This is a genomic window from Streptomyces cavernae (assembly GCF_004023625.1).
In the GTDB taxonomy this organism is placed as follows: domain Bacteria; phylum Actinomycetota; class Actinomycetes; order Streptomycetales; family Streptomycetaceae; genus Streptomyces; species Streptomyces cavernae.
Window position 1 is genome coordinate 288,358 of sequence record NZ_RPDJ01000002.1, and the last position, 57,671, is coordinate 346,028.

The 57,671-nt window shown below is 69.7% G+C and carries 42 protein-coding genes, 3 tRNA genes and 3 pseudogenes (2 of these 48 only partly in view); 30 read left to right on the forward strand and 18 right to left on the reverse strand.

Annotated features, from left to right (window positions below):
• A protein-coding gene (locus EF387_RS13710; protein ID WP_128376962.1) for a SanA/YdcF family protein crosses the window boundary here: on the reverse strand, nucleotides 1-323 show its 5' end (the start). 367 nt of this gene lie to the left of the window's left edge; only the first 323 of its 690 coding nucleotides appear in the window; it begins with the start codon at nucleotides 321-323; the stop codon falls past the left edge of the window.
• Between the two features lie 372 nt (nucleotides 324-695).
• Between EF387_RS13710 and EF387_RS13715 the strand changes: the two genes are divergently transcribed.
• From EF387_RS13715 to dnaG, 4 genes are all read left to right on the forward strand, one after another.
• Entirely contained in the window at nucleotides 696-1,601 is a 906-nt protein-coding gene (locus EF387_RS13715) for a sirohydrochlorin chelatase (protein ID WP_128376805.1), read from the forward strand.
• Between the two features lie 178 nt (nucleotides 1,602-1,779).
• The gene (locus EF387_RS13720) at nucleotides 1,780-3,132 is read left to right on the forward strand and encodes a deoxyguanosinetriphosphate triphosphohydrolase (protein ID WP_128376806.1); all 1,353 of its coding nucleotides are present in this window, start codon (nucleotides 1,780-1,782) and stop codon (nucleotides 3,130-3,132) included.
• 158 nt (nucleotides 3,133-3,290) lie between these two features.
• Nucleotides 3,291-4,547: an NAD(P)/FAD-dependent oxidoreductase gene (locus EF387_RS13725; RefSeq protein WP_128376807.1), complete on the forward strand. Its 1,257-nt coding sequence runs from the start codon at nucleotides 3,291-3,293 to the stop codon at nucleotides 4,545-4,547.
• A gap of 50 nt (nucleotides 4,548-4,597) precedes the next feature.
• On the forward strand, nucleotides 4,598-6,502 hold the full coding sequence (gene dnaG / locus EF387_RS13730; protein ID WP_128376808.1) for a DNA primase: 1,905 nt from the start codon (nucleotides 4,598-4,600) through the stop codon (nucleotides 6,500-6,502).
• 205 nt (nucleotides 6,503-6,707) lie between these two features.
• Here dnaG and EF387_RS13740 read toward each other — a convergent pair whose 3' ends face one another.
• On the reverse strand, nucleotides 6,708-7,070 hold the full coding sequence (locus tag EF387_RS13740) for a hypothetical protein (RefSeq protein ID WP_128376809.1): 363 nt from the start codon (nucleotides 7,068-7,070) through the stop codon (nucleotides 6,708-6,710).
• 196 nt (nucleotides 7,071-7,266) lie between these two features.
• Here EF387_RS13740 and EF387_RS13745 point away from each other — a divergent pair, with 196 nt between their 5' ends.
• The gene (locus EF387_RS13745; protein WP_128376810.1) at nucleotides 7,267-8,568 is read left to right on the forward strand and encodes an RNA polymerase sigma factor; all 1,302 of its coding nucleotides are present in this window, start codon (nucleotides 7,267-7,269) and stop codon (nucleotides 8,566-8,568) included.
• A 38-nt stretch (nucleotides 8,569-8,606) separates the two neighbouring features.
• Here the strand turns inward: EF387_RS13745 and EF387_RS13750 are convergent, their stop codons facing one another.
• The 4 genes from EF387_RS13750 to EF387_RS13765 all read right to left on the reverse strand — a co-directional run bounded on the left by EF387_RS13750 (nucleotide 8,607) and on the right by EF387_RS13765 (nucleotide 14,489).
• Complete coding sequence (locus EF387_RS13750) at nucleotides 8,607-10,541, reverse strand: ABC transporter ATP-binding protein (RefSeq protein ID WP_128376811.1); 1,935 nt, start codon at nucleotides 10,539-10,541, stop codon at nucleotides 8,607-8,609.
• Complete coding sequence (locus EF387_RS13755; protein ID WP_128376812.1) at nucleotides 10,541-12,274, reverse strand: ABC transporter ATP-binding protein; 1,734 nt, start codon at nucleotides 12,272-12,274, stop codon at nucleotides 10,541-10,543. The genes EF387_RS13750 and EF387_RS13755 overlap by 1 nt, the downstream gene beginning before the upstream one ends.
• A 325-nt stretch (nucleotides 12,275-12,599) precedes the next feature.
• Nucleotides 12,600-14,057 (reverse strand): FGGY family carbohydrate kinase, encoded by a 1,458-nt coding sequence (locus tag EF387_RS13760; protein ID WP_128376813.1) that lies wholly within the window; start codon nucleotides 14,055-14,057, stop codon nucleotides 12,600-12,602.
• A gap of 123 nt (nucleotides 14,058-14,180) precedes the next feature.
• The gene (locus EF387_RS13765; protein ID WP_128376814.1) at nucleotides 14,181-14,489 is read right to left on the reverse strand and encodes a YtxH domain-containing protein; all 309 of its coding nucleotides are present in this window, start codon (nucleotides 14,487-14,489) and stop codon (nucleotides 14,181-14,183) included.
• A 140-nt stretch (nucleotides 14,490-14,629) separates the two neighbouring features.
• On the opposite strand from EF387_RS13765, the gene EF387_RS13770 reads away from it, so the two are divergent.
• The 3 genes from EF387_RS13770 to EF387_RS13780 all read left to right on the forward strand — a co-directional run bounded on the left by EF387_RS13770 (nucleotide 14,630) and on the right by EF387_RS13780 (nucleotide 15,036).
• Nucleotides 14,630-14,702 (forward strand) — tRNA-Asn (locus EF387_RS13770).
• 5 nt (nucleotides 14,703-14,707) lie between these two features.
• Nucleotides 14,708-14,780, forward strand: a tRNA-Asn gene (locus EF387_RS13775).
• Nucleotides 14,781-14,959: 179 nt separating this feature from the next.
• Nucleotides 14,960-15,036, forward strand: a tRNA-Ile gene (locus EF387_RS13780).
• An 817-nt stretch (nucleotides 15,037-15,853) separates the two neighbouring features.
• Here EF387_RS13780 and EF387_RS49420 read toward each other — a convergent pair.
• Both EF387_RS49420 and EF387_RS13785 read right to left on the reverse strand, forming a co-directional pair.
• Nucleotides 15,854-15,976, reverse strand: coding sequence for a hypothetical protein (locus EF387_RS49420; protein WP_274388941.1), 123 nt, complete (start codon nucleotides 15,974-15,976; stop codon nucleotides 15,854-15,856).
• Nucleotides 15,977-16,514: 538 nt separating this feature from the next.
• Nucleotides 16,515-17,798, reverse strand: coding sequence for a DUF418 domain-containing protein (locus EF387_RS13785; RefSeq protein ID WP_202918244.1), 1,284 nt, complete (start codon nucleotides 17,796-17,798; stop codon nucleotides 16,515-16,517).
• Between the two features lie 772 nt (nucleotides 17,799-18,570).
• Between EF387_RS13785 and EF387_RS48300 the strand changes: the two are divergent.
• A pseudogene (locus EF387_RS48300) lies at nucleotides 18,571-18,804 on the forward strand (IS3 family transposase); the annotation flags it as partial.
• Nucleotides 18,805-18,836: 32 nt separating this feature from the next.
• Nucleotides 18,837-19,100 (forward strand): annotated as a pseudogene (locus EF387_RS13800) (transposase family protein); the annotation flags it as partial.
• A gap of 47 nt (nucleotides 19,101-19,147) precedes the next feature.
• Here EF387_RS13800 and EF387_RS13805 read toward each other — a convergent pair.
• The 5 genes from EF387_RS13805 to EF387_RS13820 all read right to left on the reverse strand — a co-directional run bounded on the left by EF387_RS13805 (nucleotide 19,148) and on the right by EF387_RS13820 (nucleotide 22,812).
• On the reverse strand, nucleotides 19,148-19,798 hold the full coding sequence (locus EF387_RS13805) for a CoA transferase subunit B (protein WP_128376817.1): 651 nt from the start codon (nucleotides 19,796-19,798) through the stop codon (nucleotides 19,148-19,150).
• Nucleotides 19,798-20,562 (reverse strand): CoA transferase subunit A, encoded by a 765-nt coding sequence (locus tag EF387_RS13810; RefSeq protein ID WP_128376818.1) that lies wholly within the window; start codon nucleotides 20,560-20,562, stop codon nucleotides 19,798-19,800. Before EF387_RS13810 ends, EF387_RS13805 begins: the two co-directional genes overlap by 1 nt.
• A gap of 132 nt (nucleotides 20,563-20,694) precedes the next feature.
• A complete protein-coding gene (locus tag EF387_RS13815; protein WP_128376819.1) occupies nucleotides 20,695-21,639 on the reverse strand; it encodes a fumarylacetoacetate hydrolase family protein in 945 nt (314 codons plus the stop codon).
• A complete protein-coding gene (locus tag EF387_RS46665) occupies nucleotides 21,636-21,785 on the reverse strand; it encodes a hypothetical protein (RefSeq protein WP_155589758.1) in 150 nt (49 codons plus the stop codon). Before EF387_RS46665 ends, EF387_RS13815 begins: the two co-directional genes overlap by 4 nt.
• Before the next feature lie 73 nt (nucleotides 21,786-21,858).
• Complete coding sequence (locus EF387_RS13820; RefSeq protein WP_128376820.1) at nucleotides 21,859-22,812, reverse strand: MBL fold metallo-hydrolase; 954 nt, start codon at nucleotides 22,810-22,812, stop codon at nucleotides 21,859-21,861.
• 146 nt (nucleotides 22,813-22,958) lie between these two features.
• Between EF387_RS13820 and EF387_RS13825 the strand changes: the two genes are divergently transcribed.
• From EF387_RS13825 to EF387_RS13850, 6 genes are all read left to right on the forward strand, one after another.
• Entirely contained in the window at nucleotides 22,959-23,591 is a 633-nt protein-coding gene (locus tag EF387_RS13825) for a TetR/AcrR family transcriptional regulator (RefSeq protein WP_128376821.1), read from the forward strand.
• A 367-nt stretch (nucleotides 23,592-23,958) separates the two neighbouring features.
• Nucleotides 23,959-25,155, forward strand: a complete 1,197-nt coding sequence (locus EF387_RS13830; RefSeq protein WP_202918245.1) for an ABC transporter substrate-binding protein — start codon at nucleotides 23,959-23,961, stop codon at nucleotides 25,153-25,155.
• Nucleotides 25,152-25,925, forward strand: a complete 774-nt coding sequence (locus EF387_RS13835; protein WP_202918246.1) for an ABC transporter ATP-binding protein — start codon at nucleotides 25,152-25,154, stop codon at nucleotides 25,923-25,925. The genes EF387_RS13830 and EF387_RS13835 overlap by 4 nt, the downstream gene beginning before the upstream one ends.
• Entirely contained in the window at nucleotides 25,922-26,812 is an 891-nt protein-coding gene (locus EF387_RS13840; RefSeq protein ID WP_128376823.1) for an ABC transporter ATP-binding protein, read from the forward strand. The genes EF387_RS13835 and EF387_RS13840 overlap by 4 nt, the downstream gene beginning before the upstream one ends.
• On the forward strand, nucleotides 26,809-27,669 hold the full coding sequence (locus EF387_RS13845) for a branched-chain amino acid ABC transporter permease (protein ID WP_128376824.1): 861 nt from the start codon (nucleotides 26,809-26,811) through the stop codon (nucleotides 27,667-27,669). The genes EF387_RS13840 and EF387_RS13845 overlap by 4 nt, the downstream gene beginning before the upstream one ends.
• 117 nt (nucleotides 27,670-27,786) lie before the next feature.
• Entirely contained in the window at nucleotides 27,787-28,887 is a 1,101-nt protein-coding gene (locus EF387_RS13850) for a branched-chain amino acid ABC transporter permease (RefSeq protein ID WP_202918247.1), read from the forward strand.
• A gap of 986 nt (nucleotides 28,888-29,873) precedes the next feature.
• Here the strand turns inward: EF387_RS13850 and EF387_RS13855 are convergent.
• Nucleotides 29,874-32,024, reverse strand: a complete 2,151-nt coding sequence (locus EF387_RS13855; protein ID WP_128376825.1) for an amylo-alpha-1,6-glucosidase — start codon at nucleotides 32,022-32,024, stop codon at nucleotides 29,874-29,876.
• Nucleotides 32,025-32,160: 136 nt separating this feature from the next.
• On the opposite strand from EF387_RS13855, the gene EF387_RS13860 reads away from it, so the two are divergent.
• The 5 genes from EF387_RS13860 to EF387_RS13880 all read left to right on the forward strand — a co-directional run bounded on the left by EF387_RS13860 (nucleotide 32,161) and on the right by EF387_RS13880 (nucleotide 38,289).
• Nucleotides 32,161-33,210 (forward strand): LacI family DNA-binding transcriptional regulator, encoded by a 1,050-nt coding sequence (locus EF387_RS13860; RefSeq protein WP_128376826.1) that lies wholly within the window; start codon nucleotides 32,161-32,163, stop codon nucleotides 33,208-33,210.
• Nucleotides 33,211-33,497: 287 nt separating this feature from the next.
• Nucleotides 33,498-34,964 (forward strand): glycoside hydrolase family 32 protein, encoded by a 1,467-nt coding sequence (locus EF387_RS13865; RefSeq protein WP_128376827.1) that lies wholly within the window; start codon nucleotides 33,498-33,500, stop codon nucleotides 34,962-34,964.
• Nucleotides 34,965-35,102: 138 nt separating this feature from the next.
• A complete protein-coding gene (locus EF387_RS13870; protein WP_238431518.1) occupies nucleotides 35,103-36,392 on the forward strand; it encodes an ABC transporter substrate-binding protein in 1,290 nt (429 codons plus the stop codon).
• Nucleotides 36,393-36,460: 68 nt separating this feature from the next.
• Nucleotides 36,461-37,450, forward strand: coding sequence for a carbohydrate ABC transporter permease (locus tag EF387_RS13875; protein ID WP_128376829.1), 990 nt, complete (start codon nucleotides 36,461-36,463; stop codon nucleotides 37,448-37,450).
• 2 nt (nucleotides 37,451-37,452) lie between these two features.
• A complete protein-coding gene (locus EF387_RS13880; RefSeq protein ID WP_128376830.1) occupies nucleotides 37,453-38,289 on the forward strand; it encodes a carbohydrate ABC transporter permease in 837 nt (278 codons plus the stop codon).
• A 969-nt stretch (nucleotides 38,290-39,258) separates the two neighbouring features.
• On the opposite strand, the gene EF387_RS13885 is transcribed toward EF387_RS13880, so the two are convergent.
• Both EF387_RS13885 and EF387_RS13895 read right to left on the reverse strand, forming a co-directional pair.
• Nucleotides 39,259-40,176, reverse strand: coding sequence for an endo-beta-N-acetylglucosaminidase H (locus EF387_RS13885; RefSeq protein WP_128376831.1), 918 nt, complete (start codon nucleotides 40,174-40,176; stop codon nucleotides 39,259-39,261).
• A 613-nt stretch (nucleotides 40,177-40,789) separates the two neighbouring features.
• Nucleotides 40,790-41,689 (reverse strand): LysR family transcriptional regulator, encoded by a 900-nt coding sequence (locus EF387_RS13895; RefSeq protein ID WP_128376832.1) that lies wholly within the window; start codon nucleotides 41,687-41,689, stop codon nucleotides 40,790-40,792.
• A gap of 137 nt (nucleotides 41,690-41,826) precedes the next feature.
• On the opposite strand from EF387_RS13895, the gene EF387_RS13900 reads away from it, so the two are divergent.
• From EF387_RS13900 to EF387_RS13915, 4 genes are all read left to right on the forward strand, one after another.
• On the forward strand, nucleotides 41,827-42,723 hold the full coding sequence (locus tag EF387_RS13900) for an SDR family oxidoreductase (protein ID WP_128376833.1): 897 nt from the start codon (nucleotides 41,827-41,829) through the stop codon (nucleotides 42,721-42,723).
• A gap of 56 nt (nucleotides 42,724-42,779) precedes the next feature.
• A complete protein-coding gene (locus tag EF387_RS13905) occupies nucleotides 42,780-43,880 on the forward strand; it encodes a hypothetical protein (protein ID WP_238431499.1) in 1,101 nt (366 codons plus the stop codon).
• Between the two features lie 352 nt (nucleotides 43,881-44,232).
• Complete coding sequence (locus EF387_RS13910) at nucleotides 44,233-44,736, forward strand: SigE family RNA polymerase sigma factor (RefSeq protein ID WP_128376966.1); 504 nt, start codon at nucleotides 44,233-44,235, stop codon at nucleotides 44,734-44,736.
• A 570-nt stretch (nucleotides 44,737-45,306) separates the two neighbouring features.
• A complete protein-coding gene (locus tag EF387_RS13915) occupies nucleotides 45,307-46,752 on the forward strand; it encodes a DUF2079 domain-containing protein (protein ID WP_202918248.1) in 1,446 nt (481 codons plus the stop codon).
• Between the two features lie 86 nt (nucleotides 46,753-46,838).
• Here EF387_RS13915 and EF387_RS49425 read toward each other — a convergent pair whose 3' ends face one another.
• Nucleotides 46,839-46,973, reverse strand: a complete 135-nt coding sequence (locus EF387_RS49425; protein ID WP_274388942.1) for a hypothetical protein — start codon at nucleotides 46,971-46,973, stop codon at nucleotides 46,839-46,841.
• A gap of 417 nt (nucleotides 46,974-47,390) precedes the next feature.
• Between EF387_RS49425 and EF387_RS13920 the strand changes: the two genes are divergently transcribed.
• Nucleotides 47,391-48,656 (forward strand): alpha/beta fold hydrolase, encoded by a 1,266-nt coding sequence (locus tag EF387_RS13920; protein WP_162467131.1) that lies wholly within the window; start codon nucleotides 47,391-47,393, stop codon nucleotides 48,654-48,656.
• A 502-nt stretch (nucleotides 48,657-49,158) separates the two neighbouring features.
• On the opposite strand, the pseudogene EF387_RS13925 reads toward EF387_RS13920, so the two are convergent.
• A pseudogene (locus tag EF387_RS13925) lies at nucleotides 49,159-49,783 on the reverse strand (IMPACT family protein).
• Nucleotides 49,784-50,203: 420 nt separating this feature from the next.
• Between EF387_RS13925 and EF387_RS13930 the strand changes: the two are divergent.
• The 4 genes from EF387_RS13930 to EF387_RS13950 all read left to right on the forward strand — a co-directional run.
• Nucleotides 50,204-53,410, forward strand: coding sequence for a S8 family peptidase (locus EF387_RS13930; protein WP_238431500.1), 3,207 nt, complete (start codon nucleotides 50,204-50,206; stop codon nucleotides 53,408-53,410).
• A gap of 545 nt (nucleotides 53,411-53,955) precedes the next feature.
• Nucleotides 53,956-57,060 carry a S8 family peptidase gene (locus tag EF387_RS13940; RefSeq protein WP_128376837.1) on the forward strand — a complete coding sequence of 1,035 codons (3,105 nt, stop codon included), beginning with the start codon at nucleotides 53,956-53,958 and terminating at the stop codon, nucleotides 57,058-57,060.
• Between the two features lie 225 nt (nucleotides 57,061-57,285).
• A complete protein-coding gene (locus EF387_RS13945; RefSeq protein WP_128376838.1) occupies nucleotides 57,286-57,519 on the forward strand; it encodes a type II toxin-antitoxin system VapB family antitoxin in 234 nt (77 codons plus the stop codon).
• Nucleotides 57,516-57,671, forward strand: partial view of a PIN domain nuclease gene (locus tag EF387_RS13950; RefSeq protein WP_128376839.1) — the start only. 252 nt of this gene lie beyond the right edge of the window; the window shows 156 of its 408 coding nt (coding positions 1-156); it begins with the start codon at nucleotides 57,516-57,518; its stop codon lies beyond the right edge, outside the window. The genes EF387_RS13945 and EF387_RS13950 overlap by 4 nt, the downstream gene beginning before the upstream one ends.

Sequence of the window (57,671 nt, forward strand, 5' to 3'; positions counted from 1 at the left end):
GGCTCGTCGTAGTCCACGCGGCTGTTGTCGCCCGTGACCAGGACCACCTCGATGCGGCCCGCACGGTAGAGCTGTGCGGCGGCGTCGAGCCGGTGCGCCAGGTACGGGGAGGGCTCGCCGTCCCACAGACCGGCGCCGAAGACGACCGCGACCTCGGTCGGGGGCACGTCCGACGCCGTACGCAGCCGGTCGTCCGCGGCCGTGTACATCCAGGTCGCGGGGAGCAGCGCGAGGGCGCACAGCAGCATCAGCGCCTGCACGGCCCGCCGCCGGCCGCGGCGGGTACGGGGCAGCCGCGGCCACCGCACGGACGGCACACGCAGGAACGGCACGCGCACCCGCGGCCACCGCGCGGACGGCACACGCAGGGACGGCACACGCAGGGACGGCCGCGCCGGCCGTGGCAGACGCGGTCGCCGGATGCGCATGTTCATGTCCCCCAGCCCCCAGCCGATGTCGTCAGAGAGGACGCGGCGGGCGGTGATCCGGTTCACCCGGACACTCACAGACGACCGCCCGACAGGGGCCCGACAGCAGCCCGGCAGCAGCCGCCCGGCACGTGTCCAGCACCGGGGAGCGCGCGAATGAGCAGGTCACATCCGCTCACACAACCGTGCTCCAAGCGGTGAACCCCTGGAAAACACTCGTCACCACCCGGCAACGGGTGTGCAACCTCCCCCCGCGAGGATCGGGTCATGACGGCGTCGAACACCCCTCGCGACGAGTCCTCACCCGGCAGCGGCCCGATCCCGGGCGCTCACCTCGACAGTACGGCGCAACTCATGAACCGGATCACCAGTCAGCTCGGCAGCCAGCTCGGCCTCGTCTCGCTCAACGGGACCCGGCGGCCCGCGCCGGCCGAGCCGCCGACGCTGGTCCTCGTGGCGCACGGCAGCCGCGACCCCCGCGCGCTGAGCACCGTACGGGCGCTCCTGGAGCGGGTGCGGGAGCTGCGCCCCGGCCTGCCCGTCCGCCTCGGGCACATCGAGCTGAACGAGCCCCTGCTGCCGGACACCCTCGATGCGCTCGGCGAGGGCGCGGCCGTCGCCGTACCGCTGCTGCTCAGCCGCGGCTACCACGTCAAGCGGGACATCCCCGAGATGGCGGACGCCGCCCGGGCCCGGGTGCACGTCGCCGCGCCCCTCGGCCCGCACCCCCTCCTTGTCGAAACTCTGTGCGAAAGACTGTTGGAGGCCGGCTGGAGCGTCTCCGACGCGGCTCGCGGCGGCAGTGGCGTCGTACTGGCCGCCGCCGGCTCCCGGGACCCCGAGGCCGCCCTCGACACCCGCCGCACCGCACAGCTCCTCGCCGACCGCCTCGGCGTGCCGGTGCTGCCCGCCTACGCGTCCGCCGCGAGCCCGACCGTCCCGGACGCGGTGCGCGCCCTCGCCGCGCGGGGCCGCCACCGGATCGCCGTGGCCTCGTACTTCACCGCACCGGGCCGGTTCGCCACCGAGTGCGCCGAGGCCGCCCCCTGGATCGCCTCCGCCCCGCTCGGCGCCCACCCCGCGCTGGCCCGCCTCGTCCTCCACCGCTACGACCAGGCCCTAGGGCCTGTCTTGGGTGAACGCTCCGCGGAACGCCAACTGGCGACGGCCTGATCCCGCGCCTGGCAGCGAAAGGATCCGGCCATCCGGACCCTGCCCGGCCCACCCTCCCGAAGCTCTCGGCTTCGCTCGAGCAGGGGGACCCTTCTCGCCCCGGCGGCCGCGGACCTGCCGGGTCCGGACCCCGCCCGCGTCGGCCCCGATTGTCACCGCCTGCGGTTACTGTCGGGTCATGGCACTGGAACACCCGGCGTACGAACCGGACACGGCGCACTACGACGACGGGGCCGTCGAACGCTGGGCCGCCGAGCCGGACAAACGCCCGGGGCGCACCGCCTTCCAGCGTGACCGCGCGCGCGTGCTGCACTCCGCAGCGCTGCGCCGCCTCGCGGGCAAGACCCAGGTCGTGACTCCGGGCACCAGCGATCAGGTCTGGGACGCCAGCCCCCGCACCCGGCTCACCCACTCCCTGGAGTGCGCCCAGGTCGGCCGTGAGCTGGGCGCGGCGCTCGGCTGCGACCCGGACCTGGTCGAGGCGGCCTGCCTCTCCCACGACCTCGGGCATCCCCCGTTCGGGCACAACGGCGAGCAGGCGCTCAACGAGTTCGCACAGGACTGCGGCGGCTTCGAGGGCAACGCCCAGTCGCTGCGGCTGCTCACCCGCATCGAACCCAAGCGGTTCGTCAGCAGCGCCGCCGTGCCGTCGACAGCCGCCCCGGCGGCCGACGAACTCGGCGGACTCGGCGGACTTGTCAGCGTAGGCCTGAACCTCACCCGTGCGGCCCTCGACGCCGCCACCAAGTACCCCTGGCCGCGCGGCGCCCACCCCACCGACCCCGGCTCACCGAAATTCGGGGTGTACGAGGACGACCGCCCGGTCTTCGACTGGGTCCGCAAGGGCGCCCCCGGCCACCGCACCTGCTTCGAAGCCCAGGTCATGGACTGGTCGGACGACGTGGCGTACTCCGTCCACGACTTCGAGGACGGCCTGCACGCGGGCCACATCGACCCGGCCTGCCTGCACGCCGAACCCGAACGGCAGGAGGTCTTCGCGGTGGCCCTCGGCCGTTACGTGCCCGCGGACACCGATCCCGAGGAGCTGGCCGAGGCCCTCGACCGACTCCTCGACATGGAGTGGTGGCCGCACGGCTACGACGGCACGGCGATCGCCCAGGCCCGCCTCAAGGACGCCACCAGCCAGCTCATCGGCCGCTTCTGCCTGGCCGCGGAGGGCGCCACCCGGGAGGCGTACGGGACGGGCCGGCTCACCCGCTACTCCGCCGAACTCGTCGTCCCGCGGGCCACCCGCCATGAGTGCGCGGTCCTCAAGGCGGTCGCCGACCGCTATGTGATGCAGCGTGCCGAGCAGGAGCGGCTCCGCGCCGACCAGCGCGTGGTCGTCGCCGAACTGGCCCGCGCACTCACCACCCGCGCACCGGACGGCCTCGACCCGCAGTTCCGCGCCCTGTTCGACCGGGCCCCCGACGACCGGGCCCGCAAACGGGTGATCGTCGACCAGATCGCCTCCCTCACCGACGCCTCCGCCCGGTCCCTGCACGCCCGGCTGAGAGCCCCCGGCACATGAGCCGCGGACGCCGCCGACAGCGCGCGTCCCCGGCGCACAAACCGTCAAAACGCCCCCGAACGTGACACTGCGTGGCCTGATCGGGCCACTCCCTCTTCCCGCCTCACGCTCCGTGCGGGACGCTCACATGTGGCGACATCCTTACGAGGAGGCATCAAGTGGTCGACGCGGATCAGACATTCGTCATCGTCGGAGGAGGTCTGGCCGGCGCCAAAGCGGCCGAGACGCTCCGCGCGGAGGGTTTCACCGGCCGGGTGATACTGATCTGTGACGAGCGCGACCACCCCTACGAGCGACCGCCGTTGTCCAAGGGCTTCCTCCTGGGCAAGGCGGAGCGCGACAGCGTCTTCGTCCACGAACCCGCGTGGTACGCGAACCACGACATCGAACTGCACCTCGGCGAGCCCGTCACCGCCATCGACCGGGCGGCCAGGGCCGTCCGCTTCGGCGACGGCACCACCGTCCACTACGACAAGCTCCTGCTCGCCACCGGTGCCGAACCGCGCCGGCTCGACATCCCCGGCACGGGCCTCGCGGGCGTCCACCACCTGCGCCGGCTGGCCCACGCCGAACGCCTCAAGGGCGTCCTCGCCGCGCTCGGCCGGGACAACGGCCACCTCGTGATCGCGGGCGCCGGCTGGATCGGTCTGGAGGTCGCCGCCGCGGCCCGCGAGTACGGCGCCGAGGTCACCGTCGTCGCCCCCTCACCGACCCCGCTGTACAGCGTGTTCGGCCCCGAGGTGGGCGAGCTCTTCGCCGAGCTGCACCGCGCGCACGGTGTCCGCTTCCACTTCGGCGCCCGGCTCACCGAGATCATCGGCCAGGACGGCATGGTCCTCGCCGCCCGCTCCGACGACGGCGAGGAGCATCCGGCGCACGACGTGCTCGCCGCGATCGGCGCCGCCCCGCGCACCGCGCTCGCCGAGGCCGCGGGCCTGGAGCTCGCCGCGGAGGGAGGCGGGATCGCCGTGGACGAGGGTCTGCGCACCTCCGACCCCGACATCTACGCGGCCGGTGATGTCGCCGCGTTCCCGCATCCGCTGTTCGGTACGCGCCTCCGGGTCGAGCACTGGGCCAACGCCCTCAACGGCGGCCCCGCCGCGGCTCGTGCGATGCTCGGCCGCCAGGTGACGTACGACAGGGTGCCGTACTTCTTCTCCGACCAGTACGACATGGGGATGGAGTACTCCGGCTGGGCGCCCCCGGGCAGCTACGACCAGGTGCTGATCCGCGGGGACGCCGGCAAGCGGCAGTTCATCGCCTTCTGGCTGAAGGACGGGCGGGTCCTGGCGGGGATGAACGTGAACGTGTGGGACGTCACCGAGCAGATCCAGCGGTTGGTCCGCAGCCGCGCCGAGGTCGACGTGGAGGCGCTCGCGGATCCGTCCAGGCCGCTCGACAGCCTGGTGCCGTGAGGCGCCCCGGGCAGCTCTCGGGTGTCGGTGCGCCCCCGTAGAATCACCTCGTGGCAGGACGGATCAACGACGAGGACGTGAAGGCGGTACGGGACGCGGTCCCCATCGACGCCGTCGTCTCCGAGTACCTCCAGCTGCGGAACGCGGGCGGCGGCAACCTCAAGGGGCTGTGCCCGTTCCACGACGAGAAGTCGCCGTCCTTCCAGGTCAGCCCGAGCAAGGGACTCTTCCACTGCTTCGGCTGCCAGGAGGGTGGCGACACCATCACCTTCGTGATGAAGGTCGACCACCTCTCCTTCTCGGAGGCGGTGGAGCGCCTCGCCGCGCAGGCCGGCATCACCCTGCGCTACGAGGAGGGCGGGTACAACCCCACCCACCAGCGGGGAGAGCGCATCCGCCTGGTGGAGGCGCACAAGCTGGCCGCACAGTGGTACATCGAACAGCTCGGCACCAGCCCCGAGGCGGACACCGGCCGCAAGTTCCTCGCCGAGCGCGGTTTCGACCAGGCGGCCGCCGCCCACTTCGGCGTCGGCTACAGCCCCCAGGGCTGGGACCACCTCACCCGCTATCTGCGCGGCAAGGGCTTCAGCGACAAGGAACTCATCCTCTCCGGCCTCTCCCAGGACGGCCGCCGCGGACCCATCGACCGCTTCCGGGGCCGGCTGATGTGGCCGATCCGTGACATCGGCGGCGACGTCGTCGGCTTCGGCGCGCGCAAGCTCTACGAGGCAGACACCGGCCCCAAGTACCTCAACACCCCCGACACGGCCATCTACAAGAAGTCCCAGGTCCTGTACGGGATCGACCTGGCGAAGAAGGAGATCGCCAAGACCAGCCGGGCGGTCGTGGTCGAGGGCTACACGGATGTGATGGCCTGTCATCTGGCGGGCGTCACCACCGCCATCGCGACCTGCGGCACGGCCTTCGGCGGCGACCACATCAAGATCCTGCGCCGGCTTCTCATGGACAACGGATCGGCGCGGGTGATCTTCACCTTCGACGGAGACGCCGCCGGCCAGAAGGCGGCCCTGCGCGCGTTCGAGGACGACCAGAAGTTCGCCGCGGAGACGTACATCGCGATCGCCCCGGACGGCATGGACCCCTGCGAACTGCGGCTCATCAAGGGCGACGAGGCGGTCGCCGAACTGACCCAACCGCGAACGCCCCTCTTCGAGTTCGCGCTCCGCCAGATCGTGAGCCGCTACGACCTCGACACCCCGGCGGGCCGCGCCGCCGCGCTCGACGAGGCCGCGCCGATCGTCGCCCGCATCAAGAACAGCGGCGCGCAGCACGAGGTCGCGGTGCAGCTCGCGGGCATGCTCGGCATCCTGGACACCCAGTTCGTGGTCAAGCGGGTGGCGCAGCTGGCGCGTTGGGCGCGGGAGCGCGGCGGCAAGGGTCCGGCGCCGAACGCCTCGCGCGCCCCCCAGTACGACATGACACCGCGCCCGCAGGGCCCTTCCGGCCCGGCCCTCACGCTGCGCAACCCCGTGTTCGCCACCGAACGCGAACTGCTGAAACTCGCCTTGCAGCGGCCCGAGCTGGTGTCCCCGGCGTTCGACGCCTACGGGATCGACGAGTTCACCGCCCCGCCGTACGCCGCGGTCCGCCAGGCCATCATGGAGGCGGGCGGCGCCGAGTACGGTGTCCAGGACCCCCAGGAGTACCTGGTCCGGGTCCGTGAGGTGGCCCCCGACGACACGGTCCGCGCGATGGTGACGGAACTGGCGGTCGAGGCGATCATGCGCCGCACGGTCGACGAGGCGTACGCGGGCGAGCAGCTCGTCGCGGTGCGCCGCCGAGCCGTCGAACGCCGCGTCCGCGACGTCCAGAGCGCCATGACCCGCCTCGGCACAGGCGGCGACCCGGCCCAACTCGCCGCCGTCCAGAACGAACTGTGGGTGCTCCAGCAGTACGACCAGGCACTGCGGGAGCGGGGCGCGGCTGCCCTGTGAGGGCGGCCCCAGGGGCAATGCCGTTTTGCCCCTGGGGGGTGTTTTGAAAGTCCTGTGCGGTGCCCGCGGTGCCCGCGGTGTCCGGTGCGTGCTCTCGGCGTGCCGGACGAAAGCCCTCGTACTGGACGTACTTGGGCTTTCGGCCGGTGCGGCGGGAGTGCGTGCCGGGCGCCGTGGGTGCTGTGCGGGACTTTCACAACACCCCCTAGCCCTCCTGGGGCCGCTCGGGGGGCGTGATTCCGAGGTGGTCCGTGATCGTCTGGAGCTGTTCCATCATCGCTACTTGACCGGTCACCAGAGCCCCGAGCAGTTTGCTGTGCTCGGTCAGGGTCTTGGTGTGCGCTTCCAGGGTCCTGGTGTGCGCTTCCAGGGTCTTGCCCTGCCCCAGTTGCGTCTCACGCAACGCACGGATCAACTGGATGTCGGCTCGCCGCTGCTCCTGCAGGGCTGCCACATCGCGGTCGGAGCTCACGGCAAGGTGCCGGGTCGTGGCCTGCTGTTCCATGACCTCGTGCACCTGAGCCTCCAGCGCCTCCAGGCGCCGCCGCAGCTCGTCCATCTCACCCATGCGTTCCATCTTGCCTCATCAGCTCGGACCGGCTCCCCAGTTCGGGGGCCGTGGAACCGGCGGGTGGTACGGAGGTCGCGCACCGGTCAGTCCGATGGTCAAACGACCTGAGTAACCGCCCGGTCACGGACGGGACTCAAAAAGTCACCGCACGCCCCTCGTGGCGAGGATGTGTCGTACTCCACACTGGGTTCCGGTGCCTGAGTCCTCGGAGCGCGGCCGATCCGTCCTCGACGGGTCCCACATCCCCGCGGTTCCGCTCATCGCGTACGGGACGGACAGCGGCGAGGCCGCCGTTCCCGCCCCGCTGTCGCATGCCTCAGCAGCGATCACCCTGGAGGTCGCCCCCGTGCAGACCCAGACCCTGACCCACAGCGACATCAGTACGGACCCGGAGGCGGAACCCGCGAATCTCGCGGCGCTGCCGCCGCAGAACCGGGCCGCGCTCCACCCCGAGGCGGAGCCGGAGAGCCCGCCCGGACAGCACGAGCAGGACGAACCGCCCGCCGCCGAACTCGAGGGCCCCGAGGCTGCCGAGGCCCCCGAGCCCGTCGAACTGCCCCGCACCCGCATCACCGACACCTCCGGCCCCTCCTCCGACCTGTTCCGCCAGTACCTCCGCGAGATCGGCCGCATTCCGCTGCTCACCGCCGCCGAGGAGGTCGAACTGGCCCGCCGGGTCGAGGCCGGCCTGTTCGCCGAGGAGAAACTGGCGTGCACGCCCGACCTCGACTCCCAGCTCGCCCTCGACCTCGACAAACTGGTCGTCATGGGGCGCATGGCCAAGCGCCGCCTGATCGAGGCGAACCTCCGCCTGGTCGTCTCCGTGGCCAAACGGTACGTGGGCCGCGGGCTGACCATGCTCGACCTGGTCCAGGAGGGGAACCTGGGCCTGATCAGGGCGGTCGAGAAGTTCGACTACGCGCGCGGCTACAAGTTCTCCACGTACGCGACCTGGTGGATCCGCCAGGCCATGTCCCGCGCCCTCGCCGACCAGGCCCGCACCATCCGGGTGCCGGTCCACGTGGTCGAGTTGATCAACCGGGTGGTCCGCGTCCAACGCCGCATGCTGCAGGAACGCGGCCACGAACCCAGCCCGGAAGAGGTCGCCGCGCAACTGGACCTCGCCCCCGAGCGGGTCAGCGAGGTGCTGCGGCTCGCCCAGGAACCGGTGTCCCTGCACGCCCCGGTCGGCGAGGAGGACGACGTCGCGCTCGGCGACCTCATCGAGGACGGCGACGCCACCAGCCCGGTCGAGTCGGCGGCGTTCCTGCTGCTCAGGGAACACCTGGAGGCGGTCCTCTCCACCCTGGGCGAACGCGAACGCAAGGTCGTCCAGCTCCGCTACGGCCTCGCCGACGGCCGCCCCCGCACGCTGGAGGAGATCGGCCGGATCTTCGGCGTGACCCGGGAACGCATCCGCCAGATCGAGTCCAAGACCCTGAACAAGCTCAGGGACCACGCGTTCGCGGACCAGTTGAGGGGCTACCTGGACTGAGGGGGCCGCCCACCGCGGCCCCCTCGGGATCCCAGAGGTCAGTCCACCTCGGCCACCGCCTGCGCGAACTGGGCCTTGTACAGCCGCGCATAAACCCCGTTCGCCGCCAACAGCCTTACGTGGGAGCCCTGTTCCACGATCGAACCGTTCTCCATCACCAGGATCGTGTCGGCATCCCGGATCGTCGACAACCGGTGCGCGATCACGAACGACGTCCGCCCGTGCGCCAGTTTCGCCATCGCCTTCTGGATCAGCACCTCGGTCCGGGTGTCCACGGAGGACGTCGCCTCGTCCAGCACCAGGATCACCGGGTCGGACAGGAACGCCCGGGCGATGGTGATGAGCTGCTTCTCACCGGCGCTCACCCCCGCGCCCTCGTCGTCGATGACGGTGTCGTATCCGTCCGGCAGCGTCCGGATGAACCGGTCCGCGTGGGCGGCCCGTGCCGCCTCCTCGATCTCGCCCCGCGTGACCTCGCGGGCGGCCCCGTAGGCGATGTTCTCCGCGATGGTGCCGCCGAACAGCCAGGTGTCCTGCAGCACCATGCCGATCCCGGACCGCAGTTCGTCCCGGGACATCTTCGCCACGTCGATCCCGTCGAGCGTGATCCGCCCGCCGCTGACCTCGTAGAACCGCATCAGCAGGTTCACCAGGGTGGTCTTCCCGGCACCCGTCGGCCCCACGATCGCGACCGTGTGCCCGGGCTCCACCGTCAGTGACAGGTCCTCGATGAGCGGCTTGTCGGGGTCGTAACGGAAGGACACGTTCTCCAGCGCGACCCGCCCGCGCAGCTCCTCCGGCCGGACACCCGGCACCGGATCTGCCTCCTGCTCCTCCGCGTCGAGCAGTTCGAAGATCCGTTCCGCGGACGCCACCCCGGACTGCACCAGGTTCGCCATCGACGCGATCTGCGTCAGCGGCATGGAGAACTGCCGGGAGTACTGGACGAAGGCCTGGACGTCACCGATGGACAGCGCACCCGACGCGACCCTGAGCCCGCCCACCACGGCCACCAGCACGTAGTTGAGGTTCGACACGAAGAACATCAGCGGCTGCATGATCCCGCTGTTGAACTGGGCCCTGAAGCCGGCCTCGTAGAGCTGCTCGTTCTGCTCGGCGAACTGCTCCGCCGACTCCTCCTGCCGCCCGAACACCTTCACCAGGGTGTGCCCGGTGTACATCTCCTCGATGTGTGCGTTGAGCTTCCCGGTGGTTCGCCACTGCTGCACGAAGTGCGGCTGCGACCGCTTCCCGACGCGCGTGGCGACGTAGAAGGACAGCGGCACGGTGACCAGCGCCACCAGCGCCAGCAGCCACGACACCCAGAACATCATCGCCAGCACACCGACGACCGTCAGCAGCGAGTTGATGAGCTGCCCCATCGACTGCTGCAGCGTCTGCCCGATGTTGTCGATGTCGTTGGTGGCGCGGCTGAGCACCTCGCCGCGCTGGCGCTTGTCGAAGTACGACAGCGGCAGCTTCGACAGCTTCTCCTGGATGTCCTCGCGCATCCGGTAGACGGTCATGTTGATCGCCCGGTTGGAGAGCCGGGTCGACACCGTCATCAGCAGCCCGGCCACGACGAAGACGACGAGCGCGATGAGCAGCACGCTGCCGACCGCGCCGAAATCTATGCCCTTGCCGGGGGTGAAGTCCGTCCCGGAGAGCATGTCGGCGACACCGTCGTCGCCGCGCTCCCGCATGGACGCGAGCGCCTCGGCCTTGGTGGCGCCCTCGGGCAGCTGCCGTCCGATGATGCCCGCGAAGACCAGGTCGGTGGCCCTGCCGAGGATCCACGGGCCGAGCACGGACAGCGCCACGCTCACCACACCGCACGCCAGCATCGCGTACATCGTGGCGCGTTCCGGCTTGAACTGGGCGAGGAGCCGCTTCCCGGACTTCCTGAAGTCCATCGTGTGCTGGCCGGGACCGCTCCCCGCCATCATCCGTGCCATGCCTCCAGCGCCCGCCATCAGGCCGCCTCCGCTTCCGTGAGCTGGGAGAGCACGATCTCCCGGTAGGTCTCGTTGTCCGCCATCAGCTCGTGGTGGCGGCCGGAGCCGACGATCCGGCCCTCGTCCAGGACGACGATCCGGTCGGCGTCCCGGATGGTCGACACCCGCTGGGCGACGATCACGACGGTCGCGTCGGCGGTCTCCCGGGACAGGGCCGTGCGCAGCGCGGCGTCGGTGGCGTAGTCGAGTGCGGAGAAGGAGTCGTCGAAGAGGTAGATCTCCGGGCGCTGCACGAGGGTGCGGGCGATCGCGAGACGCTGCCGCTGGCCGCCGGAGACGTTGGTGCCGCCCTGTGCGATGGGGGAGTCGAGCCCGTTCTCCAGCCCCTCCACGAATCCCTTGGCCTGCGCCACCTCCAGCGCGTGCCACAGCTCCTCGTCCGTCGCGTCCGGATTGCCGTACCGCAGATTGGAGGCCACCGTCCCCGCGAAGAGATACGGCTTCTGCGGCACCAGCCCGACCGTCCTCGCCAACAGCGCGGGGTCGATCTCGCGGACGTCCACGCCGTCCACGAGCACCTCGCCCTCGGTGGCGTCGAACAGCCGGGGGACCAGCCCCAGCAGGGTCGACTTGCCGCTGCCGGTCGAGCCGATCACGGCCGTGGTCTCGCCGGGACGGGCCACCAGATCGATGGCCTTGAGCACCGGCTCCTCGGCACCCGGGTAGCCGAACCCGGCGCCCCGGATCTCCAGATGCCCGTGCCGGCGCAGCTCCACGACCGGCGCTGCGGGCGCCACCACGCTGCTCTCGGTGTCCAGGACCTCCTGGATGCGCTCGGCGCAGACCTCCGCGCGCGGCACCATCATGAACATGAAGGTGGCCATCATCACGGACATCACGATCTGCATCAGATAGGCGAGGAACGCGGTCAGCGCGCCGATCTCCATCGCGCCGCCGTCGATGCGGTGCGCGCCGAACCAGACGACCGCGATGGAGGAGAGGTTCACCACCGTCATCACGATGGGGAACATCAGCGCCAGCCATCGCCCCGTGCCCAGCGAAACGTCGGTGAGATCGGTGTTCGCCTTCCGGAAGCGCTCCTTCTCGTAGTCGTCGCGGACGAAGGCCCGGATCACCCGGTTGCCGGTGATCTGCTCGCGCAGCACCCGGTTCACGGTGTCCAGCCGCACCTGCATGGTCCTGAACAGCGGCCGCAGCCGGCGCACGATCAGGCTGACGCTGATCCCGAGCACCGGTACGACACCGAGCAGCACCCCGGACAGCGGCACGTCCAGGCCGAGCGCCAGGACGATCCCGCCCACACACATGATCGGCGCCGACACCATCAGGGTGAACGCCATCAGGGTGAGCATCTGCACCTGCTGCACGTCATTGGTGGTGCGGGTGATCAGCGACGGCGCCCCGAAGTGCCCCACCTCGCGTGCCGAGAAGGACTGCACACGGTCGAAGATCGCAGCACGCAGGTCCCGGCCGACCGCCGAGGCCGTACGGGCGCCGTAGTAGACGGCCCCGATGTTGCAGACGACCTGCGCCAACGAGACGCCGATCATCACGGCACCGAGGGACAGGATGTAACTCGTGTCACCCTTCACGACGCCCTTGTCGATGATGTCGGCGTTCATCGTGGGCAGGTAGAGGGTGGCGCAGGTCTGCAGGAACTGCAGCATCACCAGTAAAGCGATGGGTTTCCGGTAGGGCCGGAGATGGGCCCTTAGCAGTCGTATGAGCACGCTCGGTCTCTCGGTGTGAGGAGGCGGGTGTCCGGCGGGGCAGGGTCGGAGGGGGGTGTCGGAGGACGGGTCTCGGAGGAACGAGTCCCGGAGGGCGGGTGTCGGAGGACGGTGTCGGCGGGGTCGAACAAGGACGCGGGGTGACAAGTCGGTCCGTGCCACTGCACCTCATCGTCCGACACTCCACCCGCGTTACCTCAACCGATTAAGCCGAGCGCGCGACCTCGGGTGCCCCAAGGGGGACCACGAACAGGCCATACGGGGGGGACCATGAACAGGCCATACATGGCTGAAAGGCGCCCTGCGGGCGCGTTCGCGGTCGGACCTACACGGGAGGAAACGCCCCCGGATGGGTCTGCTCGCGCACCGACACGTACTGCTGGCGCACCGCCTGCCCCACCGGCAGGTCGTCGCCGGGCTCCAGGACCTGCGCCACCGCGCCCTGCCACACCGGCGGCCGGCGTCCGTCGAGCGTGCCCTGGGATACGCCGAGCGCCCAGGCCGCCTGCCGGGCCGCGCCGAGCGCCGCGTAGTCCGCCGCCTGCGGTACGACGATCTGCGCGCCGAACAGCGAGGGCGCTGTCGCCTGCACGGCGGGCAGTTCCGCCGTGGCGCCGAGCAGGAACACCCGGCGCACCTCGACCCCGCGCTTGCGCAGCACGTCCAGCGCGTCCGCGAGCCCGCACAGCATGCCCTCGAACGCGGCCCGCGCCAGGTGTTCCGGCTTCATCGACTCACGCCGCAGCCCCACCAGGGTCCCCGCGGTGTGCGGCAGATTGGGCGTCCGCTCGCCCTCCAGATACGGCAGCAGCACCAGCCCGTGCGAACCGGGCGTCGACTTCATCGCCAGGTCGGACAGTGCCTCCAGATCGGGGACGCCGAGCAGTTCGGCGGTGCCGCGCAGGGTGCGTACGGCGTTCATGGTGGACACCACCGGCAGGTGCATCCCGGTGGCGTCCGCGAGCGAGGTGATCATCCCGCTGGAGTCGGCTAGCGCCTCGTGGTGCACCGCCATCACCGAACCGGTCGCGCCCAGCGAGACCACCGCGTCACCGAGCCCGATGCCGAGCCCGAACGCCGCCGCCATCGTCTCCCCGGTCCCCGCCGAGATCAGCAGGCCCTCCGGCGTGGTGCCCGCGGCCTCCGACGGCCCGAGCACATCCGGCAGCACCGCCTGGTGCCCGAGCGCCAGCTCGACCAGGTCCGGCCGGTACACACCCGTCGCCGCCGACCAGTAGCCGGTGCCGGAGGCCCCGCCGCGATCGGTGGTCTGCCTTCCGGGCCGGCCCAGCAACTGCCACACCAGCCAGTCGTGGGCCTGCATCAGCAGGGTGGAGCGCAGCGCGGCCTCGGGCTCGTTCTTCGCCAGCCAGCGCAGCTTGGTCACCGGCTGCGACGACTGTGGGACACAGCCCACGGCCTGCGCCCACGCCTCCCGCCCACCCAGCGCGTCGATCAGGTCGGCGGCGGCCACCTGCGCCCGCCTGTCACCGCCGACCAGGGCCGGACGCACGGTGTTGCCGCCCGCGTCCAGCGGCACCAGCCCGTTCTGCTGGGCGGAGACACCGATCGCCTGCACGCCTTCCAGCAGCCCGCCTCCGGCGGCGTCACCGAGGGACAGCAGCCACGCCTGCGGGTCGACGTCCGAGGGGCGGCCGCCGCCGGTGAGGGTCTCCACCGGGTGCGGGGCATACCCCTGCCTGAGCACGGCTCCGCTGTCCGCGTCACAGACGACGATGCGAGTGAAATCGGGTGAACTGTCCAGCCCGGCGACTATCCCCATGGCGGAAATTCTGCCGCACCCTCGTGTGTGTCCGCGCCGCTCGGCGCTTTGCCCCCGGCCAACACGGCCCCCCGTATTACCCGTGAGTCGCTCGCGGGTGGCCGGTTCCTGCGTCGTCCCCGGTCAGGGCGTGCTGGTGCCCCAGCCGTCCTCGTTGCTGTGTCCCCGGTCACGCATGGACCGTACCCGCGCGGCGACCGTCTGCGGCACCCGGTCGCCGACCTTGTCGCTGACCACGTGGACGGCCCGCCCGGCGAACTGCCTTCCCTGCTGCGCCGCCGTCTCCGCGGTGTTGCGCACCGCCGGGTTCTGGGCGACCTGGCGGGCGGACTTCTTCAGCTGCTCGTAGCGTTCGCGTCCGGCCCGGGTCCCCAGTACGTAACCGAGGGCGAGTCCGGCGGCGAACGTCAGCCGGTAGCGCATGGCGGCCATCCTTCCCTTGCGTCGGCGTGGTGGCAGGCTGGAGTACCGATTGGCGGAGCACCCCCCTGCTTGCGCTAATGTATGTGTCGCAGCGAGCGCGCGCCCCTTGGCGAATACCCAGGCGGGTACGTTCGATGCAACCGAGGCGATCCTCCGTAGCTCAATTGGCAGAGCAGCCGGCTGTTAACCGGCAGGTTACTGGTTCGAGTCCAGTCGGGGGAGCTCGATCCTCCGTAGCTCAATTGGCAGAGCAGCCGGCTGTTAACCGGCAGGTTACTGGTTCGAGTCCAGTCGGGGGAGCGGCCTGAACGAGGACCCCACAGGGGTCCTTTTTCATGCCCCGGGGAACCGCCGCACCCACGGCGGAGTCCTCAAAGGTCATGAAGGTCATGCGAAGCCGACCACCCGAGGCGGGAGATCGTATGACCGGCTATGCTGCGGCAGACGGCGCGCACAAATGTGCGCGACGCGCCGTAGACGGGGCGGTAGCTCAGCCGGTTAGAGCAGCGGACTCATAATCCGTCGGCCGTGGGTTCGAGTCCCACCCGCCCCACCATTGCAGGGCTGTGACCTGCGGAAACGTCCCTTCAGTGACGCCGGAGCCCCAACTCGGGCTGAACGGACTGAATCCGCTGCTCGCGAGTTCGGCCTCGTTCCCGGTGTCGATAGTGCAAATACCCCCTGACCTGCACGGATGTTCCAGTTCGTAGCGGTTGAACCTTGCGGTATATGGCTCCTGTGGCCGGTTGGGCGCTGGATTCTGGACGCTGGCTGGACGCGAGTAAACCGGAAGGGGTTGCTCCGGCGCCGATCCATCCATTCTGCTCAGGGGCGTAGCAGGGTAGGCGCGGTGTGGTGGCGACTGGGCTCGCCTGGATCGTGCCGTTGCCGACGTGGCCGGGCGGCGTGAGGGAGAAACAGCCCGTACTGAAAACGGCCCCAGATCGCACCAGGGAGTCGCCCCAGTGCCTCACGGCTTCCTCGGGGCATGTAAGCCGAGAGTTGCCGACGTACCCCGTTCGGCTGCTCGGACTACGGACTGCCGGTAGCTCGGTGGCCGAGTGACGGACGATGAGCAGGGTGCTGGACGCCCGTTGGATCACGGCGTAGCCGCCAACCGCGGGGCGGCGAGAAACGGCCCATACAGGAAACGGTACGAAGGTCATTCAGGGTGCGCGGAGGGCTGTGGACCCTCACCGCGTTCCGTGCGCGGTGTTTGTTCTGCGGCGCGGGGGACGGGCAAGCCCAGCCTGCGCGGGGCCGACTCGTAGGCACGGGATCCGAGGTGAGCGTGGCGAGCACCGGCTCCGGAAGCGACCAGGCCCAGGGCATGGCCGATGTCTCACGGTGCAGGGTGGGGGCGGTGCCCCCGGTCAGCGGATCCGGGGCAGCGCCTTGTCCGGGTGCGCGGCGTGCACGTACCTGACGGCGACCCTGGGGTGGCCCACCTGAAGAACTGGCGCACCCTCACCAAGCTCCGCCTGCCGGTCCGTCACGCCAGGGAGCTCCCTGCGCCCTGCTCGTAGGGACCAACATGGAGATCGCGCGCCGACAGGCGATCTTGACGCCAGACAATCGCCCCCGACCAGCGCGAGTACACAACCCACCACCCACACCAGCCCCGCGACCAGCGAATTCACGATGGCAGATCCTCAATGTCGCGGCTGTCTGCGACGTCGTCGTGGACGCGGCCGAGGAGGGCGATGCCTGCAACGGATGGGTTTCCTGGTGTTGCCCGGTGCGACGCCGCGAGTCTCCGCACCAACCTGGGTGTGTCCGTCGTGCTCTCAGCCACACCGACGGCCGCCGTGTCCTGACCCGCACGAGCCCTTGCCCCCGGGCCACGCCGGCACCAGGCCCACACATGTCCCGCGGTTGTCCAGACCGCGGCCATGGACGGCCGGTTGGCGCCGGGCGGAACCGAAATCAGTCGGCCAGGACCACAGCCGAAGCCCGCAAGGGCGATCCCCTTGCGGGCTTCGGCCGGCTGACCAGGCCGGGATGGGCAGGAAGCCGAGCCACCCCGACCCGACCTCACCGGATGTACTTAACGGGCTTGGTGGCGGCGTTGAGCAGATACTCCAGGGGGCCGCGGCGGAAGAAGCGGGACCAGATCGTGGCGAACACGATCGCCCCCAGGATGTACGTGAGCACGGGCACCCAGGACTTCGTGGTGCCGGCGCCGGAAGCGGGCCACGCGGACTGTGCGAGGAAGTGGCCGACGTAGGCGGTCAGGGACATGGTGCCCACTGCGATGACCGGTTTCGCCAGGCGGCGCAGTCGCGGCAGGCGGTCCATCGCCACCGTCGCGCCCACGATCACGAGGATCGCGACACCCAGGCAGCCGATGGTGTCGAAGGTGGTGCCGGTGTGCGACACGGCACCCAGCAGGTCCGAGGCCGACAGCTCGGGCCCGCCGGACCCGCCGGACCCGCTGCCCATGGACCCTGCCCCGGAGCCGCTGCCCATGGACCCCGGCCCGGAGCCGCTGGACGGCCCTCCGCCTCCCCCGAAGCTCAACACCGCGGCCTTGCCCGCCAGCAGCATGGCCAGGCCGTAGGCGCCCACGGTGAGGCCGGCACCGAGCGCGGCCAGGCGTCGCCGGACGGTGGCGGCGGACAGGTCGAGGCGGGCCAGGGCCATGCCGGTGATCACGAACGCCATCCACGTGATCGTCGGGTAGAGGCCCGTGAGCAGCAGATCGAGTACTCCCACGGTGCTGAGCCGTTCCAGCGGGTCGTAGGCGTTGATGCTCTGCTGGACGGAGTCGCTCAGCCACATTTTCAGGACGAACGCCAGCTGCGGCATGACGAGCGCGATCCCCGCCGCGATGATCGCCAGCGTCCTGGCGCTCAGTCGCACCAGCAGCAGCGCGAGGAAGAAGTAGACGCCGTAGTAGGCGAGGATGATGATGTCCCCGTACTCCATCGCCAGCACGGTGCCCAGCACCAGCAGGATCACGGCGCGGATCGCGATCCGGGCTTTCGCCTGTCGGCCCGCCAGGCCGGTCTTCGGCTCACGGCGGCCGGCGATCAGCATCAGCGAGAACCCGGCGAGGGTGGCGAAGAGGGCAGACGAGCGCCCCTCGGCCAGGAAGTACACCCAGCTGCCGACGCTGCCCGAGGCTGACTCCATCGGGGCGATGTGCACGATGTACATGCCGAACACCGCCAGCGCGCGGGCCAGATCCACCCCGACCAGGCGTCCCATCGAAGGGCTGCCCGAGACCTGCCCGGCGGACCCGGACGAGGTTCGGGGCCGTGGGGGCGAGTTCTCCTGCGGAGCCGATGTCTCCTGCGGCGCCTGTATCTCTGTCATACGCAGGATCCTTCGGTGCCGTCAGGAGGCGGACCATCCGACAGGTTTCGGTAACGCCCCCGCCGACCGGCCGGGACTGCCCCGCCGACCGGCGGGACAGCGCCGCCCCGGTCGGCCACGGGCCCGGACGGCCAACCTGACCGGCTCGCCGTCCGCGCCCGTGGCCGAAGTCCGGCTGCTGCCGCCGCTCCAGCCGCCGACCGCCCGCGACTACATGACCTTCGAGAGCCATGTCGCGGGGGGTCGTCCCGGGGGACGGTGACACCGTCCCCGAGGAGTGGTACGCCGCGCCCGCGTTCTACCCCGTCGTGCACGTAGGTCGCGAACTTCACGCGGTGCTCGCCTCCGCCTCGGTCGGGGCGGGGCCGATCCGGGCTGGGCGGACCACCTGGCACCCGGCGCTGACGGTGTCGGTTGTTGGCGGGGCCGGGGGCAGAGCGAGGCGATAGGGCCAGGCAATGGATCCCGGGGCTGACGCGGCTCAGAGGCCGGGGCAGGGGCAGGCGAGGTCGGCCATGTGGCCGAAGAGCCGGGGGCCGTCGAGGTTTGTAGCGGGCCACCGGCACTCCGCTGGCGCTGGCCGCCGTCTCGCTGGTGGCCAGCGCGCGGGCCGCGGCCGGCCCGTGAGGCCCATGAACGCCACCCTGGCCACCGAGCGGGACATCCTGCGCAAGGCGACGAAGTTTTTCGCTTCGGAGATGACCTGGTAATAAGCCGCTACCAGTTCATTGAGGACCATCGCTGGACCCACGGGGTCAAGCGGCTGTGCCAGGTGCTCGACGTCGTCCGCTCCAGCTATTACAAGTGGCGTGAGGGGCGCGAGGCCCGCGCCGAGCGCGAGCGGGCCGATCAGGCCCTGGCCGAGAGGATCCGGGCCGTCCACGATGAGTCGGACAGGGCCTACGGTGCCCCGCGCGTCACCGCCGAACTGCGCGACGAGCACGGCATGCGGATCAACGAGAAGAAGGTCGCCCGCGTGATGCGCAAGTTCCACATCGTCGGCATCCACCTGCGCAGGAGCGAGATCGGCCAGGACGCGAGCGCCAGGGCGTCCCCATCCTGGCCGATCTCGCTTACCAGGGCGGTGGCCCCTGGGGGACCACCGGCATCAAACGCAGGCCCCTTCAAGAACTCACCCTCACCGAGAAGACCGTCAACCGGGCCCTGGCGGCGGCACGGGCACCGGTCGAACTCGGCGTCGCACGCCTGAAGTCCTGGCGGATCTTCCGCAGATCCCGCTGCAGCCCCAACCGCATGACGTCAATCACCAAAGCCATCCTCACTCTGGAGCGGCAACGCTGAAGAAGCTCACTGGGACAGCCGCCTCCGGTTCGGCGGCTCGTTTGTCGTCAACAAGCAGCCGACAGGCTGTCGAGGCGCAAGGGGGCACCGGTGCGCGCTGCGACGTGGTCCACGGTGACGCCAGGCGCCGTTTCGACGAGGGCGAGGCCGGCGTCGGTGATGTCGAGGACGCCGAGGTCGGTGATGACGCGGTGGACGCAGGCCTCGCCGGTAAGGGGGAGGGTGCACTCCTTGAGGATCTTCGGGGTGCCGTCCTTGGCGGTGTGTTCCATGAGGACGATGACGCGGCGGGCGCCGTGGACGAGGTCCATGGCGCCGCCCATGCCCTTGACCATCTTGCCGGGGATCATCCAGTTGGCGAGGTCGCCGTGTTCCGAGACTTGCATGGCGCCGAGTACGGCGGTGTCGATGTGGCCGCCGCGGATCATGCCGAAGGACAGGGCCGAGTCGCAGAAGGAGGCGCCGGGCCGGACGGTGACGGTTTCCTTGCCGGCGTTGATCAGGTCGGGGTGGACCTCGTCCTCCGCCGGGTAGGGGCCGGTGCCGAGGATGCCGTTCTCCGAGTGCAGCACCACGTGGACGCCGGGCGGGAGGTGGCCCGGGATGAGGGTGGGCAGTCCGATGCCCAGGTTGACGTAGGAGCCGTCGGGGAGTTCGCGGGCGGCGCGGGCTGCCATCTGGTCGCGGGTCCAGACCATCAGTGCCACTCCTCACGCGCGCGGACGGTGCGCTTCTCGATGCCCTTGTTGTCGGCGGAGACGGGGCCCACGACCCGGTCGACGTAGATGCCGGGCAGATGGACGGCGTCCGGGTCGATGGCGCCGGGTTCGACGAGTTCCTCGACCTCGGCGATCGTGATGCGGCCCGCCATGGCAGTCAGGGGGTTGAAGTTGGCGGCGCTGCGGTGGAACACCAGGTTGCCGTGCCGGTCGCCGCGGGCGGCCCGCACCAGGGCGAAGTCGGTGGTGATGGCCTCCTCCAGGAGGTACGTCCGGCCGCGGAACTCCCGCGTCTCCTTGGGCGGGGAGGCCACGGCGACGCTGCCGTCGGGGCCGTAGCGCCAGGGCAGTCCGCCCTCGGCGACCTGGGTGCCGACCCCGGCAGGGGTGTAGAAGGCGGGGATGCCGGTGCCTCCGGCGCGCAGCCGTTCGGCGAGGGTGCCCTGCGGGGTGAGTTCCACCTCCAGTTCACCGGCGAGGTACTGGCGGGCGAACTCCTTGTTCTCCCCGACGTAGGAGCCGGTGACCCGGGCGATCCGACCGGCCGTCAGCAGGATGCCGAGCCCCTGGCCGTCAATGCCGCAGTTGTTGGAGACCACGCGCAGTCCGTCGGCGCCCTGGGCATGCACGGCGTCGATGAGGACGGTGGGGATGCCGCACAGTCCGAAGCCGCCCACCGCCAGCGACGCGCCTTCCGGTATGTCGGCGACCGCGTCGGCGGCCGAGCCCATGACCTTGTCCACGTTGTCGTGCCTTTCTTCCGGTGCCGGACGGGCTGTCCGGCACCGGGGTGTCGCCGGAGTCGGTTGGTGACGGGCGGAAGTCGGGGACGGGGAGCTGTACCGCCCCGGTCCTGTTCCCCGGACATACAGCGGTCATTGCCTGCGGCGGGCAGGGGGCAGGTGAACCGGAACGACGCCCTCGACGACGGTGTTGCTGAGGGTCCCGATGCCCTCGACCGTGATGGTGACGGTGTCGCCGGGGACGAGCGGTGGGGGTTCCAGGGGGCGGTTGCGTCCCCAGAGTTCGGCCAGGCAGCCGCCGTTGCCGCAGGTGCCGGAGCCGAGGACGTCGCCGGGGCGGATCCAGGTGCCGCGGGAGGCGTACGCCGCCATCTCCTCGAACGTCCAGGCCATGTTGGCCAGTGTGTCCCGTCCGATCGTCTCGCCGTTGACCTGGACAGTGAGGGCCAGGTCAAGGAAGCCCTCCGCGTTTCGGCGGGGTTCGAGTTCGTCGGTGGTGACCAGCCAGGGGCCGAGCGTGGTGGCGGTGTCCTTGCCCTTGGCCGGGCCGAGTTTGACCTTCATCTCGCGGCCCTGGAGGTCGCGGGCGGACCAGTCGTTGAGGATCGTGTAGCCGATGATGTGCTCGCGAGCCTGCTCGGAGGTCAGGTCCCGGCCGGCCTTGCCGATGACGGCGGCCACTTCGAGTTCGAAGTCGAAGCGGAGGCAGCCGGGTGGCACGGGTACGTCGTCGTGGGCGCCGATCATCGCGTACGGGTTGGTGAAGTAGAACGCGGGCGCGGCGTACCACTCCTCGGGGACGGTGTCACCGTATCCCCGGGCGACACCCGCGACATGGCTCTCGAAGGTCATGTAGTCGCGGACGGTCGGCGGCTGGAGCGGCGGCAGCAGCCGGACGTCGGCCACGGGTACCGACAGTGAGCCGGTCAGCACGTGTTCTCCCGCCCTGCGCAGGCACTTCTCGCCCTCGACGATCAGGTCCAGCAGCTCGGCGGAGTGCTCGAAGGGGTGGACCTGGTCGTTGGCGACCACTCCCGCCTGCTGCTTCCCGTCGTGTACGAAGGTCGCGAACTTCACGTCGCGCTCCCCTCCGCCTCGGCCGGGGCGGGGCCGATCCAGGCGGGGCTGATCGCCGGGCATCCGGCGATGCCAGTGCCGGTGTGCCGGGCGGGCGGGCCGCCGGAAGGTACGGCGGGTGCGCCGTGGACGGTGCAGGTGACCATGTCATCTCCTTGGCGGGTCCGGGGGCAGAGCGAGGCGATACGGCCAGGCAATGGACCCCGGGGCTGACGAGGCTCAGAGGCCGGGGCCGGGGCAGGGGCCGGCAATGTCGGCCATGTGGCCGAAGAGCCGGGGGCCGTCGAGCGGGGGCAGCGAGGGGTCGAGTTCGCGGTAGACGGTGTGCACGTTGACGGCGAGGCGTTCGCTCTCGTCGAGGTCGGCGAAGCGTCCGAGGCTGATGTCGCGGGCGGCTGCCTCGGCGGGCATTCCCGCGCCGAAGCGGGTGGTGGCCTGTTCGTGGACGTACGACAGGTAGTCGCGGACGGTGCGGACCGCCTCCTTCGTGGTGACCCGGCCGTGGCCGGGCACGATGATGTCCACGTCGAGGGTGAGGAGCAGGTCGCAGGCGGTGAGCCAGTTGGCGAACGGGCCGTGCCATATGACGGGTGTGGAACCGGCGAACACGATGTCTCCGGTGTAGACGGTCCGCGCACGCGGGACGTGGACGATCGTGTCCCCGGCGCTGTGAGCGGGGCCCACGTCGATCAGACGGACCTCCGTCCCGCCGATGTCCAGGACCGTCTCGCCGTCGAACACCCGGTGCGGAAGCACGGGCCGGACGCCGGAGTAGTCGAAGCGGCCGAAGATCCGGCGGGCGAACCGTCCTGCGGCGGTGTCCGCGATGGTCAGTGCCCGCATCTCGGCCGGGCCCACCTGCCGCATGTCGGTCAGCGAGCCGCGGGCCGCGATGATCTCGGCGTGGGCCACGAGCTGGTTGCCGAACCAGTGGTCGCCGTTGCCGTGGGTGTTGACCACGGTCGAGACGGGCGCGGCGTCGGTCACCGGCGCCAGCCCGTCGAGCATGGCCCGGGTCAGGCTCAGGTCGTAAAGGGTGTCGACCAGCAGGGACTCGCCCCGGCCGGCGACCAGCCCGGCGTTGCTCATCCCCCACCCGCCCGTACTCGGTACCCACGCATGACAGCCGTGGCCGAGGTCGATCCGGCCGGCTGGGGAAAGCACGGAAGCCACGCTGCCTCCTGTCCACGTCCCGAAGCTGAACAAACTCGATCGAGACTGAGATCCATTGATGGACTTGAGTCCATTTGTGGGGCGTAATCTAAAGAGGTGGCCCGTGGAGGGTCAATACCTGTGTGTCCCTGTGCTGTACTGGGCCCATGACGATCTCTGAGGCGGGAGGCGCACCCGCACAGGACGCCCCGCCCCTCGGGCGCCGCGAGCGGAAGCGGCAGCAGGTGCGCGACCAGCTCTACAGCGCCGCGGTGGGGCTGTTCGTCGCCCAGGGCTACGAGGCGACGACCATGGAGCAGATCGCCGAGTCCGCCGACGTCGCCCGGGCCACCGTCTTCAACCACTTCTCACAGAAGGTCGGCTTCCTGGAGGAGTGGGGCATCCGCCGCCGAGCCCGGGTCGCGGCCATCCTCGGTCAGGAGCACGCCGAGGACCTGCCGGTCGGCGACCGGCTGCGCCGCTACCTGGGGGAGATGGCCGACCTCAACGTCGCCTCCCGTGCGGAGACCACTGTCCTGATGGACGCCTCCGCACGCTTCGGCCGCCTGCTTCAGGACCCCTCCCTGGAAACCGAACTCGCTAAGATCGTCGAGGAGGGGCGGCAGTGCGGAGAGATTCGGTCGCAGGTCGACCCCGAGCAGGCCGGTGCTCTGCTCGCGTCCTGCTACTTCTCCTCGGTCCTGCGCTGGATCCGAGAGGAGCCGGCGCCCTTCGATCTGCCCGGCCGCCTCGACGGGGCGCTCGACATCATCCTGCTGGGCATCCTCGCGCATCCGTGACCTGTACGGACGGGTAGGTGGGCGTCATCGAGGCGTCATGGCCGCAGCTCCCGCAGGCGGTGCGTTCGTCGGTGTCCCGCCAGTGACGGGCGGCGGCCCCACCCGGTTCGCGGCCGGCCCTGCGGCGCCCGTCTCGCCCTGACTCTCGGCGGACCTGAGAGCAGACTTGGACTTGAGTCCAAGAATCTTTGCTTGAAGTGTTGACGGCCATGTGGTCGCGACTTATGTTCAACCCGTCGATCGGGCCGCAAGCCGCAAAAGCCCGCAAAGCTGCCCTTCCTGCATCGTTTTTGTGCGCGCCGCGTGTCCTCCGGGTGCGTGTGCTTCTTCCCCCATGCCGTTCCCGCTCCGTATCCGGGAGGTTCCCGTGCGCCCTCGTACGCCCCTTGCCGCTCTCGCCGTCGGTCTGACGCTCACCGTCACAGCGTGCGGAGGTGGTTCGTCCGCGTCCTCCTCCGCCGATGACGGCCCGATCCAGATCGGCATGATCACCTCGCTCACCGGTCAGCTCCAGACCCTCGGTACCGAGGGCCGTAAGGCCGCGGAACTGGCGGTCGAGCAGATCAACAAGGACGGCGGGGTCCTCGGACGGAAGCTGGAGCTGACGGTCAAGGACGACAAGAGCCTGCCCGACCAGTCCGTACTGGCGTTCAACGCGTTCAAGGACCAGGGCGTGACCGCGGTCCTCGGCTCACCGTCCGCGGGGTCGGCGCTGGCCACGCTGCCCGCGGTGGACCGGGCGGACATCCCGTATGTCTCCCTGAGTCCAGCCGACGAGCAGGTGGCGCCCGTCCACCCCTACGTCTTCGTCGTACCGGCCCTGGCCTCCGACTACGCCGAGCGGCTGTTGCAGTACTACAAGTCGGAGGGCATCACCAAGCTGGCCGTGGCCTACGACACCAAGACCGCGTATCCGACCGCCGGCTACAAGGCGATGAAGGCGAAGGCCGGGGAGTACGGCATCAAGGTCGTCGCCACGGAGGAGATCCAGAACACCGCCTCCGACTTCAGTGCCGTCTTCACGCATGTCAAGGGCACCGACGCCCAGGCGCTCGCGGTGTGGGTGACCGGCCCCGCCTCCGTCGTCCTCACCAAGCAGTACGCCGCCTCGGGACTGGACGTCCCGATCGCCTTCACCGGCTCCCAGGCCAGCAAGCTGTGGCTCGACCCGGCCGGCAAGGCCGCCGAGGGCGCCGTCGTCGCCAGTTCCATCGGCCTGGTCGGCGACACGCTGCCGGACGGGGCGCAGAAGAAAGCCATCGAGGCCGTCAACAAGCCGTTCACGGAGAAGTACAACTACCCGCCACCGCAGTTCGCGCAGGACGGATACACCGGGGTCCAGCTGCTGGCCGCCGCCATCGAGAAGGCGAAGAGCACCGACCACGAGAAGATCCGGCAGGCGATGGAGGCGCTGACGCTCACCACCCCGAACGGGACCTACCGCTACAGCGCGAAGGACCACTCGGGCCTGACCCCCGACTACATCTCGGTCAACGCCGTCACCGACGGCAAGTTCGTGCCGACCGTCTGGTCGAAGAGCGAGCTGGAGAAGGTGGCCAAGTGACCGAGCCCCTGCTCCGGGTGAGCGGCCTGTCACGGTCGTTCGGCGGGGTGTACGCCGTGGACTGCGTTGACCTGACGGTAGAACGTGGGAGCACCCTCGGCATCATCGGCCCCAACGGAGCGGGCAAGTCGACCCTGTTCAACCTGGTCAGCGGTCAACTGCCCGCCGAGCGGGGCGAGATCCGCCTCGACGGACGACGCATCGACCGACTGCCGCCCCACCACAGAGCCCGCCTCGGGATCGCCATCGTCTTCCAGGGCGCCCGCACCTTCCACGGGATGAGCGTGCTGGAGAACGCGATGGTCGGCGCCCACGCCACCACCGGCGCAGGGTTCGCGGCAGCCGCACTCAGACTGCCGCGCCACCGCCGAGAGGAACGCCTGATCGCCGAGCGGGCACGCGAGGCGGTACGGCGGGTCGGGCTCGAGGCCTGGGCGGACCGCCCCGCGGAGCTGCTGCCGCTCGGGCAGCAGCGCGCGCTCCAGGTCGCCCGCGCCCTGTGCGGGGGACCCACCCTGCTGCTCCTCGACGAACCCGCCTCCGGCCTGCGGGCCGCGGAGCGGGACCGGCTCGCCGACCTCGTCGAGCAACTGCGGGCGGACGGACTCACCATCATGCTCGTCGAACACGACGTCGCCCTCGTCGGCCGCCTCGCCGACCGTGTCACCGTCCTGGACCTGGGCAAGGTCATCGCCGAGGGCACACCGGACGAGATACGTACCGACCCGCGGGTCGTCACCGCGTATCTGGGCACGGAGGCGGCCGCATGAACCCCTCGCAACCGTCCCGGAGCGATGTCGTCGAGGTACGCGACCTGGTGGTCCGCTACGGCGCGGCGACCGCTCTCGACAGCGTCTCGCTGCGGGTCGCGCCCGGGGAGATGGTCGCCCTCGTCGGGCCCAACGGAGCCGGCAAGTCCACCCTGGTCAACACCCTGACCGGGATCCTGACACCGGCCTTCGGCAGCGTGGAGGTACGGGCCAGGATCGCCCAGGTACCCGAGGGGCGGCAGATGTTCGGCGACCTCACTGTCGACGACAACCTGCGCCTGGGCGCCTGGCAGCTGCGCGGCCGCGGCCAGAGCCGCCGCAAGCAGCGCGACACCTCGTGGGTGTACGAACTCCTTCCCGACCTGGTGCGGGTACGCGACCGGAAGGCGGGCGGGCTGTCGGGAGGCCAGCAGCAGATGGTCGCCGTCGGGCGGGCCCTGATGAGCCGACCGGAGGTCCTCGTGATCGACGAGCTGTCCCTCGGCTTGGCGCCCCTCGTCGTCGCGGACCTCGCCGAGCACCTGGCCGAGCTCAACCGGGAGCAAGGCACGGCCGTTGTGCTCATCGAGCAGAACGCGCGGCTCGCCCTGGACCTGTGCAGCCGCGCCTACGTCCTGGAAGCGGGACGGATCGCCGCCGAGGGCGACAGTGCCGACCTGGCCGCCAGTCCCGACATCGCCCGGGCCTATCTGGGCGAGGCCCAGGGACTCCCGAGCCCTCCGGGCGCTCACGACCCGGGTCCGGACGACCCGGGTCCGGACGACCCAGATCCAGATGACCGGGCCACGGCCGACCTCGCACCCACGGTCGGCACTGCCGAGACCGCCCGGGGCAACCAGGACACCACCGTCCAGGCCGCGCGGGCCGCGGCACGGGAGGCGAAATGAGCGACTTCCTCGTCTACCTCATCACCGGACTGGGCACCGGGTGCGGCATCGCGCTGATCGGCAGTGGCCTGGTGCTCATCCACCGGGTGACGCGGGTGGTCAACTTCGCCCAGGGCACTTTCGCCGTCGTCGGGGCGCTGACCGCCATCTCCTTCCTCGACACCGGCCTCCCGCACGGGCTCGCCGAACTGCTCGGGGTCGCCGTCGCCGCCGTCGTGGGACTGCTCTTCGGCATGGTCGCCATCGGCCGGCGGGGCACCTCGCCACAGGCCGCACTGATGGTCACCCTGGGACTGGGCATTCTGGCCTACGCCGTGGAGGTCATGCTCTGGGGGGACCAGGGCCGGTCCTCCGAGGGGCTCTCCGGTGCTGTGACCGTGTTCGGCGCTCGTATCCAGACCCACTACCTGCTCATCATCGGCGTCACCGTGGCCGTCTTCGCCGCCGTGGCCGCGCTGTTCGGCCGTACCGACGCGGGCAAGGCCCTCTCCGCGTGCTCCTCCAACCCGTACGCGGCCCGCGTCCTCGGGATCTCCGTCACCCGCATGGGGCTGATCGCCTTCACCGTCGGCGGAGCTCTCGGCGGTCTGGCCGGCGTTCTGCTGGCGCCCATGAACTCGGTTTCCTTCGACTCCGACGTGACACTGATCATCAACGGTTTCGCGGCCGCGGTCGTCGGCTCCATGCATCACATCGGCCGCACCCTGGCCGGTGCGCTGTTCCTCGGAGTGGCGGAAGCGATGGTCGCGGGCTACGGAAGCGCCACGTACCAGACCGTGGTGGCACTGGGTCTGGTCCTGGCCCTGATGATCGGGCAGGCGGCCCGCACCCACAGCGTCGTGGCGGAAGCCGGATGACGCTTCGTCAGTCGCCTGCGGGCCGCCCGCTGCCCTGCGCGTACACCGGGCGTACGTACGCACGGTGTACCCGTTCCGTGCTCGATTCGTATCCGCCGTACCAGAAAGGCAGCACGTATGAGCGCCGTGACCTCCGGCCGTGAACGGGCCACCTCCCAGCCCTCCGGCGGCGCGGGCGGCGACAAGGACACCGACTCGTCGGACGCCCGAGGCTCCCTCGGCGCCCGTTTCGCCGGCCGGGGGAGGCGGGCCGGCCTCGTCGCGGCCGGCGCGGCGGCGGCCGTGACCCTCGCCCTGCCTCCGATGTTGACCGCGAGCCAGCTCTCCGTGTACATCCTGCTCGCTCTGGCCGCCATGGTCACCGTCGGGCTGAGCCTGCTCATGGGCTACGCGGGCCAGGTCTCCATCGGCCAGGCGTCGTTCTACGCCATCGGCGCCTACGCGGCGAGCCTGCTGAGCATCCATGGCACACCGCCGCTGCTGGCGCTGGCCGCGGCACCACTGGTCGCCGCCCTGTTCGCCGCCGCCATCGGCGGACCGCTGCTGCGGTTGCGAGGCCACCATCTGGCCTTCGCCACCATCGCCCTGCAGCTCATCCTCATCTCCCTACTCGGCGAGGCGGACTGGGCCGGCGGCTCGGTCGGTCTGCAGGGCATCCCACGACTCTCCGCCGGAGGTACGGAACTCGGCGAGGACATCCACTACGCCTACCTGGCCTGGGCCGCCGTGGCCCTCACCGTCCTGGTCGCCCGCAACGTCGTCACCTCACGGGCCGGCCGCGGCCTGCGCGCGCTGGCCACCAGCGAGACGGCGGCGAGCGCCAGCGGAGTGGCGGTGGCCCGCTACAAACTCGCCGTGTTCACACTGGCCGCCGCGTTCGCCGGGCTCGCCGGAGGGATCTACGCCTTCTTCATCGGCTACATCAATCCGGGGTCGTTCCCGGTCCTGCTGTCCATCCAGTTCCTGGTGATGGCCGTCGTCGGCGGGCTCGGCACCATTTGGGGCGCGCTCCTGGGCGCCACCGCGATCACGCTGATCGTGCAGTTCCTCAACGACCTGGGCTCCAGGCCGGGCATGCCCGCCAGCGCCCCCAGCATCCTCAACTACGCCGTGTACGCCGCCCTTCTCATCCTCGTCGTGCTGTTCTTGCCGCGCGGCATCGTCCCCGCACTGCGCGACGCGTGGCAGCGCCGCGTCGCGGGGCGAGCGTCCTCGTGATACCTCAGCGCTGAGTTTCGCGTACGGTCGCCCGTTCTCGCCCGGCGACCGCGGATTCGGTGCCTGTTCCCGCAGCCAGGGCTGCGGGAACAGGCATGTGTGTTCAGGCGTGCGGCATGAGCCGTTCGGGGCCGACCTCCGGGGCGGCTTCGTCCGCCGGGGTGGGTTTGCGCGGGGGAGGGAAACGGTCAGGGCGGTGATGCTCTGTGAGTGCAGGGCGGAGCCTCTCCGCGTCGGAAGGGGAATCCGCTGCGGGTGGGTGCGAGGCCGTTCCCCGAACTGACGCGATCGGCTTCGGACCGGCTGAGCTGGTCCCTCTTGCAGGCGTTCGGGACGCGTTCGGGACACAAGGACAGGAACAGACAGGCAAGGATCGAGAAGGGCCGACATGGCTCACGCCGTTTGACCTGCAAAAAACGTCATGGATCGGCAAGGATCGACAAGGGCCGCCAAGATCCCCAAAGGACTCATAATCCGTCGGCCGTGGGTTCGAGTCCCACCCGCCCCACCAGGCAGGTCTGTGACCTGCGGAAACGTTCTTCGTGGAGCGTCGAAACGCCAACTCGGGCTGAACGGACTGAATCCGCTGCTCGCGAGTTCGACGGCGTTGCGGTCAGCGGCGGCTGGAATGGCCCTGACCTGCACGAACGTATAGGCCAACGGTATGGACAAGCTGCCGTAGGTGGCCTGTAGGAGCGGCTGGACGCTGAATTCGGGACGCTGGCAGGACGCGGGGAATCGGAAGTGGTTGCCTCTGCATCCTGGCAACGCTGCCTTGTGGAGACAGGGATGGGGCAGGTTGACGGGCAGACCGGGGGCGCTCCGCGATCGCTGGAGCGCATGGCTGTTCCACCAAACCTGGCTGTTGGGCGGGTAAAGGGTCTGGCACTGTAATGGCCCAGCGTGTCTGCGATCCGGCTCGGCCTGCGGGCACCGCCGCTAAGGCAGGGGCTGGACGTTCACCTCAGCCAGATCCCGACCCCGGCTCATGCTCGATTCGTCTGCACCGTCGTGGGTGTGACTACCGCTAGCTCCTCCGGCGCTACCACGCTTGCGATGCCGTCTGCCCCGACGGTGACTGTCAGCGGGCATCCTGCGACTTGGAGGCCCGCCGCCGTCAGCGGGCCGTACGCGTGCGCGAACGTAGGGGCGACCGTTACCGTGCCGCCGGGCACGTCCGCGTCGAGGCCCAAGGCGGCCTGAAGCACGAGGACCGACGCCGCCGCTGCCCATGCCTGCGGTCGGCAGGAGGCGGGATAGGGGGCAGGGCGTCCGCCCGCCGCGGTGCCGTGGCCGGCGAAGAGTTCGGGCAGGCGGGCGTCGAAGTCGGCGGATGCAGTGAGCAGGCCCGCCGCCAGGGAGCCCGCCGCCTGGGGGAAGCCGGCCCGGACCAAGCCGTGAACGGCGATAGCCGTGTCGTGGGGCCAGATCGAACCGGTGTGGTAGCCGTACGGGTTGAAACCTCCCGACTCGCTGCTCAGGGTGCGTAGTCCGTGGCCGGAGTCGAGGTCCGGTGCGGTCAGCCGGGTGGCCAGCAGGGTGCTTTCCTCGTGGTTGAGCAGGCCGGTGCCGAGCAGGTGGCCGATGTTGGAGGTGACCGAGTCGACGGGTCGGCCGTCACGGTCCAGCGCGACGGCCGGGTAGGGGCCTTGGGAATCCCGCACCCAGAACCGCTTGCGGAATCGCGCGGCCAGACGGTCGGCCCATTCCTCCCACTGGTCCGCTCCTGGGCGGTCGAAGGCGCGCAGTAGTGCGGCTCCGCCGCGCGCGGCTTCGTAGGCGTATACCTGTACCTCGCACAGGGCGATCGGTGGTGTGGCGAGGCGGCCGTCGCGGTGGCGGATGGAGTCGTCGTGGTCCTTCCAGCCCTGGTTGGCCAGGCCGTGGCCGGTCTGGTCGACGTATTTGAGGAAGCCGTCGCCGCTCGCGTCGCTCTGCTCGCGCATCCAGGACAGGGCCGCTTCGGCGTGCGGCAGGAGTTGTTCGACCTCTTCCGGGGCGAGGCCCCAGCGCCAGGCGTCGTGCAGCAGGGTGATCCACAGTGGGGTGGCGTCGATGGTGCCGTAGTAGACCGGTGGCAGGACGAGGGTGTCGTTGAACTGCTGGGTGGTGCGGCGTACTTCGTGCAGGATCTTGCCCGGTTGTTCCTCGGTCGTCGGGTCGGTGAGGGTGCCTTGGCGGCGGGCGAGGGTGCGCAGGGTGCCGGCTGCCAGGTCTGTGCCGAGGGGCAGGAGCATGCGGGCAGCCCAGAGGGCGTCGCGTCCGAAGAGGGTCAGGTACCAGGGGGCTCCGGCGGCCAGGAACTGGTCGGTGTGGCCTGCCGGGTTGTCGGTGGAGAGTGGGTCGGTCAGGCGCAGCCGGTCCAGGTCGGCGAGGGACTGCTGCAGCCAGCGGTCCAGGCGCCGGTCGGCGCTGCGCAGCACCGGTGTACTCCACGGCACGTGCTCGGCGGGCGCGGCGGGGAACTGATCGCCGTCGGCGTGTACGGCCGTGCAGGTCAGGAGTACGGTCCGCACCTGGCCGGGGGCCAGGTCGATGTCGTACGACAGCCGCCCGGCCGTCGCGTCCAGTGCGTCGGGCGCCGGAGTGCTGAGCAGTCGTACCGCGAACCCCTCGCGGGACCAGACCAGTCCGCTCGCCGTGGCCCGGGCCGGTATACCGTCCTGGGGGTGTCCGGACTTCACCTGGTCCATCGAGGCGAGGTCGCTGGCCGCCTCCAGGACGAGGCGGAAGCTGACGGGCCGCGCGCCGGCGTTGGTGACCTCGAAGGTCTCCTCCAGGCGGCCGGAGGTGACGCTGCGACGCCGGTACAGAGCCACCGCTGGGTCTTCCGTCACCTCGCCCAGGCCCCGGAGCACTGCCCTGAAGGCGGCCCGGTCGGCGCCCTGCAACCCGGCGGAAACCGGCGCGAGAGCGATGCCGTCGGCGGCGACCGTCAGCCGGGCCAGCGCCCTGGCATCGCCGTGAAAGAAGCCGTCCGCACCGCCTGTGACCTGCCCGTCTGCCCGCGAGATGACAAAGCTCGGCGCGTGCAGCGTGACGACGGCGTCGTGCAGGAACGGCTGCCGGCCGTGGACCGCGGCCCCTGGGGCGGTGGCGGAAATGTTGCCGTCGCGGGTCTTGACAGTGACGTCCAATGGGGCGCAACCTCTCGTTCATTAAATCGATAAAACGAACCTAACCACGAGGCCACATGGCTGACAAGCCGCTCTGAATCGCTTAAAAAGATTCCACGACTCGGCTCTTCCCGTCTCACCGATCTTGGAGACCGCCATGCCCCGCTCCCCCCGCAGTTCCTCGGCCAAGGGCCCGGTGACCATTGCCATGGTCGCCGCCCGGGCGGGTGTTTCCGCGCCGACCGTGTCCAACGCGATCAACGCGCCGGAGAAGCTGCGTCCCGAGACCCTGGAGCGGGTGCTGCGGGCGATCGAGGAGACGGGCTACCGCCCCAGCCGCGCCGCTCAGACGCTGCGCACCCGCTCCAGCAAGCTGATCGGCTACGGCGTCCGGCCCACCCCGCCCGGCACCACGGCCCCGGTCATGGACCGCTTCCTGCACGCCCTGTCGGAGGCCGCCGACGACGCCGGCTACCGCATCCTGCTCTTCGCCTCACCGCCCGGCGGCGCCAGCCTGAAGGGCTACGAGGACCTCCTCGACCAGCACGACGTCGACGGCTTCGTCCTCAGCGACACCGACGAGCGGGGCGACCCGCGCCAGCCCTGGCTGGACAAGCAGGGTGTGCCGTTCGTGGCCTTCGGCCGTATGTGGTCGAAGCGGCAGATCGGCGACTGGGTCGACGTGGACGGCGCCGCCGGAACCGACGCGGCGGTGGAACACCTGATCTCGCTGGGGCACCGCAAGATCGCGTTCCTTGGCTGGGAGCGCGGCTCCGGCGTCGGTGACGACCGTGCCGAGGGCTGGCAGCGGGCCATGCGCCGGCACGAGTTGCCGACGCGGGCGCGGCGGGCCCAGAGCGCCGACGACGTCGACGCGGCGCGTACGGCCGTCAAACCGCTGCTGGACGCGGGCGCCACCGCGGTGGTCGCGGCCAGCGACACCCTCGCCCTGGGCTGCTACTACGCGTTGCGCGAGCGCGGGGCCACCCCGGGCCGGGACGTCGCCGTGGTCGGCTTCGACGACTCACCGACCGCCGGCATCCTCTCGCCCGGCCTGACCTCCGTCGCTCAGCCGCTGGAAGCCGTCGGCCGGGAATGTGTCCGGCTGCTGCTGGCACGGATGGCCGACCAGGACGCCGAGCCTGAACGGGTCCTGCTGGAGCCGTCGTTGGTCATCCGCGACAGCACGCCTGCACCGGACGCCTGAGCAAAAGGGGGCTGAGCCGCCATGTCCCTTAAGACGACGAACTACCCAAGTACTGCCGACCGGCACAGTGCACCCAGCCACGCACCTGTCCCGCCCGGCGGGCGCGTCTCCGAACAACCGGTGCGCCAGGCATCCCTGACCTGCCCGGCGCACCGGTTCGACCGCGGCGCCCCGCGCCCTCCCCGCCCCGCGCGCGGGGCGCCGCCGAGACCAACTCGTTAAGCAGACCACGGCTGACGCTCGCCGCTGACCGCGGAACGCTCTCTGATCCACCGAAAGGCACGCGTGTGTCCACCGCACCCCTCGATCCCCACCGGCCCGTCGCGCATCTGCGCCCGCCCATGAACTGGATCAACGACCCCAACGGGCTGGTCTTCCACGATGGCCACTACCACGTCTGTTACCAGTACAACCCGCACGGCGCGACACACGCCAACATGCACTGGGGCCACTTCCGCAGCCCCGACCTGATCAGCTGGGAGCCGCTGCCGCTCGCCCTGGCCCCCACCACAGGGGGTGTGGACGCCGACGGCTGCTTCTCCGGCAACGCCGTCTCCGACGGCGACCGCATGGTCGCCTTCTACTCCGCCTACCGCCAGGAGAGTCCGCAACATCAGCCGGTCACCACCGCCACCTCCCACGACGGCGGCCGCACCTTCACCCCCCGCGGCCAACTGCTCATCCCCGAGGTGCCCGAGGGCTGCACCATGTACCGCGACCCCTACGTCTGGCAGCACGGCGCGGGCTGGCGGATGCTGGTCGGCGCCGCCTTCGCCGACGGCCGCGGCGCCGCCCTGCTCTACGACTCGCCCGACCTGGAGACCTGGACCTACCGCGGCCCGTTCACCGCCCGAGAGAAGCAAGGCGTCGGCGACGCCGGCCAGCACACCGGCGAGGGCTGGGAATGCCCCCAGTACCTCTCGGCCACCGACGGGCCCAGTGCCCTGATCTTCAGCGCGTGGAACGACGACGACAGCCCCCGGTGCGTCGCCGCCCTCGTCGGGGAAGAGCGCGGCGACACCTTCGAGGCCGGCCCGCCCGTTCTCGTCGACCACGGCCCCGACTGCTACGCACCCGCGCTGCTGCGCGCACCAGGGAAGAGGCGGCTGCTGTGGGGCTGGTCGAGGGAAGCCCGCGACGAAGCCTGGACCGTCGCAGACGGATGGGCCGGCGTCCTTACCGTGCCCCGGGAGACCTGGGTCGGTGACGACGGTTCGCTGCGGCAGCAACCCGCCGCCGAACTGCTCGCACTGCGCGGCGAGCGTACCCTCCACGCCACCGGCGAGACGCACGGCCCGGACGCCGTCGAACTCGGCAGCGTTGGCCGTGCAATCGACCTGATGGCCCGTCTGGAGACGACCGGCGCGGCGGGCCTGCGGCTGCTGACCACCGCGGACGGTGACGAGTTCCTCGACATCCGCTTCGATGCCGCCAGGGGTGAACTGGTCGTCGACCGCGACCACGCTTCCCTCGATTCTCGGGCCCAACGCGGCTCCTACCGGATGCCCTGCCCCAGCGACCGGCCGATCGAGTTGCGCGTGGTCGTCGACCACTCGATCGCCGAAATCTTCCTAACCACCACCGGCCAGGTGCTCACCCTGCGCTTTTACCCCACAGGCGACGGCCCATGGCGGCTTGAGGCCCACAGCGCGCCGGGCACCCGCCTCGACTACGCCGTCGACGCCTGGCAGCTGCACCCGCTTGTGATCAAGGAGCCGGGCGCCGCTGCCGCATCGTCGGAGTCAACGCCGTAGAGCCGGTTCCGTCCCCTGGACCCCACGCCCCCACATGAGCGCACCACCCACCCTCACCCCGCACGACATACGGAGGCACCACCCATGATCGTCGGAAACAGCAGATCTCGCCGACCAGCCTGTACGGCCCTTGCCTTGGTGTTGCCGCTGGCGGCACTGGCCGCCTGCGGCGGCGGCAGCGGAACGGACACCTCTTCCGAAGCCGGCAGCGGCAAGGGCGCCATCACCGTCTGGGCCCATCAGGGCCAGGCGAGTGAGGACGCCGCGGTGCAGAACGCCGTGAAGTCCTTCAACTCCTCCCAGGACAAGATCAAGGTCAAGCTGACGCTGATACCCGGCGACGACTACACCAAGACGGTCACCACTACCGACGCCTCCAAGCTGCCGGACGTCATGGAGATGGACGGCCCTACCGTCGCCAACTTCGTGTGGAACAAGAAGCTCTCCCCGATCTCGTCCTATGTCTCGGACAAGACGGTCGCCAACGCCACCGACGCCATCAAGGCCGAGGGCACTGTCGGCGGGAAGCTGTACGCGCTGGGCATGTTCGACTCCGGGCTCGGCATGTACGGCAACAAGAAGCTGCTGGACGCCGCCGGGGTGAAGTACCCCACGAGCCTCTCCGACGCGTGGACGGTGAATGAGTTCAACGCGGCGCTGAAGAAGCTGGCCGCCGAGGACCCCGACGGCAAGCCCCTCGACCTGTCGGAGAGCGGCGGCTACGCCAACGAGGGAGGCACCTACCTCTTCTCGCCCATCGTCTTTTCGGCCGGCGGCGCGCTGATCAAGAACGGCAAGTCCGAGGGCGTGCTCGACACCCCTGCCGTGGCGTCGGCGATGAAGACCTTCCAGTCCTGGAAGACCTACGTCGACCCCAACACCGACCAGAGCGCCTTCGTCAAGGGTCGCGTCGCCCTCAGCTGGAGCGGCCACTGGGCCTACCCTGCCGACAGCAAGGCCCTCGGCAAGGACCTCGTGGCCCTGCCGCTGCCCGACTTCGGCAACGGCCCCAAGACCGGCCAGGGCTCCTGGACCTGGGGCATCGGCGCGGCCACCAAGAACGGCAAGGCCGCCGGCGCGTTCCTCGACTACCTCCTCAACGACACCAACGTCACCGTGATGACCACGGCCAACGGTGCCCCTCCCGGCACCAAGTCCGCGCTCGCCAAGAACACCCTCTACACGCAGGGCGGCCCGCTGCAGCTCTTCGCCGACCAGCTCGCCAAGCCGTGCGGTGACAGTGACATCACCAAGGCTTGCGTCGCCGTGACCCGCCCGGTCACCGCCGGATACCCGACGGTCACTGCCAAGTTCAGCACGGCCGTGAACGAGATCTACGGCGGCGCCGACCCGAAGACGGCGCTGGAGAAGGCGGCCCGCGCCGTCGACCAGGACTTCTCCGACAACAACGGCTACAAGATCCCGTAGGACCCGAGGCGGCCGGGGCGGGCACGCGGACGACCGTGCCCGCCCCGGCCGGGAAGTAGGACCGACCCGTGAAAACCGTGGAACCCGCACACGCCGCGCCCTCGGGCCGCGACAAGGCACCACCGGCCACCACCGCGAAGCCGCCGCGGCCGGCCCGCAAGAGCCGCGATTGGGTGCCCGGACTGCTCATGTCCGCCCCCGCCCTCGGCGGGCTCATCGCCTTCGTCGGTGTGCCGTTCGTCTACGCGATCGTGCTCTCCTTCTACAACGTCCGCCTCGGCTCCCCGGTCCCGCCCACCTTCTTCGGCCTGGAGCAGTACCGGCGCATCTTCACCGACCCCGACATGTCAGGCCCGTTCCTGCGGGCACTGACCAACAACCTCACCTTCGCCGTGGTCGTCGTCCCCGTGCAGACCGGCCTCGCGCTCGCCCTGGCGATCCTGCTCAACCGAAAGCTCAAGGCCATCGGCCTGTTCCGGTCGCTGTTCTTCATGCCGGTCGTCTTCCCCATGGCCCTGGTCGCGGTCATCTGGCGGCTCATCCTCGCCCGCAGCGACCAGGGCCTGCTCAACTCCGCACTGGACGCGGTGAGTTTTGGCAACTGGGGTGCCTTCGACTGGCTCGGCGACGGCCTCACCGCCATGGCCTCCGTCATCGTCCTGTCCATCTGGCAGGGCGTCGGCTTCCAGATGGTCATCCTGCTCGCCGGCCTGCAGCAGATCCCGAGCGAGCTCTACGAGGCCGCCCAACTCGACCGCGCCAGCCGCTGGCAGCAGTTCCGCCACGTCACCCTGCCCGGCATGCGCGGCACCCTCGTCTTCGTCGCGATGCTCACCTCGGTGCTGGCCTTCCGCGTCTTCGACCAGGTCTACGTCCTCGTCAACGGCGGTGGCCTGGACGAGGACGCCACCCGCACCGTGATGTACCAGGCGGTCACCACCGCCTTCAACCAGAACAACATCGGCCAGGGCTCCGCGATCACGGTCGTCTTCTTCCTGATCGTCGTCGTCCTGACCCTCATCCAGCGCCGCGTCGTCCGCCCCGGCAACGAGGACTGATCATGACCCGCACACCCCTGCGCCGCTTCGCCGACTACGCCGTCCTGAGCGTGCTGGCATTCATCTTCGTCCTGCCCGTCCTGTACCTGATCCTGGGAAGTTTCAAGCCCTCCGACCAGGTCCTCAGCGGCCTGACCGGCTTCCTGCCCACCCACCTGTCCTTCGACAACTACACCTCTGTCCTGGACAGCTTCGACTCCGAAGCCACCGGATACTTCTGGCGTTTCATGGGCATCTCGGTGCTCCTGTCCACCGTCGTCGTCCTCGGCGGGCTGATCATCAACTCCATGGCCGCCTACGGCCTGACCCGGCTGAAATGGCGCGGCCAGAAGGCCGTCTTCACGGTCGTCCTGCTGCTGATGCTGGTGCCGTTCGAAGCGGTCGCGGTTCCGCTCTTCTACATGTTCAACGATCAGCGCAACACCATCTACATCCAGGCCATCCCCTTCATTGCCAACGCCTTCTCCCTTTACCAGTTCGCGACCTTCTTCCGCGCGATCCCCTCCAGCATCGAGGAAGCCGCCCGCATCGACGGCGCCGGCCCCTGGCGCACCTTCTTCGCGATCATCGTCCCCATGAGCAAGCCGGCATTCGCCTCGGTCGCGATCCTGACCTTCCTCACCCAGTGGGGCTCCTACCTCTGGCCCGTCCTGATGGTGTCCGACCCCTCGGTGCGCCCGCTGCCCCTGGAGATGGGCGTCTTCTCTGTCCAGCAGCCCGTCGACTGGGGCCAGATCCTCGCCTTCGGTGTCCTCCTCGTCCTGCCCGTCCTGATCGTCTTCGCGTTCTTCCAGCGGTGGTTCATCCAGGGCGTCGCCAGCTCCGCAGTCAAGGGTTGAAGCTCGCGTCCCTTCCGGTGGCCGGGGGAGTTGGGCAGACTGGCCAGGCTCTCGAACACCGTTTGGCCATGAGGCTCCGCCACGACCTACCAGGGCGGACCTCGGCACGTTGGAAGGGGAATCCGCTGTGCTCGAGTTCGGGTCCCGTGCTGAGCTGCGACGACTGCGCAGCGCGCTCGGCCCATTCCCCAGGTGCGACGGATTCGGGACGCGTTCGGGACACAAGGACAGGAACTGACTGACAAGAGCTGAGAAGCTCCGACAATGCTCGTCCCTTCTGACCAGCGAAAACGTCAAGGATGAGCACGGATCGGCAAGGACCGCCAAGATCCTCAAAGGACTCATAATCCGTCGCCGTGGGTTCGAGTCCCACCCGCCCCACCAGGCAGGTCTGTGACCTGCGGAAACGTTCTTCGTGGAGCGTCGAAACGCCAACTCGGGCTGAACGGACTGAATCCGCTGCTCGCGAGTTCGACGGCGTTGCGGTCAGCGGCGGCTGGAACCGCCCTGACCTGCACGAACGTATCGGCCAACGGTATGGGCAAGCTGCCGTAGGTGGCCTGTACGAGCGGCTGGACGCTGAATTCGGGACGCTGGCAGGACGCGGGGAATCGGAAGTGGTTGCCTCTGCATCCTGGCAACGCTGCCTTGTGGAGACAGACGCATGGCTGTTCGCCGAGCCTGGCTGTAACTTCGCGGCATTGGGCGATCACCAGCCGGGTCCATGTGACGATGATTGCTAGTTGACATCGGGCGACGTTCGTGGGAGCTGCGCAGATGCCAACCGACTTCAGCGGCCGGAAGCGCAGAATCAGGGAGATGGTTGGCACTTTGGTACAGCGCAGGTCACGGTACCTGTGGCGACCGCGCCTCCGACATCGTTGTCGAAAGCGCGGCCTGCCCGAGGCGCGGCCCTACGGGATGCAGCACGTCCCGAGGGGACACCGGACGCCGGGGAGTGTGGCCGGTCTACGGCGTGTAGTGGGCGTCACTGCCGTACAGCTCCCTGGTGAACGCGGAGACATCGGCGCTGCGATCGGCGCTGTCGAGGTTGTACGTCAGATAGACGCCGTACCCCTCACGGACCGTGCGGCGGGCCAGGTTGGCGACCGTGCTTTGCGAGGTCCGGCCGATCTCGACGGCCGCCGGCGACAGCTTCGACTTGGGCAGTGCGATGCCGGGGACCTGCCAGGAGCCGTAGTACGGGTTCCAGGCGTAGTCGAACTTGGACGAGACGTCGACGCCGCCGTAGGAAAGGCGCGACGCGGCCGGTCCGATGTTGTAGAGGCTGATGATCTTGCCCGGCATGTTGGCGCGCAGTGCCGACACCAGGTAGACGAACGAGCTGGCGTTGGGCTGGCCAGTGCCGTTGTTGCCGTACTCGGCGTACTCGTCGTCGAAGTCGATGCCGTCGAGGTCGTACTTGGCCACGGTGTCCGACAGTCGTTTCGCGAACGTCGAAGCCGCCTGCTGGGACGGGAAGTTGGCGAAGCCCGCGCCCTGGTGGTTGCCGAGCACCGAGAGGACGACCTTGATGCCCTTCTGCTGCAACGGCCGTATCTGCGTGGCAGCGTTGTCGAGGACGCGTTGCACGTTCTCGTTGAAATACAGGGTCGCCGCCTTCGTGCCCGTGTCGTAGTTGATGTTCGCCGCGAAGATCACGGCGACGTCGAAGACGTTGCCGCCGCCGTTGGCGAGGGTGTACTTGCCGACGTTCAGCATGCTGTTGTTGTTCACCTCGACGTATGCCACCGAGGTTGGTCCCTGTTTCGCGGGAGCGGGGGCCGCTGCCGCGCCGGTCGTGGCGGTCGCGCCTAAGGTGAGGGCCGTAATGGCCGAGAGCGCGAGCGCGGCCGTCCGTATTCTGCTCCGCACCGGAGTGAACATCGTTGATCGGTCTCCCATCGCATGGAGCGGCGCCCGACCTGTTCGCGAGCGCCGAGAAAGCCCCCCGGATCCTTCCGTTCCCGTGACCGAATCCCCAGAACCACGCGGGAACTCTTGACGACTCCCACGCACGCACGTCGCACAGCAACCTTGGGCCCCGGCAGGGGAGTTACCAGAACACTGCGCTGCCGCGCCGGGCGGAAGAACCAGGCATGCACGCCGCGGATCCGCAGCACTGGAGCAGACGGTCAGCGGCTCCTCTTCAGCAAACCTCAGGTTCCGCTCCTCGCGGATCGAACGTCTGACCGGTGTCAGCCGTCCCTCTTTTGTGCCAACCAAGAATCCTCGTCACAGTCCAGCGGTCCGCCGCCTGCGGGGCTCCGCAACCGCGGCTTCGTCCAACGCAGGGAACGCGTTCCTGATTCCGGGCCGCCACGCTATTCCAGCGCCACGTTGCCAACCCGGTCACGCGCCACCCCCCACTCCAGACGGTCCTGGAGACGACCGGCCGCACCTCCGTCCTTCCCCGTCGCAGGGCGGCTGCCGGATCGGCGAATCCTTCTGGCTGGTCTCCGTGAGCGGAGCTAGGTTGCGCGGGACCGGGGCTTGACCGTCAGGAACCCTCCCAGCCGGTCAGGTGGGCTTCCGCCGACCTGCGGAAGGCCGCGGCCAGGCGGCTGCGTTCCTGGCGTCGGGTCGCCAGGACGACCTGGAGGGGGTCGATGCCCTCGACCGGGACCGCGGTGAGGTCGGGGCGCAGTCTGCCTTGGACGCTGGCCGGTGCGAAGGACACGGCCTGACCTCCGGCGATCAGTTCCAGCTTGTCCTCCATGGCCTGGATGAGAGGGCCGTCGGGTGCCCGGCGGCCGTCGGGCCGCGGGTCGACGCGCCAGTAGGCGTTGAAGTCCGCGTCGGAGAACTTGGGCATGGGCTCGTCGGCGATGTCGTCGAGCGTGACGGACTCCTTGCCGGCCAGACGGTGGTCGACGGGCACCAGCAGCACCCGGGGTTCGTCGTAGAGGACCGCGACGTGCAACTGGCCTGTCGGGAACGGCAGTCGGGTCACCACCGCGTCCACCCGGTGCTCAAGCAGGGCCGGGCGGGCATCACTCCAGGCCAGGTGCAGGGTCCCTACGTCGGAGTCAGGGTACCCGTGGCGCATCTGCCGTACCGCCGGGGTGACGATGAGGTTCCCGGTGTACCCGATGGTGATCCGGCTGGCCTGGGCGGCGGCACGCGTGACTGCCGCAGCCTGTGCGGCCGACCGCAGCAGTGCCCTGGCCCGCGGCAGGAAGGCCTCTCCCGCTTCGGTGAGCCTGCTGCCCTGCGGGGTGCGGTCGAGGAGGCGCGCGCCCAACTGCTGTTCCAGGCGGTGGATCTGGCGGCTCAGGGAAGGCTGCGCGATGTGGAGGGCGGCGGCGGCTCGACCGAAGTGCAGATGGTCGGCGACGACCGTGAAGTACCGAACGAGGCGCAGGTCCAGGTCCACGTCGAGGTCCAGGGAGTCGGGCATGGTCCGACGGTAACGCACTGTGACCCGCAGCCATGCCTGATACGTATTGCCCATTGCGGAACAGGTCTTGGACGCGGAGCGCCGTCACCGAGCACCGTGGAGTCACCACCCCCTTCGTCCCTCCGAGGTGATTCTTCATGCGTGTCTTCGTCACCGGCGCAAGCGGATTCGTCGGCAGCGCCGTCGTCCGTGAACTGCTCGACCACGGCCACCACGTGACCGGTCTGGTCCGCTCGGACACGGCCGCGGCCGCGCTGACCGCTGCCGGGGCCGAGGTGCACCGGGGCGCTCTCGACGACCTCGACAGCCTGCGCAAGGGAGCCGCTGCGGCGGACGGCGTGATTCACACCGCCTACATCCACGACTTCTCCGACATTGCGGCCGCCGCCCGCACCGACCGACGCGCGATCGAGACACTGGGAGCGGCGCTCGAAGGGTCCGGCCGGCCCCTCGTGATCACATCCGGCCTGGGCGGGCTCGCGCCGGGGCGGCTCAGCACGGAAGAGGACAGAGGCGATCCGTCGGCGCCCGCGTCGCATCGCCTCCCGGCAGAAGCACTTGCGCTGTCGATGGCCTCGCGCGGCGTGCGTGCGTCCGTCGTCCGGCTCGCGGCGTCGGTGCATGACGCAGGCGACCATGGCTTCGTCCCGCGGCTCATCGAGATCGCCCGGGCGAAGGGAGTTTCGGCCTACCCCGGCGACGGTTCGAACCGCTGGCCCGCCGTGCACCGCCTCGATGCCGCGGAGCTCTACCGGCTGGTGCTGGAGGAGGGGCCGGCCGATTCCATATTCCACGGGGTCGCCGACCAGGGGGTGCCGGTGCGCGAGATCGCCGCTGTCATCAGCCGGCGCCTGAATCTGCCGGTGGTCGCACTGCCCGCCGAGGAGGCCGTCGACCACTTCGGCTGGCTGGGGGGCTTCGTCTCACTGGACATCCCCGCGTCGAGCGCACTGACGCAGGAGCGGCTGGGTTGGCGTCCCACCAGGCCCGGGCTCCTCGCGGACCTGGACCAGGACCATTACTTCGGTGGGTGACGGGACGTCGGCCGCGGGACTGTAAATCGCTCGTCTGACAGACCCGGGCTTGGCACATGGCAGGGCCCGCGCTGGTGATCTACGCGGGCTCCGCTCTTCTCCACCTCGTCCTGCTGGCGATCATGACCCCGGCCGGCGGCCCCGGCCTCCACGCCAAGCTGCTCTCCTGGGATGGCCTGCTCTACACGGACATCGCCCAGAACGGCTACCCCGACAGCTTCTCCCACACCCCCAGCGGACAGCTGACCGGCAACAACCTGGCCTTCTTCCCCGCCTACCCGGCCCTGATCCGCACCGTTCACGCCCTGACCGGACTCGACTACGGCACCGCCGCGATCACCGCCGCCCACCTGGCGCTGATCTCCGCACTCATCGCCGTCCACGAGCTCCTGAGCCGGCTCTACGACCGCCGCACCGCCGGCATCGCGACCATCCTGCTGGCCGGCGCCCAGCCCATGGCGCTGGTCTTCCTCATGGCCTACAGCGAGTCCTTGTTCCTGGCCCTGGCCGCCGCCACCCTCGTGGCCGCCCACCGCAAGGCCTGGCTCACCGCCGGCTTCCTCGCCCTGCTCACCGGCCTGACCCGTCCCGCCGCCGTAGCCGTGGTCGCAGCCCTGGCCACTGCCGTCGCGCTCCACCTGATACGCGAACGCCGCCTGACCTGGCGCCCGATCACCGCCATCGCCCTGGCCTGCACCGCAACCCCCGCTCACCTCTGGTGGGTGGGTCAACGCCTCCACCAGCCAGATGCCTGGTTCACCATCCAACAAGCCGGCTGGGGCACCCACTGGGACAACGGCCGTGCCTTCATCGACTTCCTCGGCTACGCGCTCACCCGCGCCGACGGCTGGGTCCTCACCAGCACCGCCGTCCTGCTCCTGGCCCTCATCGCCGCCACTGTCATCGCCTGGCAGCGCACCACCTGGCCGCCGCTCCTGGTCTACGGCACCGCCATCCTCATCCTCACCCTCGGGCAGAGCAACTACTACCACTCCAAACTGCGCCTGGTGACCCCCGTCGTGATCTTCGGCGTCCCGCTCGCCCGCACCCTCGTCCGCGCGCGCCCACGTACAGCGGCCATCGTCCTGTCCGCCGCCTCGCTATTCGGCTGCTGGTACGGCGCGTACATGCTCACCACCTGGCACTACGCCATCTGACGGCAACCCACCCGCCCTCGAACAGAGCCCGGCGACGGGGACGGTCCCGGTTGCCAACCCATACCATGGCCCCTTTTGGCAAGAGCCCGATCGACTACGAGCACGAGTACTGGGCCGGCCTCACCGTGGGGCTGGCTGCATAGGAAGGACTCCACAGTTCGAGGGGATTGACAGGTCACGGAGCAGCCCCAACCGCATGACCGTCATCACCAAAGCCGTCCTCACCCTGGAGTGGCAACACTGAAAACGCTCACTGATCCGTGCGGTGCAAGAAAAAGTCTGGGCGCGGTGTCAACCGAGTCCAGATCCCGCGACGTATAGCTCATGCAACGTGACCACCATCGGGGAGCCCATGACCGTCGAGGAGTTCGAGGAGTTCTACATGCATTCTCGGCAGTCCCTGGTGGGGCAGCTGTACCTGATGACCGGTGACCTCCACGAGGCACAGGACGTTGTGCAGGAGGCATTCGTGCGCGCCTGGGTCAGGCGTGGGCGACTCGACCGGGACGCCGGGCCAGAGGCGTGGATCCGGACCGTCGCCTGGCGGCTCGCTGTCAGCAGGTGGCGCAGGCGGGGCAGGTCCCTGGATGCCTGGCGGCGCCATGCGGGCGGGGAGGCGGGCAGCGCCGCAGGCCCCGATCCCGGCACGGTCGCTTTGGTGGCCGCACTGCGGCAGTTATCCGAACGACAGCGCCGGATCGCCGTCCTGTACTACGTCTGCGACCTCACCGTCGAGCAGGTCGCCGCCGAGGTCGGCATTGCGACCGGCACGGTCAAGGCCTATCTCTCTCGGGCACGCGCCGCCCTTGCTTCCCCTCTGTCCGATGCCGAGTTCAAGGAGGATTACGGTGTCTGAGCCCAGCGAGCCCCGCGACCCGGGCCAGGACTTAGCCTTGGCTCCGGCCCTCAAACGGGCCGCCGACGTCCGCGGTCGGCTGGTGCCCGTGCCGGTCGCCCGCATCAAGGCCCTCGGCATCCGTCGCCGACGCCGGGTCCTGGCCACCGCTGCCGCCTGCGTGGTGTGCGTGCTGGGCGGGGGCGGCGCCCTGGCCGCCGCACAGCTCGAGCCGGACCCACGCCCCGGCGCTCCGGTGGTCGAGCCCACACCGACACCCAGCTGTCTCACAGCCTCTCCGCCTGATTCACCCATGCCGGGTTTATCCAATTCGCCGACTTCCTCTGCGGTGAAACCCCCCGTCGGCTCCGGTCCCACGGCCAGCGCGGATTCCACACGACCAGCGTCGAGCAACACGACGTCCACCTCGGTCACCATCAGACGGCTCTCAGGGTCGGCGACGAACGGGCCGTCCGCGGACAACTGTGACAGCGCCGCCACCGCCCCGGACGTCAGCTCTTCACCGCCGGGCGCCGCGAAGTCCACGGCAGCGGTCATACCGCCTCCCGGCTCGTAAGGACACCACCCCCTGTGCCCAAGACTCCGCAGGACGCGCCGCCTTCGCCATTGCCCGAGCTCCCCATACCGGCGCCGGTCACGTCACCCCCGCGTGACCGGCGCCCCCACCCGCCCGGCCGACGCGACCCCTGCCTCCTGGCAGCCGCCCTTTTCGCCGCGTACACGACCCTGTCCGCCGCCCGGTACCGACATCTGGCCACCCGATCCTGGGACCTCGGCATCTTCGAGCAGGCGGTCCGCTCCTACGCCCATCTGCAAGCGCCAGTCGTCGATCTGAAGGGGCCGGGATTCAACGTCCTGGGCGACCATTTCAGCCCGATCCTCGCTCTTCTCGCCCCTGTCTACCGGCTCTTCCCCTCCCCTCTCACCCTGCTCATCGCCCAGGCCGCCCTCTTCGCGGTGTCGACCGTGCCCGTGACCCGTGCGGCGGCCGGTCTGCTGGGCCGTCGGTGTGGCCTCGCGCTCGGGATCGCGTACGGCCTGTCCTGGGGTATTCAACGGGCCGTGGACTTCGATTTCCACGAGATCTGCTTCGCGGTACCCCTGATCGCATTCAGCCTGGAGGCGGTGCTGGCCCGCCGGTGGCGATCCGCGCTGCTGTGGGCGCTGCCCCTGATGCTGATCAAGGAGGACCTGGGTCTGACGGTGGCGGCCATCGCCTTGTTGGTCGCGCTGCGGTCCCGCCGCTCCTCGCCGCGCACGGTCCTCTATGCCCTTGCCTTGGCAGCCCTCGGCGTCGCTGCCACTCTCGTCACCCTCACAGTCGTCATCCCGGCGTTCAACACGACCGGCGGCTACGACTACTGGAGCAAGGTCGACAGCGACTTCTCCCCCTTCGACGGGGCGGACGTCAAACTCCGCACCATCCTGTGGCTGTTGCTTCCGACCAGCGGTCTGCTGGCCCTGCGTTCACCGCTGCTCGTCGTCACCCTGCCCACCCTGGGCTGGCGCCTCCTCTCCTCCGACGACCACTACTGGGGTACTGACTGGCACTACAGCGCGGTCCTGATGCCGGTCGTCTCGCTGGCCCTCGTCGACGCGATCGTCCACACACGCGTGAGCTCACGGCCGTCGCTGCGTTCGTATGCGCACCATCTGCCCGCCACCGTCGCCGGGGCCGCGCTGGCTCTCACTACCACACTCCCGCTGTCCGCGCTGACACTGCCCACCACCTATGACACGCCCGACTCCGTTGTCCACATCGAACGTGCCCTGGACCGGATTCCGGACGGTGCGACGGTCGAGGCCGGCATCGGGCCCAGCAGCCGCCTCACCTCCCGCTGCCGCGTCTTCTGGATCGGCAACACCCAAGGCGTCACCCCCGACTACATAGTCCTGGACAGCACCAGCAAGTGGATCGACGCCCCGCAGAGGTACGCCCGCCAACTCCACCCGGACACCCGCTACACCATTGCCGACGCCGCCTACGGCTACGTCGTCCTCAGACGTGGCACGTGATCGCCAAGCGCACGCGGCGTCGGGACGACGTAGCAGCCCACCCGGACCGACGCCGCCTACGAGTCGGCGTAGAAGGCGGGCGCCGATCACAGGTTGTCGGTCACCAGAGCGAAGGCCCTCTTGCCGACGGCGGCCGGTCCGAGGTGGGTGAAGGTCAAGTCTTCGAAGACGTGGCAGGAGACGGGGACTCCCACCTCCTGCCGGGCACCGAAGCCGGCCATCCGAGAAGCCGCAAGCCTCTCCCGTGTGGCGGGGATCATCTAACCTGCGGACCGCTTCGGGCGTCTCAGAAGTGTTCCGTGACCGCGTTTCTGTCAGTCCATCAAGGAGACCGAATGCTGAGACTTCGACGGCGACATGCCACCACACCAGCAGTGAGTCCTCGCATGCCGCAGCGTCAGCAGGCCCGAGGAGATCGCCTGTTACCCCACTTGCGCACGGCTCGGCAGCAGGGCGGGGCACCGCGCCGGCTGCTGGCGGTCGCGGCCGGTGTGCTGCTCATGGCCGTCACTGCGAAGCCGGCTGTCGCATCGTCCGATCCCCTGGCATGGGCACCGTGTGCCGACCGCCCTGAATTTGAATGCGGCACTCTGACCAGGCCAATCGACCCCGACCGCCCAGGCGGTGACACATTCCCCATGGCCGTGGCCCGCCACCGTGCGACCGATCCCGACCGCCGCATCGGTGTGCTGGTGCTCAACCCGGGCGGCCCTGGCCTATCTGGCGTCAACTTCACGTTCGGCGCACAATCCTATTTCAGCCCAGAAGTGCTGGAGCGTTTCGACATCGTCGGTTTCGACCCGCGGGGCGTCGGACTCAGTCAACCGGTGCGCTGCTCCTCGGAACTGTACTTCGGCGGACCCACGACACATCCCGCCGACCAGGCCGGATTCGAGAGGCTGCGCGAGCACAGTCGGCAACTGCGCGAGGACTGTGCCCGGCGCTCCGGGCCGATCATGGACCACGTCTCCACCGACGACGTCGTGCGCGACATCGACGCCCTGCGCCAGGCGCTGGGAGAGCGGAAGATCAGCTACTACGGGCTGTCCTACGGCACGGTCATCGGCCAGCGCTACGCCGAACGCTACGGCGACAACGTGCGCGCGACGCTGCTGGATTCGGTGGTGGACCGGGGCCTGAACGCCCGGGACTATGTGGCGGCATCCGCCCGAGCCGCCAGGGACGTGTTGGAGGAGTGGGTGCGGTGGAACGCCCGCACCCCTTCCTCACCGCTGCACGGGCAGAACGTCGAAGCCCTGTGGGACGGCCTGATGGCCAGGGCGGCCCGGGGCGAGCTCGTAGATCCGGGCGCTCCGGACAGCCGGATCACCACGTACGACCTCAGCGACTACCTGACCGCAGCGGCCTACGGTCCGGACTGGGCCGACGTCAGCTCGTGGGTACTGTCACTGCACGAGGGCAATGTCACCACGCCGCAGGCCGCACGTTCGGACGTCCCGGATGACACCCCGCTGTACGCCACCGCGTTCACGGCCGCCTCCTGTGCCGATCTGAGCTTCCGCGTGCGCACCTTCGCCGAGTACGAGGCGCTGACGCGGGTGGAGAAACAGATTTCCCCCCGCACCGTCGGCTCAGCCCGCGGCAACGCGGCGCTGACCAACTGCCTCGGCAGCCCCGAAGCCGTTAACCCGCAACGGCCCGGCACCATGCGCACACAAGTGCCCGCCCTGCTCCTCAACAGCAGGCACGACCCCGCAACCTCGCACGAGAACGCCACCGCCGTGCAGCGCCAGCAGGGCAAGGCGGCCGTGCTCGTGACCTACGAGGGGTCCGGGCACGGCGCGTACGACCGCAGCGACTGCACCCGACAGGTCAGCGACAACTACCTGCTGAAGCTGACCGTGCCACGCAACGGGCTCTCGTGCCCTTCAGCAGACCAGTGACGCCCACACCTGCACGGCGCCCGTTGCCGACGGCGCAGGGGAAATGGATGTGGGTAGTCCGAGGCGGAGCAAAAGTATTGACTGCGGTGCGTGCCGCAGGCTTTGCCCCCATCGCATGGAGCAGGTTCAGATTTGACCGCCATATCACCCGCGAGCTGTGGCGGTATCAACTCGACGTCGCAACCCGCGAGCGCATCGATGTGATGGACATGATCATGCCGGCGGGTGAATCCCTGTACATCTTTCTTCGCGACACGGTCGCGTCCGAGTCGGGGGCACCATCCACGACCAGACTGGGCGACTTGAAGGGGCCGACCCACCCTCAGCACCGGAAAGCACATCACCTGAGGTGGATCGCGGGAGCGACCCAGGCCTCGGTGCTCACCTACATTCACGTCGCGGACGAACCCGCGGACATACTCAGGGAGTTGGGCGTCCTCTTCGACGGACCGGAGCGCAAGCGCCTGCTGGGTGCCCTCGACAGTCATCAGGACGTCACGCATCAGGTGCTGGGGGCCTTGTACGCCTCTCCCCAGAGTTCGAAGCCGACGGTGCCCGCCGTGGTGTCGGCGAGCCAGGCGCGGAAGGCGTCCACGTCGGCGTCGGGCAGCCCGATCCCGATCGTGACGGCCTCCCCGTACCGCACGGCGCGGACCTCGCGTCCGGTGGCGCGCAGGTCACTGGACCTTGCCGGCCCGCTGGTGGTCGACGGTGACGGTGGCCAGCCGGAAGCGCCGACGGGTGCGGGTGCCGAGGGACCAACACCTCGCCGACCGCGCCTCCGTACGCCCTGATGAGCGCCCCGGCGCCGAGTTCCACGCCGCCGTAGTAGCGGGTGACGACGCGGCGACGCAGCGCATGTCGCGGCGCAGCAGCATCTGGTGCATGGGGACGCCGGCGGTGCCGCCGGGCTCGCCGTCGTCGCTCGCCTTCTGCACGGCGGCGTCGCCGCCGATGACTTAGGCGTAGCAGTTGTGGGTGGCGTCAGCGTGCTCCCGGCGGACGGCCGCGACGAAGTCCTGGGCCTCCCGCTCGGTGGCGGCCGGGGCGAGCGCACAGGAAGCGGGAGCGGTTGACCTCGGTGTCGTGGACGCCCGCGCGGGCGACGGTGCGGTCTCGTCCTGCATCCGGCCAGCCTAATCCGGGGTGTAGGCGGCTCGGTCTGGTCCCCACAAGGGGCCGACGGACGGCGGAACGCCTTCGGTCCTCTTGGTCCTGCTGTCGGGCCCTGTGGTGCCTGTGACCGTTGGAACCCGTGGCTCCGTTCTGCTTTTGCCACGTGCAAGGTGCAGGTCCTTCTTTGCATGTCACGGGTGTGCGCCAGAGCGGACGCTCGCGCTTCGGGGGTTGTTCGAATAAGTGCCTCATAGGTTGGAGGAGTTTTGCGCGCTAACAGGAATAGGGCAGGCGCGGCCATGGTGGCCGCTCTGCTGACGGCCGGGCTTTTATCGGGTGCCACCGTGAGCACCGCGGCGGCCTCGGGGAGCGGCGGGACCGCGGCGGGGACGTCAGGGGCGGTGGCAGGGCAGGCGCGGACGAGCGTCTCAGTGGTAACGCTGATCACCGGTGACCGGGTCCACGTCGACGGCCGGGGCCAGGTGACGCGGGTGCAGCCCGCGGAGGGCCGCACTGGCGTCGGGATGCGGGTCAACCGTGTCGCCGGGCAGGTGTATGTGCTGCCGGACGACGCCGCGCGCCTGGTTGCCGAGAAGAGGGTGGACCGGCGGCTGTTCAACGTCACGGGCCTGCTGAAGGCTCGGTACGACGACGCGCACCGGGCGTCGCTGCCGATCATCGTGTCGTATGGGAAGAACGCAGGGCGCAGGGCGGAGGCGAAGTCGGCCATCGCCGAGGCGGACATCTCGGTGCGGCGGAGCCTGCCCACGCTGCGTGGTGAGGCGTTGACGGCGCCCAAGGACGACATGCCGGAGGTCTGGGAGGCGCTGACCGCCGGGGGTGACTCGCGGACCGGGGGCCGGGAGACCGCCGCGGGGATCGAGCGGGTCTGGCTGGACGGCAAGCGGAAGGCCATGCTGTACAAGAGCGTGCCGCAGATCGGCGCGCCGGCCGCGTGGCAGGCGGGGTACGACGGCAAGGGCATGAAGGTCGCCGTCCTCGACACCGGGGTCGACGCGGAGCACCCCGACCTCAAGGGCCTCGCCGTCGAGAGCAAGGACTTCTCCGGCTCCGGCAGCACCCTCGACAACCAGGGTCACGGTACGCATGTCGCCTCGACGGTGGCGGGTTCCGGGGCGAAGTCGGGCGGCACGTACAAGGGCGTCGCGCCCGGCGCGACGATCATCAGCGCGAAGGTGCTGGACGACTCCGGGTTCGGTCAGGACTCCGGGATCGTCGAGGGCATGCAGTGGGCCGCCGACCAGGGCGCGAAGATCGCGAACATGAGCCTCGGCGACGTCGACACCCCGGAGGTGGACCCGCTGGAGATGGCGGTCGAGAGGATCTCCGCGGAGAAGAACGTCCTCTTCGTCATCGCCGCGGGCAACGCCGGACCGACCCCGGATACCATCGGCTCGCCCGGCAGCGCTCCCTCCGCCCTGACCGTGGGCGCCGTCGACAGCAAGGACGGGATCGCCGACTTCTCCAGTGTGGGCCCGGCGGCGGACGGTTCGCTGAAGCCGGATCTCACCGCGCCGGGTGTGGACATCGTCGCGGCGAGGTCCACGACCGGCCGGCTTTCCTCGCGCGGGGCGCCGGACGGTTACCTCGCCCTGTCCGGTACGTCGATGGCGACTCCGCATGTCGCGGGTGCCGCGGCGATCCTGGCGCAGGAGCACCCGGACTGGAGCGGGCAGCGCATCAAGCAGGCGCTGACAGCTTCGGCCAAGCCGTCCGCCGGGCTGACCGTGTACCAACAGGGCACCGGCCGTGCCGACCTGGCGAAGGCGGTCGGGCAGACCGTCGTCAGCGAGCAGACCTCGGTGAACTTCGGCCTCCAGCAGTGGCCGCACACCGACGACAAGCCGGTAACCAAGCAGATCACCTACCGCAACACCGGCACCAAGGCGGTCACCCTCGACCTGTCGCTGGAGACCACCGGTCCCGACGGCAAGGGGGCTCCCGGCGGGTTCTTCACCCTGGACGACCGGCAGATCACCGTCCCGGCCGGCGGCACGGCGAGCGTCCCCCTCGCCGCGGACACCAGCGTCGGCAGCACGGACGGCGGCTTCACCGGCGCGGTCGTCGCCAGGGCAACCGACGGCGGCCAGAGCGTCCGTACGACCTTCGGTGCCGTCCGTGAGATCGAGTCCTACGACATCACCCTCAAGTTCATCGACACCGAGGGCAAGCCCTCCGCGTCGGACGCCGTGATCTTCGGCCACGATGTCGACTTCTGGAAGGGCGCGGCCGACAGGGACGGCGACGGGGTCGCCAAGATCCGGGTGCCCAAGGGCACGTACACCCTCGACACCGTGATCCGGACCCCCAGGGCGAACGCCGAGCCGGACAAGGCCCTTATGGTCCAGCCGAAGCTGGTGCTCACCGAGAACACCACGGTCACCTTCGACGCCCGCAAGGCGAAGCCGGTCAGCATCACCGTGCCCGGGTCCGCGAAGCTCGTCGGCGGGCTCTCGAGCTGGAGCATGAGGGCCACCCCCTCCCCGTCCTCGCGCACCACGGGCAGGGTGGTTCCCATGTTCCCCGAGTACTGGGAGAACGCCCGTTTCGGCCAGGTCGGCGCACCGGTTCCGGCGGAAATGTTCAACGCGCAGGTCGGCGGTCTCTGGCAGAAGGGCAGCACCACCTACAGCGCGATGTACAACCGCACCGGTTCGTTCTACACCGGGTTCACCCACAAGGCCGCCGAGAGCGAATTCGCCCTGGTGAACCTCAAGCTCGGCACCTCCGCCAAGAACCGCAAGGCCACGTTCGTGCCTTTCTGGGCAACGGACGCGGGAGAGCTCGGTGCGAGCACCGAGCCGTTCGCCGTGCCCGTCGTCGCGAAGGCCTATGTCTCCTCGCCCCAGGGCCTCGGCTTGAGGTTCAGTGCCCAGCTCGACGAGGAGGAGGGGTTCACCGAGGTTACGCAGGAGGGTGCGGAGCCGAAGACCTACGAGGCGGGGAAGACGTACACGGAGACGTTCAACGTCGGTGTGCTCAGCCCACGGGTAACTCCGCTGGACGAAAACGAGCGGATCGGTGACGAAATGATCTTCTGCATGGGTGAGTTCTCCGACAGTGCCAGTCACTTCGGCAGGTCGCCGGCCGCCACGCAGCGGTCCACGCTCACCGTCGACGGCAAGAAGGTCATCGACGAGGAGGGCAGGCTGTGCCTTCTCGCCGACGGCCTTCCCGCCGAGTCCGCCAAGTTCAAGGTCAGCACGGACGCGACACGTTCCGCGTCGGTCGCGGGTGTCTCCACCCTGGTCGCGGCGTCCTGGACGTTCACGTCAAAGACGGTCACGGGCACCAAGCCCGCCAAGCTGCCGCTCTCCGTGGTCGCCTTCAACCCGGAGCTGGATCTGACGAGCACCGCGAAGGCGGGCAAGAAGCTCACCGTCCCGCTCTCCATTCAGGGTCCGGCAGCGAAGAACTTCAAGTCCCTGATCGTGCAGGTCTCTTACGACGGTGGCAAGAAGTGGGCCGAGACCGAGGTCACCACGGAGAACGGTAAGCGCACCATCTCGCTGCACCACCCGAAGGAGGCCAAGTCGGTCTCCTTCAAGGCGAAGCTCACGGACAAGAGCGGCAACACGTACGACGTCACCATCGAGAAGGCGTACCTGCTCAAGTAACGCCTGCTCCGCGGAACGCCTCTGCAGAGCGGAATGCCTGCTCCGCTCAGCCAGCCGGTGAGCCGGTCGGGCGGCCACGCGCCCGGGGACCCCCCAAGTCCTCGGGCGCGTTGGGCATTTCAGCGGGAGCGACGAAGGCGAACCGGGCGCCGCGGGCAAAGGCGGCCGCCCCACTCAGGACCACCGACCCTGTCCGGGGGAGTCCGGTCAGGTCGAGGCATCTTTCCATGGACGTGTGTTCGCCGCGGACTGGTCGAGCATGCTGGTGTAGTTGAGCACGTCCGAGGGGTTGGTCGTCACGTCGGCGGCCGTGCGGCACGACCGGGTGCAGGACCAACCGAGGGGGCCAACGCCTTCCGCGCCGACGCGACGCAGGCCTCGCCCGCAGAAGCGCACCCACTGTGGCCCCGAGAACATCAGTAACAACGTGTGAACCTCTTATTAACTGACGTCGCGTTAGGTAGGACCGTGCTTCCCCACGTCCCGGGAGGGGGCGTCGACGTTCATGGGAGCGCTCCCATCAGGGAGCTGCTGGAAGGAGTCTTGTGGCTACGAGCACACGAACCCTGCGACGGAGGCTGGCGATACCCTTGCTGGCCCTCGTCCTGGCCGGAAGCGGCACGGTCGCCACTCGGGGTACGGCAACGGCGGCACCCGCCGAGCCGGACACCTCGGCAGGCAGCGGTGTCAGCTCTGGACTGAGACCCGAAGGAGATCGGGTCGACCTGACCGGGGGCGCCGGCCGGTTCAGACCGGGCCAGACCGGTAAGTCCGAGGCAGAGCAGAAGCAAACGCCCACCGGCCGCACTCCGTACATTGTGGAGCTCGCCGAGGATCCGGTGACGACGTACACGGGCAAGGTCTCGGGGCTGGCCCGGACCCGCCCGGCCCCGGGCGAGCAGCTGGAACCGCAGTCGGGGGCGGCGAAGGCGTACCGGAAGCACCTGGGTACCCAGCGGACGGCCGTGGCCAAGGCAGCCGGCATTACGGTCAACGAGGTCTACACCACGGCCTTCAACGGATTCTCCGCCACGCTGACTTCCACTCAGGTCAAGGCACTGAAGGCGGACAAGCGGGTCCGCTCGGTCACTGAGTCCCAGATGGTCAGTCTCAGCCAGGCGTCCCTTGGTGACACCACGCCGCAGCCGACGACTGGCACAGCAACAGGCACAGCCGGAACAGCCACGACTGCGGCATCGGTAACCGGGCCCCAGGCGACCAGAGCGCGGAAGTCCACCGCGCGGAAGTCCACCGCGCGGAAGCCGGGCAGAAGCACCGGCGCCGGGACCGTGATCGGCGTCCTGGACACCGGCATCTGGCCGGAAAGCCCGTCGTTCGCCCGGAAGATGTCTGACCCGGCGGGCTGGCACGGCACCTGCCAGACCGGCTACAAATTCGCCGCCGAGCACTGCAACGGCAAGATCGTCGGCGCCCGGTACTTCGCCGACACGGTCCTCGCGGCCAATGGCGCGCTGCCCGAGGGCGAGGTGCTCTCCCCCCGGGACATGGTCGGGCACGGTTCGCACACGGCGTCCACCGCCGCCGGCCTGCCCGTCGACGACGTCACCATCTCGGGGCGGAACTTCGGTTCGATCTCCGGTGTGGCCCCGGACGCGCAGATCGCCGTCTACAAGGTCCTCTGGGGCGGCATGGGGTACGACGCCGACATCATCGCGGGCATCGACGCGGCGGTCGCCGACGGCGTACAGGTGCTGAACTACTCGATCGGGACGGTGTTAGGGGACACCGAGCCGAACACGCCGATCGGCAACGCCTTCCTCAACGCCACGGTGGCCGGAGTCTTCGTCACGGCCGCGGCCGGCAACACCGGCTTCAGCAGCGCGGTCAGCAACACGCAGCCGTGGGTCACCACGGTCGGCGCGGCGGTGACCAAGGTCAACGCGGGAACGGTCCGGCTCGGCGACGGCACCTCGATCACCGGCGCCTCCCTGGACGTGCTCCCCGGCGGCCGATCCCTGCCGCTGGTCTTCGGCGAGCAGGCCGGCACGTTGGACAAGGGCTCGGCATACTGCTTGCCCGGCAGTCTGGACCCGGCGAAGGTGAAGGGCAAGGTGGTCGCCTGCGCCCTCGACAACCCGTACAACGCGGTGAACGAGCTCAAAGCCAAGGGCGCCGCGGCCATGGTCCTCTTCGACCCGAACGGCAACTTCAGGGTCAGCAGCATCTACGACTTCCCGGTGCTCTACCTGAACACCAAGGAGCAGGCCGGCAAGATCTTCAACTACCTGATGAGGCACCCGGCCGACGGCACCGCACGACTCACCTCGAGCAGCGACGGCTCCAATGCGCCGAGCGTCGCGGACTACTCTTCGACGGGGCCGGACAAGATGCACTTCGGGCTCATGAAGCCCGACCTGGTCGCCCCCGGCAGCGACATTATCGCGGCCGTCTCCCCGCCGGGGAACTTCGGCCGGCAGTACGACGCGTACTCGGGGACCTCGATGGCAGCCCCGCACGTGGCCGGTGAGGCCGCGATCCTGCGGGCCGAGCATCCCGACTGGTCGCCCGGCGCGGTTGCCTCGGCGTTGCACACCACCGCCGACACCGTGGGCAACACCAGCCCGCTGGCCCAGGGCAGCGGGCTGTCGTCGCTGGAGCGGGCCGCCGATCCGGGGCTAATCATCGAGCCGGACGTCAAGAGCCTGATCGCCTTCAGTGAGGTGGCTCAGCCCGACGGCCGCGAGCTGAACCTGCCGTCGATCGCGCTGCGCGAGTACGACGGGACCAAGCCGGTGGTGTTGACCCGCAAGCTGACCAACGTCGGCAGCAAGCGGGAGACGTACCGTGCCTCGACCAGGGGGCTGGAGGGCATGCAGGTCAGCGTCTCACCAGCAGTGGTGACGGTGGCACCGGGCAAGACCGCCTCGGTCACCATCACCCTGCGGCGCGGCATCGCACCGTGGGACCGCTACGTCACCGGCGCGATCACCTGGCGCAGCGCCGCCCATCAGGTACGGATTCCGGTTGCCGCGCGCCCGTGGGGCATCACGCCCCGGCAGTACGACGACAACCTGGAGGAGTTCGGCCGGCTCGCGGACGGCGCCTACGGCGTGATCGAGCCGGGCTTCACCGGCCCGGTTTCCGGCCGGTCGACCGGCTACGCCCCCTTACGGTGGGAGTCGTACTCGATGCCGACCGGGGTCCGCGGCGGGGTCTTCGACCGGAAGGCCCTCGGGGTGCGGGCGCACTCCTTCAAGGTGCCGGCGGGCAGCGCCGGAATCGTCGTGAAGACCGAAACCGACGACCCGGACACCAACCTCGACCTCTGGTTGTACAAGGGCGACAAGCTGGTGTACCGAAGCGCCGCCAGCTGGAGCAGCTCCGAGCAGGCCTGGGTCTTCATGCCGGAAGCGGGCATCTACACGGCGTATGTCTTCGCACAGGACTCCGGCCGCCCGGTCGTCGACTACCGACTCGGCCACGTCGTCCTCAGCCGTAACGGCCACTACAAGCCGGCGACGCTGGCACTGCCGACCGCAGTGGAGCGTGGCACGACACCGCCGTACAAACTGCGGCCGGACGCTCCGCTGAAGCCGGACCTCGAGTACTGGGCGTACACCGAGTTGCGCACCAAGGGGCAGGTGGTCCCTGGCCAGTTGGTGTCCACGACCCAGGACTCCTGGCAGTGACGCGGTAACCCCCGGGGGCCACGGCTACCCGAGTGGCCGGTGGGGCGGGGCCGAGCGGCTCCCGCCCCACAACCGGCTCGGACTACGGACAGCAAACCGCGAAGCAGCCGAGTAATACTCGACCCATCACAGATGACTGATCCAGCGATCGTTGCGATCGGTGGCCGTATTCAATGTTGGCGATGTATCTTGGATGCATACATTATGGATGTTGGAGGGTGTCCGGTGTCCGTCACGCAGATTGATCTCGACGACGAGGCGCTGGCCGAGGCCATGCGGCTCATGGGTGCCACGACGAAGAAGGAGACCGTCAACGCGGCTCTTCGGGACTACGTGGCGCGGATCAAGAGGCTCGAGGCCGCGGAGAAGCTGGCCGCGCGAGGTTCGCGTGGCGAGTTCGAGCAGGCCGCAGCGGTGCATGACGCCCAGAAGCGTGCGCGACGCGAGGCCTTCGAGTGATCACGTATCTCGTGGACACCTCGGCTCTGTGGCACCTGTTCCGCACCCCAGGTGCGCTGCGCCCCTGGGAGGGACACATCGCCGCCGGGGTATTCCACCTCTGCGAGCCGACACGTACCGAATTCCTCTACTCGGCGACCAGCCCGTCTCAC

Bases quoted from the DNA above. Each gene is read 5' to 3' on its own strand.
- EF387_RS13715 (WP_128376805.1), top strand. From the start codon at position 696: ATGACGGCGTCGAACACCCCTCGCGACGAGTCCTCACCCGGCAGCGGC.
- EF387_RS13720 (WP_128376806.1), top strand. From the start codon at position 1,780: ATGGCACTGGAACACCCGGCGTACGAACCGGACACGGCGCACTACGAC.
- EF387_RS13740 (WP_128376809.1), bottom strand. From the start codon at position 7,070: ATGGGTGAGATGGACGAGCTGCGGCGGCGCCTGGAGGCGCTGGAGGCT.
- EF387_RS13750 (WP_128376811.1), bottom strand. From the start codon at position 10,541: ATGGCGGGCGCTGGAGGCATGGCACGGATGATGGCGGGGAGCGGTCCC.
- EF387_RS13760 (WP_128376813.1), bottom strand. From the start codon at position 14,057: ATGGGGATAGTCGCCGGGCTGGACAGTTCACCCGATTTCACTCGCATC.
- EF387_RS13765 (WP_128376814.1), bottom strand. From the start codon at position 14,489: ATGGCCGCCATGCGCTACCGGCTGACGTTCGCCGCCGGACTCGCCCTC.
- EF387_RS13785 (WP_202918244.1), bottom strand. From the start codon at position 17,798: ATGACAGAGATACAGGCGCCGCAGGAGACATCGGCTCCGCAGGAGAAC.
- EF387_RS13805 (WP_128376817.1), bottom strand. From the start codon at position 19,798: ATGGTCTGGACCCGCGACCAGATGGCAGCCCGCGCCGCCCGCGAACTC.
- EF387_RS46665 (WP_155589758.1), bottom strand. From the start codon at position 21,785: ATGGTCACCTGCACCGTCCACGGCGCACCCGCCGTACCTTCCGGCGGC.
- EF387_RS13825 (WP_128376821.1), top strand. From the start codon at position 22,959: ATGACGATCTCTGAGGCGGGAGGCGCACCCGCACAGGACGCCCCGCCC.
- EF387_RS13840 (WP_128376823.1), top strand. From the start codon at position 25,922: ATGAACCCCTCGCAACCGTCCCGGAGCGATGTCGTCGAGGTACGCGAC.
- EF387_RS13845 (WP_128376824.1), top strand. From the start codon at position 26,809: ATGAGCGACTTCCTCGTCTACCTCATCACCGGACTGGGCACCGGGTGC.
- EF387_RS13850 (WP_202918247.1), top strand. From the start codon at position 27,787: ATGAGCGCCGTGACCTCCGGCCGTGAACGGGCCACCTCCCAGCCCTCC.
- EF387_RS13860 (WP_128376826.1), top strand. From the start codon at position 32,161: ATGCCCCGCTCCCCCCGCAGTTCCTCGGCCAAGGGCCCGGTGACCATT.
- EF387_RS13880 (WP_128376830.1), top strand. From the start codon at position 37,453: ATGACCCGCACACCCCTGCGCCGCTTCGCCGACTACGCCGTCCTGAGC.
- EF387_RS13885 (WP_128376831.1), bottom strand. From the start codon at position 40,176: ATGTTCACTCCGGTGCGGAGCAGAATACGGACGGCCGCGCTCGCGCTC.
- EF387_RS13895 (WP_128376832.1), bottom strand. From the start codon at position 41,689: ATGCCCGACTCCCTGGACCTCGACGTGGACCTGGACCTGCGCCTCGTT.
- EF387_RS13900 (WP_128376833.1), top strand. From the start codon at position 41,827: ATGCGTGTCTTCGTCACCGGCGCAAGCGGATTCGTCGGCAGCGCCGTC.
- EF387_RS13905 (WP_238431499.1), top strand. From the start codon at position 42,780: ATGGCAGGGCCCGCGCTGGTGATCTACGCGGGCTCCGCTCTTCTCCAC.
- EF387_RS13910 (WP_128376966.1), top strand. From the start codon at position 44,233: ATGACCGTCGAGGAGTTCGAGGAGTTCTACATGCATTCTCGGCAGTCC.
- EF387_RS49425 (WP_274388942.1), bottom strand. From the start codon at position 46,973: ATGGCCGGCTTCGGTGCCCGGCAGGAGGTGGGAGTCCCCGTCTCCTGC.
- EF387_RS13920 (WP_162467131.1), top strand. From the start codon at position 47,391: ATGGCCGTGGCCCGCCACCGTGCGACCGATCCCGACCGCCGCATCGGT.